Annotated in this window: 39 protein-coding genes and 2 pseudogenes; 22 read left to right on the forward strand and 19 right to left on the reverse strand. The window is 36.1% G+C overall.

Translation table 11 applies throughout. The features are described from left to right. Positions 1-812 precede the first annotated feature (812 nt). From ACFIKR_RS06970 to ACFIKR_RS06990, 5 genes are all read left to right on the forward strand, one after another. The gene (locus ACFIKR_RS06970; RefSeq protein WP_375659350.1) at positions 813-1832 is read left to right on the forward strand and encodes an ATP-binding cassette domain-containing protein; all 1020 of its coding nucleotides are present in this window, start codon (positions 813-815) and stop codon (positions 1830-1832) included. Further along, the gene (locus tag ACFIKR_RS06975) at positions 1807-2631 is read left to right on the forward strand and encodes an ABC-2 family transporter protein (protein WP_375659351.1); all 825 of its coding nucleotides are present in this window, start codon (positions 1807-1809) and stop codon (positions 2629-2631) included. The genes ACFIKR_RS06970 and ACFIKR_RS06975 overlap by 26 nt, the downstream gene beginning before the upstream one ends. Continuing rightward, positions 2615-3403 carry an ABC-2 family transporter protein gene (locus tag ACFIKR_RS06980; RefSeq protein WP_375659352.1) on the forward strand — a complete coding sequence of 263 codons (789 nt, stop codon included), beginning with the start codon at positions 2615-2617 and terminating at the stop codon, positions 3401-3403. The genes ACFIKR_RS06975 and ACFIKR_RS06980 overlap by 17 nt, the downstream gene beginning before the upstream one ends. Before the next feature lie 722 nt (positions 3404-4125). After that, a complete protein-coding gene (locus tag ACFIKR_RS06985; protein ID WP_375635927.1) occupies positions 4126-4485 on the forward strand; it encodes a hypothetical protein in 360 nt (119 codons plus the stop codon). 524 nt (positions 4486-5009) lie between these two features. After that, positions 5010-5375 (forward strand): response regulator, encoded by a 366-nt coding sequence (locus ACFIKR_RS06990; RefSeq protein WP_015856546.1) that lies wholly within the window; start codon positions 5010-5012, stop codon positions 5373-5375. Between the two features lie 303 nt (positions 5376-5678). On the opposite strand, the gene rpsI is transcribed toward ACFIKR_RS06990, so the two are convergent. Together rpsI and rplM are read right to left on the reverse strand one after the other, a co-directional pair. Continuing rightward, positions 5679-6164, reverse strand: coding sequence for a 30S ribosomal protein S9 (gene rpsI, locus ACFIKR_RS06995; protein WP_015856545.1), 486 nt, complete (start codon positions 6162-6164; stop codon positions 5679-5681). Positions 6165-6166: 2 nt separating this feature from the next. Then, positions 6167-6631, reverse strand: coding sequence for a 50S ribosomal protein L13 (rplM, locus tag ACFIKR_RS07000; protein WP_375635857.1), 465 nt, complete (start codon positions 6629-6631; stop codon positions 6167-6169). Between the two features lie 296 nt (positions 6632-6927). Between rplM and recJ the strand changes: the two genes are divergently transcribed. Next, on the forward strand, positions 6928-8712 hold the full coding sequence (gene recJ / locus ACFIKR_RS07005; RefSeq protein ID WP_375659353.1) for a single-stranded-DNA-specific exonuclease RecJ: 1785 nt from the start codon (positions 6928-6930) through the stop codon (positions 8710-8712). Positions 8713-8729: 17 nt separating this feature from the next. On the opposite strand, the gene parE is transcribed toward recJ, so the two are convergent. The 4 genes from parE to ACFIKR_RS07025 form a co-directional block, all read right to left on the reverse strand. Then, positions 8730-10796: a DNA topoisomerase IV subunit B gene (gene parE / locus ACFIKR_RS07010; RefSeq protein ID WP_015856542.1), complete on the reverse strand. Its 2067-nt coding sequence runs from the start codon at positions 10794-10796 to the stop codon at positions 8730-8732. An 81-nt stretch (positions 10797-10877) separates the two neighbouring features. Next, complete coding sequence (gene lipB / locus ACFIKR_RS07015; RefSeq protein ID WP_375635860.1) at positions 10878-11615, reverse strand: lipoyl(octanoyl) transferase LipB; 738 nt, start codon at positions 11613-11615, stop codon at positions 10878-10880. Positions 11616-11737: 122 nt separating this feature from the next. Beyond that, positions 11738-12589: a TPM domain-containing protein gene (locus ACFIKR_RS07020; RefSeq protein ID WP_375659354.1), complete on the reverse strand. Its 852-nt coding sequence runs from the start codon at positions 12587-12589 to the stop codon at positions 11738-11740. Then, entirely contained in the window at positions 12589-13215 is a 627-nt protein-coding gene (locus tag ACFIKR_RS07025) for a LemA family protein (RefSeq protein ID WP_375656134.1), read from the reverse strand. Before ACFIKR_RS07025 ends, ACFIKR_RS07020 begins: the two co-directional genes overlap by 1 nt. A 388-nt stretch (positions 13216-13603) precedes the next feature. On the opposite strand from ACFIKR_RS07025, the gene ACFIKR_RS07030 reads away from it, so the two are divergent. The 8 genes and pseudogenes from ACFIKR_RS07030 (at position 13604) to ACFIKR_RS07065 (ending at position 26479) form a co-directional block, all read left to right on the forward strand. Next, entirely contained in the window at positions 13604-14416 is an 813-nt protein-coding gene (locus ACFIKR_RS07030) for a class I SAM-dependent methyltransferase (protein WP_375659355.1), read from the forward strand. A gap of 905 nt (positions 14417-15321) precedes the next feature. Continuing rightward, positions 15322-16860: a histidine ammonia-lyase gene (gene hutH, locus ACFIKR_RS07035; protein WP_375659356.1), complete on the forward strand. Its 1539-nt coding sequence runs from the start codon at positions 15322-15324 to the stop codon at positions 16858-16860. Between the two features lie 317 nt (positions 16861-17177). Further along, a complete protein-coding gene (locus ACFIKR_RS07040; RefSeq protein WP_375659357.1) occupies positions 17178-17543 on the forward strand; it encodes a hypothetical protein in 366 nt (121 codons plus the stop codon). Between the two features lie 923 nt (positions 17544-18466). After that, a complete protein-coding gene (locus ACFIKR_RS07045) occupies positions 18467-19843 on the forward strand; it encodes an amino acid permease (RefSeq protein WP_375659358.1) in 1377 nt (458 codons plus the stop codon). Positions 19844-21141: 1298 nt separating this feature from the next. Beyond that, positions 21142-21544 (forward strand): annotated as a pseudogene (locus ACFIKR_RS07050) (hypothetical protein). A gap of 366 nt (positions 21545-21910) precedes the next feature. Then, entirely contained in the window at positions 21911-22312 is a 402-nt protein-coding gene (locus tag ACFIKR_RS07055; protein WP_015856534.1) for a hypothetical protein, read from the forward strand. Between the two features lie 366 nt (positions 22313-22678). Further along, positions 22679-22858, forward strand: coding sequence for a hypothetical protein (locus tag ACFIKR_RS07060; protein ID WP_375659359.1), 180 nt, complete (start codon positions 22679-22681; stop codon positions 22856-22858). A gap of 867 nt (positions 22859-23725) precedes the next feature. After that, positions 23726-26479 carry an autotransporter outer membrane beta-barrel domain-containing protein gene (locus tag ACFIKR_RS07065; RefSeq protein WP_375659360.1) on the forward strand — a complete coding sequence of 918 codons (2754 nt, stop codon included), beginning with the start codon at positions 23726-23728 and terminating at the stop codon, positions 26477-26479. Positions 26480-27434: 955 nt separating this feature from the next. Here the strand turns inward: ACFIKR_RS07065 and ACFIKR_RS07070 are convergent. From ACFIKR_RS07070 to ACFIKR_RS07090, 5 genes are all read right to left on the reverse strand, one after another. Next, entirely contained in the window at positions 27435-28700 is a 1266-nt protein-coding gene (locus ACFIKR_RS07070) for an acetyl-CoA carboxylase biotin carboxylase subunit family protein (RefSeq protein ID WP_375659361.1), read from the reverse strand. A gap of 236 nt (positions 28701-28936) precedes the next feature. Then, complete coding sequence (locus ACFIKR_RS07075) at positions 28937-29644, reverse strand: DMT family transporter (protein WP_375659362.1); 708 nt, start codon at positions 29642-29644, stop codon at positions 28937-28939. Continuing rightward, on the reverse strand, positions 29641-30111 hold the full coding sequence (locus tag ACFIKR_RS07080) for a hypothetical protein (RefSeq protein ID WP_375659363.1): 471 nt from the start codon (positions 30109-30111) through the stop codon (positions 29641-29643). Before ACFIKR_RS07080 ends, ACFIKR_RS07075 begins: the two co-directional genes overlap by 4 nt. Further along, positions 30090-30734, reverse strand: coding sequence for a hypothetical protein (locus ACFIKR_RS07085; RefSeq protein ID WP_375659364.1), 645 nt, complete (start codon positions 30732-30734; stop codon positions 30090-30092). Before ACFIKR_RS07085 ends, ACFIKR_RS07080 begins: the two co-directional genes overlap by 22 nt. Positions 30735-30829: 95 nt before the next feature. Further along, positions 30830-31174 (reverse strand): prephenate dehydratase domain-containing protein, encoded by a 345-nt coding sequence (locus ACFIKR_RS07090; protein ID WP_375659365.1) that lies wholly within the window; start codon positions 31172-31174, stop codon positions 30830-30832. An 880-nt stretch (positions 31175-32054) separates the two neighbouring features. Here ACFIKR_RS07090 and ACFIKR_RS07095 point away from each other — a divergent pair. Continuing rightward, positions 32055-32843, forward strand: coding sequence for an ATP12 family chaperone protein (locus tag ACFIKR_RS07095; RefSeq protein ID WP_375659366.1), 789 nt, complete (start codon positions 32055-32057; stop codon positions 32841-32843). A 34-nt stretch (positions 32844-32877) separates the two neighbouring features. Here ACFIKR_RS07095 and ACFIKR_RS07100 read toward each other — a convergent pair whose 3' ends face one another. From ACFIKR_RS07100 to uvrA, 4 genes are all read right to left on the reverse strand, one after another. Continuing rightward, on the reverse strand, positions 32878-33423 hold the full coding sequence (locus tag ACFIKR_RS07100; protein ID WP_375659367.1) for a hypothetical protein: 546 nt from the start codon (positions 33421-33423) through the stop codon (positions 32878-32880). 156 nt (positions 33424-33579) lie between these two features. Further along, positions 33580-34989, reverse strand: coding sequence for a type I glutamate--ammonia ligase (gene glnA / locus ACFIKR_RS07105; protein WP_015856529.1), 1410 nt, complete (start codon positions 34987-34989; stop codon positions 33580-33582). A 59-nt stretch (positions 34990-35048) separates the two neighbouring features. Beyond that, positions 35049-35387, reverse strand: coding sequence for a P-II family nitrogen regulator (locus tag ACFIKR_RS07110; RefSeq protein WP_015856528.1), 339 nt, complete (start codon positions 35385-35387; stop codon positions 35049-35051). 1064 nt (positions 35388-36451) lie between these two features. Then, entirely contained in the window at positions 36452-39367 is a 2916-nt protein-coding gene (uvrA, locus tag ACFIKR_RS07115; protein ID WP_375659368.1) for an excinuclease ABC subunit UvrA, read from the reverse strand. A 333-nt stretch (positions 39368-39700) separates the two neighbouring features. Here uvrA and ssb point away from each other — a divergent pair, with 333 nt between their 5' ends. The 7 genes and pseudogenes from ssb to ACFIKR_RS07150 all read left to right on the forward strand — a co-directional run bounded on the left by ssb (position 39701) and on the right by ACFIKR_RS07150 (position 49934). Then, on the forward strand, positions 39701-40207 hold the full coding sequence (gene ssb / locus ACFIKR_RS07120) for a single-stranded DNA-binding protein (protein ID WP_375659369.1): 507 nt from the start codon (positions 39701-39703) through the stop codon (positions 40205-40207). A gap of 228 nt (positions 40208-40435) precedes the next feature. Further along, complete coding sequence (gyrA, locus tag ACFIKR_RS07125; protein WP_375659370.1) at positions 40436-43219, forward strand: DNA gyrase subunit A; 2784 nt, start codon at positions 40436-40438, stop codon at positions 43217-43219. A gap of 24 nt (positions 43220-43243) precedes the next feature. After that, positions 43244-43763: pseudogene (gene coaD, locus ACFIKR_RS07130) on the forward strand (pantetheine-phosphate adenylyltransferase). Next, entirely contained in the window at positions 43753-44346 is a 594-nt protein-coding gene (locus ACFIKR_RS07135; protein ID WP_375659371.1) for a peptidylprolyl isomerase, read from the forward strand. The pseudogene coaD and the gene ACFIKR_RS07135 overlap by 11 nt, the downstream one beginning before the upstream one ends. An 18-nt stretch (positions 44347-44364) precedes the next feature. Then, positions 44365-44877: a peptidylprolyl isomerase gene (locus ACFIKR_RS07140; RefSeq protein ID WP_015856522.1), complete on the forward strand. Its 513-nt coding sequence runs from the start codon at positions 44365-44367 to the stop codon at positions 44875-44877. Between the two features lie 1446 nt (positions 44878-46323). Next, a complete protein-coding gene (gene tgt, locus ACFIKR_RS07145) occupies positions 46324-47442 on the forward strand; it encodes a tRNA guanosine(34) transglycosylase Tgt (protein ID WP_375635878.1) in 1119 nt (372 codons plus the stop codon). Between the two features lie 1292 nt (positions 47443-48734). Further along, the gene (locus ACFIKR_RS07150; protein WP_375659372.1) at positions 48735-49934 is read left to right on the forward strand and encodes an MFS transporter; all 1200 of its coding nucleotides are present in this window, start codon (positions 48735-48737) and stop codon (positions 49932-49934) included. Positions 49935-49977: 43 nt separating this feature from the next. On the opposite strand, the gene ACFIKR_RS07155 is transcribed toward ACFIKR_RS07150, so the two are convergent. The 4 genes from ACFIKR_RS07155 to ACFIKR_RS07170 all read right to left on the reverse strand — a co-directional run bounded on the left by ACFIKR_RS07155 (position 49978) and on the right by ACFIKR_RS07170 (position 54911). Beyond that, positions 49978-51405: an MFS transporter gene (locus tag ACFIKR_RS07155; RefSeq protein ID WP_375659373.1), complete on the reverse strand. Its 1428-nt coding sequence runs from the start codon at positions 51403-51405 to the stop codon at positions 49978-49980. A 121-nt stretch (positions 51406-51526) separates the two neighbouring features. Further along, the gene (locus tag ACFIKR_RS07160) at positions 51527-52741 is read right to left on the reverse strand and encodes an NADP-dependent isocitrate dehydrogenase (RefSeq protein WP_375659374.1); all 1215 of its coding nucleotides are present in this window, start codon (positions 52739-52741) and stop codon (positions 51527-51529) included. A 907-nt stretch (positions 52742-53648) separates the two neighbouring features. Then, positions 53649-54686: a tyrosine-type recombinase/integrase gene (locus ACFIKR_RS07165; protein ID WP_375659375.1), complete on the reverse strand. Its 1038-nt coding sequence runs from the start codon at positions 54684-54686 to the stop codon at positions 53649-53651. A 6-nt stretch (positions 54687-54692) separates the two neighbouring features. After that, positions 54693-54911 (reverse strand): hypothetical protein, encoded by a 219-nt coding sequence (locus ACFIKR_RS07170; RefSeq protein ID WP_273723922.1) that lies wholly within the window; start codon positions 54909-54911, stop codon positions 54693-54695. Between the last annotated feature and the right edge of the window lie 293 nt (positions 54912-55204).

The following is a 55204-nucleotide window of genomic DNA, read 5'->3' on the forward strand; positions in this document are numbered from 1 at the left end:
TTACATCAAGAAGCGTTAGCAGACTTCAAAGAAACATTAGAAACATTGTGCGAAGCGTGCTTTATAGAGAAATGTTAGAAAATCCTATTCCCTAACTTTTATTTACGCGTCCCTCACTGTAAAAAAGCTGTATAAATACAGTAAGTTATTAGACAAATAAGTAGTGTTGCAATGCTGAAACAGAGTAAAGAAACTTCATTTGTTCTTTTTGGATATGGTGCGTTATTTAATAATCTGAGCTGATGAAGCTGCTCCTTTGAATTACCTATAGAGGTCATATATTGGGGAGGTGTGTCTGTCGAGGGAGATGAGTTAGATAAAATCTGAAGGATATTTACTAAAATAGTGAAGGCAATTTTAATTTTTTCATGGGAGATAATTGAGGCATTTTATAGTAATGCTTAGGAAAAGCATCTTCTCAAAGAATTCCTGTGGTCAAGGAAGTTTGTTTTGTTATCAATGTGGTTTGATATGCTTATAGTATAGATTTATGCTTTGTATCTTTTCTTATACAATGAAGGCTTATTAGCAAAGTTCTCTTTTCAATGAGCAATTATTTTTCTACTTACTTAGTTTATCCAAAAGTTTATCTTTCATAAAAGAAGAAATAAGTTTTTAGTATCTTAATGCTTCATTGAAGTGAACTCATCACATTGAAAAAATATCTAGACAAAAAATTGGAGATAAAACATCAGGTGCATTTTATTGCTCTAAGGAGGGCTTGAACACTTTTGTTTTGTCTAGTGAACAAAAACAAATATTTATTATGGGAACATTCAAAGGGGGGGATAAGTTGAAATTAGGAGTAATGGATGGGATCATTATTGATTGACGTTAATAACGTTTCAAAAATATATCGCAACATTGACAGAGGAATTGGTTTTAAAAACAAGGTGTTTTCTCTCTTCAAGCCGGCTTATACAAATCATCATGTGTTAAAAGATATGAGTTTCACCCTCTTTTCAGGGCAATCGTTAGCAATTCTTGGCCCTAACGGAGCGGGTAAATCGACACTGATTAAAATACTTTCTGGTATACAATATGCTAATGAGGGATGTGTTAAAGTCCTTGGTGTTGATCCTTATAAAGCGAAGAAAGATCTATTCAAGTCTTTGGGTGTGGTCTTTGGTCATAAGAATTGTTTATGGTGGGATTTGTCCTTACGCTACAGTCTGGATATGGTTCAACCATTATATGGTCTTGAACGCGCTTCTTTTACCCGTGATCTTAAAGAGATTACAGAGTTGCTGGGTCTTGAGCATATTATGGATAAGCCAGTGCGGATGCTTAGTCTGGGTGAGAGAGTGAAAAGTGAATTGGCATTTAATCTCTCCTTTAGACCTAAATTACTGTTTCTCGACGAGCCAAGTATTGGTCTTGATATTACATCTAAGCATGAAATCAGGGAGCTTCTTAAAAAACTGAAAAGGGAGCGCGGCACAGGGTATATCATCACAAGTCATGATATGGGAGATATTGATGGATACGTCGATGATATTATTCTCTTGCATAAGGGAAAGAAACAGTTTCATGGCAATCTTCATGCGCTTAAAAATGTCATTCCTTCTTTGGTGAGAATGACACTTTTTTGTGAACACTTGGCCGCACCTTCAACTGTTGTAGAAAAAATTGATGAGATTGCGTTGAAATCATCTACTTCTTTAAAGGATAAGCACTTTAACACTGAAGAATGCTCACTGGAGGTTTCGCTGCCCCGTGAGGATTTTGCACGTTTTGTACGCGAAATTACAACCGAACTGAACTGTACGTTCTCTGTATCCACTCCCTCGCTTGAAGAGATGCTCCGTGTTAAATTTAAAGAATTTATCTAACCACTGCTTTGGCATGTTTCTTTTTGCCAAGAATGGATTACTCACTGTTCTAAGTGATAGAGTAATGTTTTTTACCGACATTATCATTGGAACACTTTCGCCATTTGTTATTCAACTTCTATTATGGAATGCACTTTTCTCTGATATGGGCAACACCATAAATGGCTTTAGCTTTCATGATATGATGTATTATTATGCTTTTGCTTTAGTCCTAGGACGCTTAAATAATGGTTATAATGTGATTAAGTTTTTCTCTCATCATGTTAAAGAAGGTCAATTAGAAGTATATCTTACAAAGCCCTTCAGTTATATGACACAAATGCTTTTTACTTTTTTAGGAGAGAGTGTATTATATAGCATCCCGTTATTGGCTCTTTTTGTTGTTAAGCTTGTTTCATCTTATGAAAATATTCTGGGATTGGTCATCGCTTTTCTATTCTTTTTTCTCATTGTTATTCTATCACAATTGCTTTGTTTTTTACTCTCTTTTGGAATTGCCTTATTAAGCTTTTGGGTGATTGAGTACAATATATTACTCTCTTTCAGTATTCTCAGTTCAGCGCTTCTTGGGGGTGTTCTTTTACCACCATCTTTTTGGCCGGTCTGGCTTATTCCGTTCATGCAATTTAATCCTTATCGTTTCATGATATCAGCTCCTGCCGAGTTTTTCGCGACGCAAAATTTAGCGTTGTTTCAGCAGTTTATTTTCGGAAGTTTTACTTATATTTTGTGTCTTTTATTCTTAATTTATATTGCTTGGAATAAAGGAATGAAAGCATATAATGGAGCGGGTGGTTGAGATGAAAATAATCCTTCATTTTATCAGTCTGAATATCCGCCGACAGATTGTTTATGGTAAGAATTTGGCTGGGGAGTTTATTCTTTCTCTATGCTATTATTTTATTCAATTCATATTTATTGATAGAATATCTTCTTTTTCAGGAAAGATCGGTAACTATAGCACAGATGAAATTCATTTTATCTTTGTTGTCTTTGTTTTACTTGGAATATTTTTGAATATTTTTACTAATTCTATTGAAACATTTTTTGAAAAAGTAGCGGATGGTAAAATCGAGCCATACTTTATAAAGCCTGTTTCAATCTGGTTGTTGATGTTGTTTGGTTGGTGTAAACCACTTAATCTGATCAAGCTCTTTGTTCTTTATGTTAGTGCCTATTTATTTGTATCATTACCGAATATATCCGATCTTAAGCTCAGATGGATCTCTTTTATTGTTGCAATATTTTGTGTTTTTATCGTCAATATTTGTTTTTTCATGATGTTTAATTTTATAACATTTATTATTAGCCGTAAGATGCCTGTCGAATATTTTCATGAAATGATTTACGAGCTGTCATTTGTACTAATAGGCATTTATCCTTTAAGCATCGTAAAATGGTTTTTGTTTATGCTTCCTATGGCTTTTTCTGCTTCTTTGCCCGTTTCACTGTTATTGGGTAAAAATGAATGGAATATTGGATACCTTCTGTTGAGCGCTTTTCTTTTTATTGCCATGACTTTCATAAGTTATAAGAAAACAATTCGTAAATTTAATGGATTAGGGGGATGATATAAAAGTCAGAAAGTTATCATCGTGGAAGACAATGAACTTTATTAAAGAACTTTATTAAAATTATTCCGCGTTCTTGTAGAAACGAGAGGCTGTGAAATCGTCAAAATGTATAATGTCCTTATGGCATTAGATTTGGCGCGTTCACCAAAGTTATCTCTTATTGTATCTGATTTAGCTTTTTCAATCAAAGAGCTAAGCTGGAGTTTACGCTAATTTTTTGCTAGGGCAGCTATTTCTTCTCAATTTATAATAATGCAAATAATTTTATCAGAATCTTTCAATAAAGTATTTTTTGTTTTCTGTAAATTTTAAAAATATTTATCTTACTATATTATATAAAAAACACTACGTGTAACTAAAAAACAACATGTTGGTGTTTTTTAATACTATAACATAATAATATATTATGGTAATAAAGCTAAAATTATAATAAAAACAATAAAATAATTTTAATTTAACACATTTTAACATTAAATTATACAATATAAAAACACGAATAAAATAATTGACAAGCATAAAATAAACATGTAACAGATATATTGTAAATATAATATAATGTAAAATAATAATTAAAATAAAATTATTATTAAAGTTTTGTATTATATTTTTTTATTATAAGAAGATAAATATACCTTATCGATAGACGACGTAATGTTTTCTATTTAGAGGGGGTGATAAAGAAAATTTATTTTATTAAACATTGTCAATAGGTGGTTATGATGAAAATATTTAAGCATTGTATAGTATGTGTGGTTGCAGTCGCTATTTTCTTTTCACAGGTTTTAGGAGCCAATGCCGATTCTTTAAATGGTAGATTTCAAAATGCTGGTTTCATTTCTGTAATGACACAGGAAAATAGAGTTATTAAAGCTGTTGATATGATTATTAGCCAATTTGGAGGACAAGGGGCTGAGAAAAATGTCCAAAAAGTCGCGGGTTTAATGGGGATGGAGGCAGCGATTTTTGGTTTAATCGCATATCTTGTATATTTCTTTACTAGAAAGCCACCGAGTCCCGGAAGAACGACAGGTGGAAGAACATTCGATGCTTTTGCTTATAGTGCATGGGCTTTGAATTAAAAGATATTTTACTTGATGAACTTTGAATTATTCTGTTGTTGAATATTTTATATAAATAAACCGTGATATTTAATCACGGTTTATTTATATTTTACTCTTAATGATATTGATAAGTTTATCCTTAAGATATTGTTTGGGGGATGGCAGTATATGGCACATTAAATTTAACTAATCAGCTATTTTAAAGACTACTTAAATTTTTTCCTCTTTAAAATACGCATTTGAGCTAAGTTTGTGGCTGATATTTTTTTATGATGAAAACGCGAATGCATTAATTGAGATATCCATAAACTTTGCATATTAACTCAAAAAATATACGGTAATACAATCTTACGACTATTTGTGGGCTTCATTTTTATGAAATGAAAAAGCATAGTGATGAGTATTACAAATGTTTGCGTAAAAAGCTTTTATTGGAAGCTTTTAGTCTCTTTGTGGTTTACAATTTTTTTTATCATTTTATCTTAAGCAAAGAGAATGTAGATTCATATCTACTTTGTTTAAGAAGGGTGGAAGTTATACTAATGTCAAAAAAAGTCATGATCGTGGAAGATAATGAGCTTAATATGAAGCTATTCCGTGATCTCGTAGAAGCGAGTGGCTATGAAACCATTGAAACGCGGAATGGTCTTATGGCATTAGATTTGGCGCGTTCATCAATGCCATCTCTTATCCTTGTGGATATCCAGTTGCCAGAGGTCTCTGGAATAGATGTTATTAAACAATTAAAAGAAGATGAAGAACTAAGATCGATTCCCGTTGTTGCTGTAACAGCCTTTGCTATGAAAGGGGATGAAGAACGAATTCGTGCAAGTGGATGTGAAGAATATATGTCAAAACCTATTTCTGTCCCGCATTTTATCACAATGGTAAAGCATTTCTTGGATTGAAGCTTGTTAAGTAATGATAGAAAAAGACATTGGAAAGCTTATGAGATAACTAAAGTTATATTACAGATATTTTGTATTCTAGCACGTGGATATGTCTATTAAAAAAATACAAGTTTTTAAAAATTGAAACTGAGCTTTTGAATTTTTTGATCTATTTTTTAGCTCTTGTCTAAGGAGAATCGGTTGTTTTGCATTCTTGTTTTCTTCTAACCGGTGTAAATTTTTCTCTACTAAAAATCTGTTTTAGCAGTTAAAAAAGCCCCGTTTTTGTCCGAGGCTTTATGCATTGTACAAAAAATGAAATTAACGCTTTGAGAATTGGAAAGAACGACGTGCTTTTGCTTTACCGTATTTTTTACGTTCAACAACACGGCTATCACGGGTGAGAAAACCACCTTTTTTCAAGATTGAGCGAAGTTCTGGTTCGTAATAGGTTAAAGCTTTGGAAATGCCATGGCGCACTGCACCAGCTTGTCCGGAAAGACCACCACCTGCAACGGTTGCAATAATATCAAACTGGGTATCCCTGTTTGTTGCAACAATTGGTTGACGAAGAATCATTCTAAGAACAGGACGAGCAAAATATTTGTCAAATTCCTTATTGTTGATCGTGATTTTTCCAGAACCTGGTTTAATCCATACGCGTGCAACAGCGTCTTTACGCTTTCCTGTTGCATAAGCACGTCCTTGTGAATCAAGCTTTTGCACGTGGACAGGAACAACATTTTCATGTGTTTCTGTAATACTTGTTACTATGCTAAGCTCAGAAAGAGAATTAATTTCAGCCATAATCAAGCAATCCTTTTGTTTTTGCGGTTTAAAGCACCAACGTCAAGAGATTCAGGCTGTTGTGCTTCATGTGGATGTTGGCTTCCAGCGTAAACACGTAGATTCTTCAATTGACGGCGACCAAGAGGACCACGAGGAATCATGCGCTCTACCGCTTTTTCAATAACGCGTTCGGGAAAACGCCCCTCAAGAAGTTGACGTGCTGTACGTTGTTTGATTCCACCAATATAGCCGGTATGCCAATAATATTTTTTATCCGTATATTTTTTGCCAGTGAGAGCTATTTTATTTGCATTAATGACAATAACGTTGTCACCATCATCAACATGTGGAGTAAATGTAGCTTTATGTTTGCCACGTAAGCGGTTAGCAACAAATGTGGCAAGACGACCTAAAACAAGGTTTTCTGCGTCAATAATAACCCATTTTTTCACCACTTCAGTTGGCTTTTGTGAAAAAGTTGCCATAGAAGTATCCTTTATTAGAACCCTTTTAATATAAGGGAATTTTTACTGTTTTGCGTTGAAAATTGTTACCATAGCGAAATATTTAACGCATACACCTTGCTCTGATATAATGTCTTTTGATTGACGTCAAGAGAAAATAAAAACTTTATAAAACAATATGTTATGATAATGGTATTATAATACCTCATTAAAAGAAGTTTGTGTACCATTTAAACTTAAAATGAATGTTGCAAAAGACTATTTTATCTTTACCGCATGATTGTATTTTATCTTTCTTCATTATAGAATGAGCAATAATGCAGTGGTCTCGTTATTTTCTCAATGTTGAATCTTCTGCTTGTGGTCAAGCTTGGTTAGATGCCCTTGATGTTCAAGGGATAAATAATGCGCGCGCTATTTCTCAAAAATTTGGTTTTCCAGATCAGTTAGCTCGAGTACTTTCAGCAAGAGATGTGGATGAAGCTGAGGCTGTTGCTTTTATTAATCCAACATTACGTACGCTTATGCCTGATCCAGAAAGTTTTAGGGATATGCAATGCGCTGCAGAGCGTATTGTTAAGGCTCTTCTCAATCAAGAACAGGTTGCTGTTTTTGGTGATTATGATGTTGATGGTGCTTGTTCTTCAGCACTCATAGCGCGTTTTTTTCGTTATTTTGGTATTGAAGTCAAAATTTATATTCCTGATCGTATTGTTGAAGGCTATGGTCCGAATGAACAAGCAATGAGGATGCTTGTGCAAGAAGGTGCTCGGTTAATTATCACTGTTGATTGTGGCGCAAACAGTCCAGATGCGGTAAAAGCAACGAGGCTTGCTGGTGCTGATGTTGTAATTTTAGATCATCATCAAATGTCAGAGATTCATCAAGAAGCCGTTGCTCTTGTCAATCCTAATCGTCCTGATGATTTTTCTAAACAGGGGCATTTATGTGCAGCGGGCGTTGTTTTTGTTACGTTAGCTTGGGTTCATCATTTGCTGCGGAAAAAACAATTCCAAGGGCAGCTGCCTGATCTTTTAAGTATGCTTGATCTTGTTGCATTGGCAACCATATGTGATGTCGTTCCATTACAGGGGGTTAACCGTGCTTTTGTGATAAAAGGGCTTCAAGTTGCTCGTTCTATGCATAATCCAGGAATAACAGCTTTAACAAAGGTTGCACGAATAGGGGAGCCGCTTAATAGTTTTCATTTAGGTTTTTTGTTAGGTCCTAGAATTAATGCAGGAGGGCGCATTGGTGATCAGGCTTTGGGAGCACGTTTGCTTAGCTGTGAGAATAAAGATGAAGCGGACAGAATAGCAGAACAATTAGATCAGCTTAATCAAGAACGCCAAGAAATGGAGAACATTCAATTAGCACAAGCGGAATCTTACATTGCTTCTCTTTATCAAGATCAAGAAATACCCTTGTCACTTGTAATTTCTCATAAAGAATGGCATCCGGGAATTATTGGTATTCTTGCTTCCCGTCTCAAAGAGCGTTTTTTTTGTCCTGTTTTTGCTATTGCTTTAAAAGAAGATGGAAATGGCGTAGGGTCGGGACGTTCAATTAATGGTATAGATTTAGGAGCACTCGTTCGTGAAGCTGTTACATTAAATTTATTAGAAAAAGGAGGGGGACATAGTATGGCAGCAGGAATTACAATTCAATCGACAAAAATTGAAATCTTTCGAAAATGGCTAGAAGAAAAAGTTTCTTTAAGGGTTTCTGAGTTGCATGCTAAAAAGTCTCTTAGTATAGATGGTTCTCTTTCTGCTTCTGGTGTTAATGAAGCGCTGTTTGAGTTGCTTGAAAAAGCAGGGCCATTTGGGACAGGGAATGCAACACCTGTTTTTGTTCTTCCCTCTCATCGATTGGTGAATCTATCTGAAGTTGGTAAAGGACATCTTCGCCTCATTGTATCTAATGTTGAAGGAAAAAAACTGCAAGGAATAGCTTTTCGTGCTGTAGGGACATCGCTTGGTGATTTTCTTTTTGAAAATATTGGTGAGATGATTCATTTAGCTGGTCATCTTAGTTTGAATTATTGGAATGGAACGACCAATCCGCAACTGCGTGTGATTGACGCAGCCGCAGTGGTTTGAAAGGGATATTTTTTACATTAGATGTCTAGATTAGAAGCAAAAGTAGAATTTTCTTGTATGAAACGAAATCGTGCTTCTGGTTTTGTTCCCATGAGACTTTCTACAGTCTTTTTCGTTTCTTGCATTTCCACGGCATCAATAGAAACACGAAGCAATGTACGTTTTTGAGGATGCATAGTCGTTTCTTTAAGTTGTTCCGCGCGCATCTCACCCAGCCCTTTAAAACGCCCGATTTCGACTTTAGCTTTTCCAGTAAATTCAGTTTTGAGTAATTCATCCTTGTGAATGTCGTCACGAGCATAAGCAACTTTTCCTCCTTGCGATATTCTATAAAGGGGAGGGACGGCGAGATATAAATGTCCCTGATGAATAAGGTCAGGCATTTCTTGAAAGAAGAAGGTAATGAGCAGTGACGCAATATGAGCACCATCAACATCAGCATCTGTCATGATGATAATACGTTCATATCTGAGATCTTTTTCACGATACTTGGAGCGTGTTCCACATCCAAGAGCAAGGATAAGATCGCTAATTGTTTGGCTTGAGTTCATTTTTTCATGTGCAGCACTGGCGACATTTAAGATTTTACCACGAAGAGGTAAAATTGCTTGGTTTGCTCTATTTCTTGCTTGTTTAGCAGATCCTCCTGCAGAATCCCCTTCAACAATGAATAGTTCAGCACCCACAGCATGGTTCTGGCTACAATCTGCAAGTTTACCGGGCAGACGTAATTTACGGACAGCAGTTTTTCGACTTATTTCTCTATCTTGGCGTCGTTTAACACGTTCTTCAGCACGTTCAATAACCCAATCGAGAAGTTTTGTTGCTTCTTGCGGGGAATTTGCTAACCAATGATCAAAAGGATCGCGGATTGCATTCTCAACGATACGCTGTGCTTCAATGGTTGCTAATCGATCTTTTGTTTGTCCAACAAATTCAGGGTTACTGATAAAGACTGAAAGTATTGCGGCTGTTGAAATCATAATATCGTCAGACGTAATAATTGTTGCGCGCTTGTTTCCTATTAACTCAGCGTAGGATTTCAATCCACGCAAAAGAGCTTGACGTAATCCTATTTCGTGTGTTCCGCCTTCTCCTGTAGGAATCGTATTGCAGTAAGATTGCACACAAGAATCACCACCATGCCAAGCAATAGCCCATTCAACGGAGCCATGGCCATTATTTTGTTGTGTTTTGCCAGAAAAAATTTCTGATGTTACTCGATATTCATCTTTTAGTGACGAGAGTAAATAGTCTTTAAGCCCATTAGGGAAATGAAAAACAGCTTTTTCAGGAATATTTTTTGCGCCTTCAAGTATGACGGGATCACAAGTCCAGCGAATTTTTACGCCACCAAAAAGATAAGCTTTGGAGCATGCCATCTTATAGATTTTTTCTGGCTCAAAAGCTGCTTTTTCACCAAAAATTTCACGATCAGGATGAAAACGAACGCGCGTACCACGACGATTATAAACATCTCCTAGATCTTCCAATCCAGATTGAGGAATACCGCGTGAGAAACGTTGGCGGTAAAGTTTTCGTTCTCGTGCAACTTCAACTTCCATATCATCAGAAAGAGCATTGACAACAGAAATTCCTACTCCATGAAGCCCACCCGCAGTTTGATAAGCCTTTCCATCAAATTTTCCCCCTGAGTGGAGTTGTGTCATAATAACTTCAAGAGTAGATTTCTCAGGCATTTGAGGATGATTTTCGACAGGAATACCACGTCCATTATCTGTAACGGTTATATAACCGTTCCTATCTAATGAGACCTCAATAAAATCTGCATAACCCGCAACAGCTTCATCCATCGCGTTATCAATAATTTCGGCAAATAAATGATGAAGCGCTTTACTGTCTGTTCCACCAATATACATTCCAGGGCGTAAACGTACGGGCTCTAAACCCTCAAGCACTCGAATAGAGAGGGCATTATAGTCATCTTCTTGCGTATCTTTTGCACTTTTTTTTGAAATCATCGCTTTTGATTTCATTGGAGACTGCAGAGTGTTTTCTTTTGTATTTACCCGAGATTGGGCTTTATTTAAAACACTAAAAAGATCCTTTTTGTTATCGCTCATAGCGTTTAACTATCTACCTCATAAAATAAAATATTTATTAAAGTAATTTTATGCCTGTTTTTTATTTAAAAATCAATGCACTTAGGAAACATCAATTGTTGGACCGAAAATTTGTTCAAAGGCGTGTTTGAGAGCAATATCAATATCATGCATTGTTACAGGGTAACCTAGATCAAGAAAGCTTGTTACACCGTGGTTTGTAATTCCACAAGGAACAATTCCTGAATAATGGGCTAAATTAGGATTAACATTGATAGAAACTCCATGAAAACTTATCCATTTGCGCACTCGAATGCCAATAGCTGCAATTTTATCTTCGGAAGAAAGATCATTTTGTTTTGATGGGCAATGAGACTGTTTAACCCAGACACCAACGCGATCTTCTCTGCGTTCGCCTTTAATATTAAAGTTTGCAAGCATCTGTATGATCCATTCTTCTAATGCACTAATGAAAGCACGAATGTCTTGTTTTCGGCGTTTAAGATCAAGCATGATATAAGCAATACGCTGTCCTGGACCGTGATATGTAAATTCACCTCCACGTCCTGCTTCATAAACAGGGAATAAATTAGGCGCCAAAAGATCTTTTTTATTTGCACTCGTCCCTGCTGTATAAAGGGAAGGGTGTTCAAGAAGCCAAACTTGTTCATGCGCGGTTTTTGCAAGAATTTTTTCTACACGTTCTTGCATATAACGCAGAGCTTCAGGATACTCAACTAGATGATTACTTATCTTCCATTCAACGGGTGGATTTCCTAGAATTGCATTAAAATGATGTGATAAGTGATTACGATCCGTATGTTTTAATTCAAATGTCATTGGTAATATTTATCTTGATGTTTGAGTTTGTATTATAATCAGAAAAATAAAAAAAGAACAGGATTAAGAGATAGTTTATAAGAAGTGCAATGAATTTTATTAAAAAAATCATTATGCTCGTTTTACCATCTTCCTGTTGCACCGCCACCACCTGATGATCCACCACCACCTCTGAATCCTCCTCCCCCTGAAGGTCCGCCAAAGATTCTACCAGAACCTCTACCGCTCGCATTTAAGTTTAAAAACCAAGGTGTGAAGACAATACCCAGCCAAAGATACTTTCGTGGGCCTATTTTTTTACCAAAAATCATAGCAAGAATGGGCAAACCAACGACTATAAAGAGAATGAGAAACGTGATTGTATTTATAATCATTTCTTCTTTTTCAGCTTGTTTGCGTTGTTCTTCAACAGCTTTAGCTTTTTGATTGATTCGAAAAGAAAAATCAGCATCACTTTGTGTGATCACTTTGATAATTGCGTGAACGGATTCGACAATTCCTTTTTGATAATTTCCTTCACGAAAATTAGGAATCATGAAGCTATTAATAATGACAGAGGAAATGGCATCTGTTAGTTCTCCTTCCAGACCGTAGCCTACCTCAATACGTGCTTTGCGTTCATTTGGTGCAATGACGATTAATATGCCGTTATTGATTTGTTTTTGACCTAATTTCCATGTACGAAAAAGAGAATTGCTGTATGTTTCTATATCATTGCCCGAAAGAGTAGGGAGCGTCACAAGAACGATTTGATCTCCTGTTTTCTCTTCGAGTGTAGCTAGCTTTTCCGTTAAATTTCTTTGTGTTGCATGATCAAGTAAATGAGCCATATCGTTGATATGGCCGGTTAAGGGAGGAAACTTAGTGTGTGCGTAAGTGACATTCCCCAATGCAATGATCAAATATAGAATACTCAAAGGAACCCATAAACGTAGAAAAGTACGACGTTTTATAGAGTGTTGAAATATTTTCATTAATTAAAATTAACCTTTGGTGTTTGTTGGCTATCAGTATCGATGGTAAAAGTAGGCATAGGTTTAGCATCACGAAACCATAGTTTTGCCCAAATCATCGTCGGCATTGTTTTGAGTGCAGTATTGTAGGCACGTACTGTTTCAATATAATCGCGGCGCGCAACGGAAATTCGGTTTTCTGTTCCTTCTAATTGTGATTGAAGTGCAAGAAAGTTCTGGTTTGCTTTAAGATCCGGATAGTTTTCGACAACAGCCATAAGCCGCGAAAGGGCACTTGATAAATTTGCTTGATTTTTGAGATATTGCTGCATAACTTCTGGATTATTCAACATATCTGCATTAATGTTGACTTGCGTTGCTTTTGCACGTGCTTCAATTACATTTGTGAAAACGCTTTGTTCATGAGCTGCGTAAGCTTTAACTGTTTCTACAAGATTGGGGATGAGATCTGTACGACGTTGATATTGATTGAGCACTTCACTCCATGCTGCATGTGCTTTTTCTTCATTTGTTGGTATCGTATTAAATCCGCACCCACTTAAAAATGGCACTAACCATGCCAAAAAAATCACGATTGGAAATTGTTTTAATATTTTAAACATTGAAGAAGTTTGTACGTTTAACATAAAGATGCCTCCACAGATATTTTATGTAATATATAGGGTTTATCTTTTTGGTGGAAAGTATTTTAAATTTTATAAACAGGTATATTTATCAATAAACCAACATCTCTATGCATTTTAGGCACGCTTAAGTGATTTGTTGATATTAAAAAATAATAATGGTGATATAGAGATCATCTTATAAAAGATCAATGATATTCATATCAATTATTATTACAGAAAATTATATATTTTTGTAGTATTTTTTGTGGTTCACAACGTGCAGATAATAATTGGAAACGGGAAAAATTTAAGCATCAATCTTATGGAAAGATAGAAGGTAGGGCAGTTCTTATTTTCCCTCCTTTAGAAGTTATTCTTAGTACATCGGATAAAAAAGGGTTTTTTAATTATGTATGGTAGTAATTGTGAAAGAGGGGAAAATCCTGTGATAGAAAGTGTTCAACGGCAAAGTGAAAAGTTTGATGGATTGGCTAATGATTATGATTGTTATCGTCCTCGCTATCCTCTCACTTTATTTAAAACCATGCTCCATCCTTTTAAGAACAAAAAGCATTTGTCCATTGTGGATGTGGGGGCTGGGACAGGTATCGCATTAGAGGGAATTGTTAAATTTTTAGGAAATGAGCACCAATATCATGCTATCGATGTATCGGCAGATATGATTAAGAAGGGGCGAAGAAAATTTCCTACGGTGCAGTGGTATCAGGGCCGTGCCGAAGATCTATTGCCTCAAATTGGTGAGGTCGATTTTGTCATTGCAGCGCAAGCGTTTCAGTGGATGGATCGTCCTAAGTTGCTTTGTTCTGTTTCAGATCAACTTCGAGTCAATGGTGTCATGGCTGTTATTCAAAATAATTGTGATTTCAAGCATAGTGAATTTCTAGAGGCTTATGAGACATTGTTAGAGAAAATGAGTCCGAACTATTCTCGGTATTATCGTAATTTTGATTTTTTACAGGAAATGAGTGATGGCTTTGGGGTAGATCCAGAAAAGATTTTTTTCCATACGCACAATTGGATGATGATGATCCCATCTGAAGCTTTTATTGGAATGAGCCGCTCTTCAACGCAAGCGCAACGCGCTATTGCTTGCTATGGGGAAGAATATTTGCGGCAATTGGTTGCATTGATAAAGAAATATGAAGTGCAAGGTAATTTGGAGCTTTTGTATCGAAGTGAGCTCTATATGTATGCAGGATAATCTGATATCGATGATTACTTTTGCTCTTTTAGCACATCAGAGTAGGCGGTATTCAGGAGATTAACGCATTATTAAGGCAGATTTTGAGGAGGGAGAGTTTTTTCTTCTTCAGCATTCAAATTGATACCTTATTACATCTTATTTTTATTTTAAATAACGGGTTAGCTCGAGCCTTGTGTGGTTTTATTGAAGATGTGCTTTTCAGGTTTCAATATGGCGCTTTAAATACAATTTTAGAAGTGGCAAAGAAGTGGTAAATAAGCTTAATTTCTTCTATGTTGTGATGTGTAAATAAGTTTTTTAATTTTCTATAGAGTTTAATTTTTGCAATCATGATAGATTGTGGCAGCTATCTATCTAAGATTTTTATAAGTTTAGTAGGAATAGCTTAATGATATATCCATATGATAAATTCATTGAGTCCTCCCTTTACGCTTCATACACAAGAATTAAGCCTGCACCATCACACACTTTTTATCATCTCCCAATGTTGCGACAGCCTTTGAGACGGTTCATAAGAGGAGTTTTTAGTTCTTTTTTGTACAGTCTTATCCATACGCCAATCTCGCTTATGACGTGCAAGCGAATGGTTTTGACTGATTCAACGTACACGGATTTAGAATGGGAGAATCTTAAGATGTTCGGCTTTCTCATTCAATATGAATAATGCTAGATTATGATTATAAATTAATGCGTTATCTATTTTTGAAATCCATGACCTTGGTTGTGCTTGTCAATATTTCATTTTCATTTATCGTCAACTATTCTACTTTTGGATAATGGCTCCATTGTAAGGAATGCCTTTAAGAAAGCATTCTTGTTTTAAAGAGTCGTTATAGTTTTTTGTTTTATAGGAGGATCAATAATGCTAAACATTATACTTTGATTAAAAAAGAAAGTAAATTATGACTATTATACTAAAACCGAGCGAGGTGACGCTTAGTGAACTTGAAGCTATTTATTTTAATGGTGAAGTGAGTAAACTTCATAATGACACGCATTTAGCTATCGAGAAAGGGGCTCAGCGCATTGCTGAAATTGCTGCTGGAAGTGAGCCTGTGTACGGTATTAATACTGGTTTTGGGAAGTTGGCTTCTATTAAAATTGATGCGGACGATGTCGCTGTTTTACAGAGAAATCTTATTTTGTCCCATTGTTGTGGGGTAGGAGAGCCTTTAGCTGAAAATATTGTGCGTTTGATAATGAGCTTAAAGCTTATCTCTTTAGGAAGAGGGGCTTCAGGAGTTCGTCTAGAATTGGTAAATTTGCTGGAAAATATGCTTGCAAAGGGCGTCATTCCTGTCATTCCTGAAAAAGGGTCTGTTGGTGCTTCAGGTGATCTAGCTCCACTTGCTCACATGGCGGCTGTTATGATGGGAGAAGGAGAAGCATTTTTTCAAAATATTCGTATGAGTGGAGCGGTTGCATTAGAGAAAGCGGGATTGTCTCCTATTATTTTAGAGGCAAAGGAAGGTCTAGCTCTTATTAATGGGACGCAAACATCAACAGCTCTTGCACTTGCCGGTCTTTTTCGAGCTTATCGGGCATTGTGTGGTGGATTGCTGGCAGGAGCTTTGACGACAGATGCCATTATGGGATCAACGGCGCCATTTCATCCTGATATCCATATTTTACGAGGACATTATGGGCAGATTGCTGTATCGAAAACATTAGAAAAGCTTGTAGAGGATTCAGAAATTCGTGCAGCACATTTACGTGGTGATGAGCGTGTACAAGATCCTTATTGTATACGTTGCCAGCCACAGGTCATGGGGGCATGTTTTGATATTTTGCTAGCAGCAGCAAAAACACTGATTATTGAAGCAAATGCTGTTACAGATAATCCATTGATTTTAAGGAATGGTGAAGTTGTATCAGGTGGGAATTTTCATGCTGAGCCTGTAGCGTTTGCTGCTGATCAGATTGCTCTTGCTTTATGTGAAATAGGATCTATTTCTCAACGGCGTATTGCTTTGATGGTTGATCCAGCAGTTTCTTATGGACTTCCAGCTTTTTTAGCGTATAATGCAGGTCTTAATTCAGGTTTTATGATTGCTGAAGTAACAGCAGCAGCTTTAATGTCTGAAAATAAGCAAATGGCCCATCCTGCTTCCGTTGATTCAACACCAACTTCAGCTAATCAAGAAGATCATGTTTCAATGGCTTGCCATGGAGCTCGTCGGTTATTGGTAATGAGCGAAAATCTTTTTACACTTATTGGCATTGAAACGCTTGTTGCAGCACAGGGAATTGAATATCGTGCACCTTTAAAAACAAGTGCTTTTTTGCAATCTGTTATGGAATGTTTACGCAGAAATGTTGCTTCTCTTAAGGAAGATCGCTATCTGGCTCCAGATCTTCATCAAGCACATATACTTGTGCGTGAAGGGCACTTATTATCTATTTTACCAGAAACAATTTTTCCTTCACTAGAACCCAAATAATATTTATTTTTGAGTTCAAAAGAGAAGGAGAGACCTAATTATGAGATTTCTTTATACAAAAATTGGAGAGATGATGAATATATCTTTATAATAATTAATAAATATTTTTCCATTTATTGGCTGTTATGTATTGTGTTTATTCACAATTATCTCTTTAATACGCTTATCTTTTGATATAAACTAGTTTAGATAAGTTTATGAATGAGTGTATTGTATTTATTATTACTCACTAAAATTAATATTTCTATTGAGTATTTCTCTTTTTAAAAGATAGTTTATAATTTTTGTACTTTTAAATCACGAGAAAGGGAAAATAAATGTCTAAAAATCGTCTATTATGTATTTTAATGGCAATCATTGTTTGTTTTTCGCAAATTGTGGAGGCTCACGCGAATTTTTGGAGAGGAAGATCTCAACAGGGTGGTTTTATTGCTATATGGGTACCGGAGAAAGATATTTTTGTTCAGGTAACAAGAGGAGCTATCATGAATGTTTCAGATCAAAGAAGTGGAAATAATAGTCGCTCTCTTGTTGGACCAAAGGTTGAAAAGATGATATTTGCCGCAGTTGCTCTTTTGCTTGGAAAGCTTGTATTTAAAGCGGCTGGAGTTTTTAAAAGATGGGCTGGGGCTAAAATTTCTCACACCTTTGAGGAATGGCGAGATTCCTTTATCATTGATTAAGCTATATCAATTGGTTTTAAAAATGAGTGCACGTGGTGTTGAATGCAATTTATGATGATGTGACAAACTAAAAAGTATAGAAGGTTTATACGGTACTAATAGAAAGTTTAACGCATGTTTCTCTTGAATATGATGATATCAATTTAAGGTTTTTATTTATAGCCTTGAAAAACACATATGATGAATGGAAGCTTATGCCTCTCATGTAAAACAGTGTTGTTTTTTGCGTGCACGGGTTTGTTTCAAGAAATTCCTCAATACTTAAACTTACATTTCAGGGTTGATCCGTGAATGGTATAACCTAAAAACTCTCGTGAAAAGTATAAGATGAATAGTGCATCATTATTTTTTATGTTACGAGGATACGATTTGATACTATAAGATAATCCATTTTCTGAGTTGTAACAGCTTTTTACACTTGAGACAGTTTATTAAAAGGCATTTTTATTCCTTTCTTTACGTATTTTTATTCACACGTCAATCTCGCTTATAATATGTAAATGAAAAGTTTTGATTGCTTCAATATGAACAGGTTTGGAAAAGAGAGAATCTTATGATATTGAGGAGCCAATTCAATATGTAAAACAATAAATTATCTTTATGAATAAAAATGTTTATATTATCTTGCATTCAACCCCACATATTCTGCAGAAAAATAGAAAATATATAAATGAGTTAAATGACAATTATAAAAAATTTTATTATCACGTAATTTCAATAAAACGATACAAAACTTAGGCTATAAAAAGCTGAATCATTCGCAATAAAAGTATTTTTTTCATTGCCTAGGATAGAACATCTGGAAGGCTATTGTTTAATGCTTTTAAAGTATATCTTCGAAAGAGAAACATGAGGCTTTATTTATCATAAAGCTGTTATTGTGGTGTGGATTTTCGTCAACATTTCAATAAAGAAGGAAAGTAATGGCACGAAATGAACTGAAACGAGGTATGAGTAAGCGCCAAGTTATTTTTTTAGCTCTTGGCTCTGCTATTGGAACAGGTCTTTTTTATGGGTCTGCACAGGCAATTAAGCTTGCGGGTCCAAGTGTTTTGATTGCCTATTGTATTGCTGGTTTAGCTATTTTTATGGTTATGCGGGCTTTAGGAGAGATGATTATTCATAATCCATTGCCTGGTTCTTTTGCACGTTATGCAGCAAATTACATATCGCCATTAGCAGGTTTTTTAACGGGATGGACATATGTATTTGAAATGATTCTTGTTGGTTTGGCTGATATTACAGCTTTTGCGACTTATATGGGTTTTTGGTATCCTGATGTTGCTCCTTGGGTATGGGCATTTAGTATTACGTTAATTATCACGGGTATTAATTTAGCTGCCGTAGAAGTATACGGTGAACTAGAGTTTTGGCTGTCTTCTATTAAAGTTATTGCTATCATTGCAATGATTATTTTAGGAATAGTAATTATTTTTTGTGGTTGGGGTGAAAGTGCAGTTTTTTCTACGGTTACTGTTCATAATTTATGGAAGAATGGTGGTATTTTTCCTAATGGTTGGTTTGGTTTTTTAGCTTGCTTTAGTGTTGTTGTCTTTGCTTTTGGTGGTATAGAAATCATTGGGATGGCAGTCATGGAAGTTCAAAACCCTCATCAAACAATTTCAAAGGCAATTAATTCTACTCCAGTTCGTATTTTGCTTTTTTATATCATGACGTTAGCTATTTTAATGTCACTTTATCCTTGGAATGAGATTGGTCTTATGGACAGCCCTTTTGTATCCATTTTTGAAAATCTTGGAATTTCATATGCGGCAAATATCTTAAATATTGTTGTTGTTACAGCGGCTATTTCTGCAATGAATAGTGGAATGTATGGTGCTTGTCGCATGATACATGGTTTATCGCAGGAAGGTTATGCTTTAAAAAAGTTTCAATATTTATCAAAAAATGGTATACCAATCTTTGTTATTTTGATGATCTTCGGTATTTTTCTTCTTGGTGCTGTCCTTAATTATTTTTACCATGAAAAGCTTTTTTTTCTTATTGCTGCAATGGCAACATTCGCGACAGTTTTTGTGTGGATGATGATTCTACTTTCACAAATTTTTATGCGAATTAAGATGCCTAAAGAAGCACAGAATGGTTTAAATTTTCCAATTCCATTTTGGCCAATAGGGTCGATTTTTTCTATTTTATTTATGGTTTTTATTTTTATTCTCTTATGGTATTTTGATGAGACACGACCAGTTTTAATTATAGGTTTTAGTTGGATCGCTTGGCTTGTTATTTGTTTTTATGCACTTAAACTTTATAATTTTAAGCAAAAGAAACTGCAATAAAATGTGAATAGAGATTAAACTCAAAACAAATAGCTGATGTTATCAGGAGAAGAGTTGTTTGATTGTTATTCTCTAAAGATTAGTATAATCTAGATTGAAGAAAATCTGCTCGTTATTATTTTACTTTGGGAGTTTTTGTGAGCCATTGCTTATGGTAATGACCAAATCATATAAATATTAGGCGTTTTTTGATGGTGAGCTCTGCAATCAATATAAGTCTTTCATGTTAAAATGCCTAACAGTGCAAATAGATTTTACTAGAGACAAGATTATAGGCAGATATCTTTTTCTAAACGCATTAATGGAGTTCTGTTTTACAAGATAAGTTATTGTAAGAATTGTTTTTATTGTTTTATAAGCTCTTTAAAAAATTGGTTGTTTAAATTTTGTTGTTTAAGAAACTACTGTTGCTTTTAGAAGCGAAGATAAAGTTCTTGATGTATTCTCTTGAAAAGAATGGTTGGAGTCTTCTGTGTCCTTTAAAAGGGTATTTTGGTTGCTATGGGGTAAAGGGGAGAAGTTTTTTATTTCTATTATTTTTTCTCAAAGAGGATTGGCGTTGGTAGAAAATAGTGGATAATAAAGTCATTGGAGGCATTGTATCATTGTGTTTGCAAAAACTTCTAATAAAGAGCAGCAAGGTATCACAATAAAATTTCATAGAAGAGTAAATTAAAGAGAACAATGAACGTGTGACGGTTTTACGATTCTTATTGTTATTGCGAGCAAAAGAGCAAGGATCAAACTTATTTTTTATAATATTGATACGGGAGTAATTTTTATCACAAGTGGAGAAGGACAAAATGCACTCCGCAACTGTATTGTGGTGCAAAATTATTCAATATTATTATAAAAGGCGCTCAAGAACACTACGACCAGCAAAAAATCATCGGAAAGTGGCTTTTTACACGAGAAATCTTCCAATAGCTCTGAAACGCATACCACAACGATTTCCTTTATCCTTGAGGCAATGGGCAAAATTGATACGGATGTACACGGAGATGCTATGATTATTGTTTCTCATCTGATCTACCTACAAAATCATTTACTTAACCCCATTGGTATAGGATTTGGTCACAATCCACCTACTTTTTATAAGGTACCATCGGAGTTCCCTTATGTATTATTTCCACCAGCAATTCTCATGCGAAAGGAGGGGAGAGCGCTAGGCGGGCTATGATCCTAGAATTGTTATAGTCATGCGCCTTATACGTGTGCAAGGTACTATGGAACGCCTCATATTATGCCAATTTATTCGATTTTAGATAATTTAGGTTTAGGTTATTTATGGAAAAAAAATGAAACAAATCTTAAAATTATTAAGTGGTTTCATTCTGTTAAATGTCGCTGGATATAACATCGACAAGCTCCACTAGGAGTTTTGAGTGCTTGGGAGAAGCTTGGAGCAGACTTTACTGAGGTAGGGAAAAGCACTGTTAGAATGTGGCATGCCAACCTCGTATGATGTCTTTCCAGAAAATAAAAAGTTAAGCCTCAATGCAGAGGCTTCCATTGATTCTTGCATGATCCAAGCAAAATTCCACTACAAATGGGGAGGACTATATTGGTGTTATACTTAATAAAGATGAAAACCTCGCTATTTGTCGTCCTAGTGCTGTTATCCTGCAACGAAGTGTCAAGAAGCGTTTGAACAGCTCGTTTTGTAAAAAATATAAAACCGCACCTGAATGCCAGCCTTAATTTTTGCTGGTGATGATCAACAATCACTACCTTCATGTTTCTCATGCCTGTGCGCGGGGGGGGGACTTAATTCACCATTTCAATGCTATTTATTTATGGGTACTACAACTGTAGGCGCAATAATATAAAAATATCTATTTTTGTTGTAATCAAAATATTGATAATAATTATAGGTATGCCGTTGATAGAATATGATTTTAGTAATAATTTTACCGTATTTTTGATATAACAATAATGGTATAATCTTCGGAAAGGTAAAAATAATAAAGGTTGATAATATTCATCATTGTTTTGGAAATAAAAAAATAGCATGTAAAATAATTTATAGATTGTTTCGTAATATCAAAATTACTCAAGGATAGGAAAATGAAGCATATTTTAAAATTATTAAGCGGGATAACTTTATTTGTTATGGCTGGATGTTACGAAGAGCAGCCTTCTCGAACAGCCGTAGATGCATGGGAAAAGCCCGGCGCAGATCAGCTTGAGATCAAAAAAGCTCTGTTGGAATGCGGAGTGCAGCATTTTGATGGTCGTCTTGATACAGAAACAAGTATGGATGAGAAATTCAATGCTGAGGAGGCAGAGAATGCATGTATGATCCAAGCAGGTTTTCGAGATAAATTGGGAAGGGTGAAGTGGTGTGAGAAATATGAACATCTTCCAATTTGTCAGCCTGATGCAGTTATTCCTCAGCGAAGTGTAGAGAGGCGTTTGAATAGTCCTCATTGTAAAGAGCATAAAGAACAACCTGAATGTCAACCTTAGGTGTTGATGTTTCTGTAATCAATAATTCTCGTGTTCTTTTTCTCGCATGGGGGGGCGAGGTTGCTTTTTTAATGTACTAGCCATCTTGCATGCGAAAAAATACTAGCAAGCTTTTCAGCCTTTCTATCGTAAATATTGAAGGAGGGAAATGAAAAATATTGAAATTATTGAGTGTTATAATTTTATTAAGCGCTGCTGGATGTGTTAGCAAATCTCCCCCAATCGATCTTGGCATTATGAGAAAAGTCCAATGTCAATAAATCTACGATCTCACAAGTACTGTTCAAATGTGGCAGGCAGCCGATCTACGCTTTTCCTGAAAATATGGATTCGTGTGCAAGTCAGTTTGTAGCAATTTATGAATGCATGACTAAAGCAGGTTATCGGTACAAATTACAAGATTCAAAGGGAATCTATTTTTCATCAACGCCGCGAAGCGATTCATTTTTAGCAAATTTATTGGTAGTAAGGTATCAGCAGGTTATAGATAATGATATTTTTGGTGTAACCAATTCGACGAAAAAGATGTTACGTCTTGATGAATGATAAAAAACGCTAGTAAATAAAAAAAGCTTTGCACAAGTGATCACCAACAGTAGAATGCTCATTTTAAAAGCAATAATTGAATGAAAATATTAAACGGGAGAAGAGAGAAATACGGCTCTTTTTTCTCCAATATAGTTATATTCATCGTTGTCAGATGATGATAGCGGAGGATAGTGAGTTGTTGTTTAGAGAAATTTATTCAATATAAAGAATGGTAAATAATAGCTTTGCTAAAATATCTGCTTTAACGATAATAAGCAGATAGCTTTCATAAAACTGATTTTGATGAAATTTTATTTTGGTGTTTTTTAATTTTAAGATGGTGAGTGTTTTTCTGTATTTTAGATTTTATCAAAAGATCTAAAGTATTATGCAAGTAATTTTGATATAAAGATCTTTTCATTTTATGATAATTTTTTTGTTGTAGTTAAAGAAATGATGCTGTTATAGCTTTCATATATTATATCTCATTATATCGTATTTTTATTAAAACGTTTTGATCTTTTAAATCTTGAAATCGTTCTTATTTTGTTGCATTTTATTTTTCGGTGGTGAGATAAATTGAAAATTATATCTCTTCAAAATTCGCATTTTTCGCGTTTTTTGAGATTAGTTTTTTGGCATTTTGTATTGCAGTTCTCAGCGGTTTTTAGGATGCACTCTTTAAAAAGATTGTTATCCTAAATGGTATTTTTAAACTTTTTGTTCTTCTTTACATAAAATACAAAACATATTATGAAACGCTATAATTTATCAGAAAAAAATAAAATAATTTTGTTTGTTTTATTCTTATTGTGTTTAATTCGTGGTTTTATTTTTTTGCCAGCATTTTTTGTTTTGTTGAAAAAAAGAAAGTTTTGAAAAACAATGATCACCAAGGTATCTAACAATCACTTGTATTTGTATGTTTTTACAGCAGCTATTTTTTCTTTTTTGTTAAATATAAATATTGAGGCGCATTCTCATTCATCTGTATCACTGTTATGTGACGAAAATAAATTGCCTTATAAATGCAGTGATGGTGTAAAGCATACAATTAGTGATAAAGTATATAAGTTCACGGTACCTGTTAAAGAAAAGAATGGGGAGGGGAGTTCTCTCATATTGCCTGCTGCTATAGTAGTTCAGGAGCCAAATACAGTTATTCAGGCAATGCGTGTAGAAGTTGAAGCTACTGCGGGTATAGAAGATATTTATGGTGTTTCTGTATCACGAGGGGGAAGAATTGTTTTGAGTGATTCAGCTTTTAAAAATGTGTCAATAGGTCTTAAAGCTGATAGTGGAATGATTGAGGTTAATCGTGGAACAATTGAGGCTTCTCAGATTGCAGCTTATGCAGAGAAGCGAGGAGCATCTGTTACGTTAACGAATACAAAAATTAAAGTGGAAGGTTTGGGTATCGGTCAAGAGAGTGCTCTTTTCGTTAGGGCTGATGCGGGTATTCAGATGAAAAGTGGATTTATTGATGTGAATGATGCTGCTGCGCTTTATGTGGGGAGAGGGGGGAGTGCGACTTTAGATGGTGTTACCATTACTTCAAAATATCAAAAAACAGAAGACAATGAAAATACAAATAAAAAGATTGCACATACAGTTTTCAATGTAAAACATCAGGGCTCTGTTTATTTAAAAAATACTAATATTATTTCTACGGATGTTCATGTTTTAACAGTTGGACAAGATTCTAATACACTGTCCAATAATGGCAGGGAAGGAAATATTTTAATTTCGTGGGTTAATATTGAAGATTCAACAATTAAAGCAATAGGTAACAAACATGGTATGTATTTTAAGAGGGATGGGGGGAATGATGCGTATGAACAGGGGTTTGTCTTTTTGAAAAGGACGATTTTTGAGGTTCCAGATGGGACAGCTGTTCATAATAATAACAGTCGTAGTTATATTGGAATAACAGAAGGTACAAAAATTTTTGGTGACTTATTATTAACAGCTGAAAAGGGGGGGGCTGTAGCGATTTTGGCTGATTCTTCTTCATTGATAGGAGGGACTCGTGTTGCCGATGATTCTATTGCTGAGCTTTATTTGACAGGGGGATCAAAATGGTTTTTGACAAAAAGAAGAGAGATAGATTCGCAAGTTGCAAACCGTACAAGTTCGTTTATTTCATTTGTGAAAGTTTCTGATAGTTTTATTGCTTTTGAAACTCCAATGTTTCAGGAGTATCAGACACTTCATATTGGGAAGGGAGAAAAAGAAGTTTATAGTGCGCAAGATAGGGCAGATATTTATCTCAATACACATTTCAGTAGTGAGGGTTTGCTCGATAATAAAAAGACTGATCGGCTTTTGATACATGGCGATGTTTCTGGAAAAACGACAGTTTATGTGCAATTTGTTGCAGGAAATCAGGGGGAGATAGCAACCGGTGAAAATGCTCATAGTATTTCACTTATTCAGGTTTCTGGAAAAGCGGCAGAAGATTCTTTTCAGTTAAATCGTGCTTATATTGCATTAGAGGGGGTGCCTTATCAATATTATCTTCATGCTTATGGTCCAAATTCTACGCTTGGAAATGCACAAATTTCTCAAAGATTGGTTGAAGGAAATGGAGATTTTTGGGATTTTCGCCTTGAAAGTAAGTATATTCAGCCTTCTTTGGGAGTGTCTGTTATCCCTCATTCTGAGTTAAAGGTCAGAGAAGTTGTTCCACAAGTTCCAACCTATCTTTTGTTACCAAATGCTTTGTTTCATATTGGAATCATGGATATCAGTAATCAACAAAAGGAATTGCAAGTTACGCAGTCTATTCCTCGCAAATTATTAAAAGGTGAAGGGAATTTTGCTTTATCTGTCCACGGTTATGGTGGGAGTTATCGTTATGTCTCAGATCTTTCTACACTTAAATATGGGTACGATGGTAATGTTGATTATAACGCTATAAAAACAGACATTTTGCTCAAAACAATAGAGAGCGCATATAGTACGACATCTTTTGGAATTATGGGAACCTATGGAAAGCTTTCCTTACAACCTCGTAACGTGGAACAAAGCCAAAAGAGTACGTTTAATAAATGGTCATTTACGACATACGGTAGTGTGAAACACAACACTGGTTTTTATGTAGATGGTCTTTTATCTTATGGTTTGTTTAAAGGGGATGTACTTACCCATGCTTGGGGTAAAACGGCTACATTAAAAGCAAATCCTTTGAACGTTTCGTTTTCTGCTGGTAAAGTGTTTATGACAGGATATGAAGATCTTATTTTTGATCCGCAACTCCAGCTTATTTATCAACATCTTCAATTTGATAAGTTTCGTGATATTGATGGATTTGATGTTGAGATGAAAAAAATAGGTCAATGGTTGGTGCGTATTGGGGGGCGTTTAAATAAAACATTTTCAGCATCTGAAAAGGATCGTATCATTTGTTTTTATGGTAATATTCATCTTTCTAATCGTTTTGGTAAAAAACAATTTGTTCATTTTAAAGATGTTTTCCAGTTGGGGTCTTTTGGTTCTTCTTTAGAAACAGGTCTGGGTATTAATGCGCAGTTTTCTTCTAAAGTTACACTTCACAGTGATCTTAGCTATCAGCATAGGTTAACCAAGGCTGGTTTTTCTGGAATTCATTTTTCTGGTGGTTTGCGCTATCATTTTTAATAAATCGTTTTAAAAATAATAAATATGATTTTTAAAGTTTTGTTTTATTGTCGGGATTAAAACCATTGATGGTGCAGAATTTTAGTCACTTCTTTTAATAATGGCATCATGTGTTTTAATAAGTATAAAAGGATCACGTTGATTTGTTTTTTATCTGGTTGATAGGGGTGCTTAAATGCTTCAAAAAAATTTACAATGAGACTGTAAATCTATTTGTGTTATTTGGGCTATAAATATTGGAGATATATTCGTCATCAGCTTCTTAAAATATTATTATTATTATCCTATCATGCTGTAAAGTACTGTTATTTGAGGTAGCTGATATCAATCATGAAAGGCAGGGAGATATTGGTTGCTGATTAAGAGCTTTTGCTGTTAAGCAGAGGAGGGGATATGTAAAATATAGAACTCTATCGTTTCGTGGATGATGCACATTTTTCTGCTTTAAAATTTTGTAAAAAGCGTTTTTGAAGCTGTTCGTATCAATCGCATTATTGTAGGTGGATAATGAGAAAAGTAGTAAAACGTGAACACTTTTACAATCAAATTCAACATCTTCCGTTCTTCTAAGGACAAATCCTTTAAAAAAATTGCTCTAATAGCTGTATTGAATATATGAACAAGATCATGTCTTATTTGTGAAATAGATATGAAATATAACTTTTAAATTAGAGTGGGGGCGGTAAGATCTTTCTTTTCTTCTTTGAGATATGGTGAGAAGAGATTGATCGTATCAAAAAAGTCGTTTATAAGTTTTCATGATTGTTTCAAATATAGAAATATTGAAGAGCTTTTATTAAAATGGGGTGTAAAAGTAGAACATATCTTCCTCAATTCTTGGTTTTTGAAATATGAAAAAAGCGTTTGCGAAATTTTAGGAAAGCGCATTGTAATTTCGTTTGTATCGATAAGATTTATATCAAAGTTCAGGGTCAGTAAAAATATCTTTATCGGACTATTGATAAACATGGTGTTTCAATATGATGCTTAAGGTGTCATCGAGCCATTTATGGTAATTGCGTGCTTCTTCGTTTGAGTTATGAACAGAGAAAATAAAACCAGGATATCCACCAAATTCTGGTGGAGGTGGTGAAATGTGATTGGTTTCAAAGAAAATGATAGTTCTGGCGGTTTGAGGATGCTGTGCAACCTTATCTAGACCTAAAAATCCAGAAAACCGTCCATGACCACGAAGAGGAATAATGTAATTTGCAGCCACTTTTTCAGCTGGGAGTATATCGGGAAGGTCTAAGTTTTGTTCAGCTAAAGCGGCATTCATACATAGTTTTGCAAATGAAATCCCTGTACCTTTCTCAACAATAAAATGGGAGACACCCGATCCACCTATACGAGCGCCTATCTCAATGATATAAGGTAAATTATTCGCATCTAAGCGTAGCTCTACATAGGCAGCACCCATATTTATACCAAGAGCTTTAACTCCAGAGCATGCAGTCTCACATAAAGCAATAATTAAAGGATCATCTATATCACAGCGTTGACGATAAATTATTTCTTCAAACCATGATCCCTCAGGCTGTCCCTTGTCTCCAACGGCCAGAACATGTACACCTGCTGTATCAACAAAGCATTCTACGACAAACTCTTTTCCTGGAAAATACTGTTCTACGACTAAACCTACAGGTTTATTTTTATCATTAAAACGTGCCATGTCTTTATGCTGAACATTCCATACGGCTTTAATGAGATCAGGAAGTTCGGCGGAATTTTTAGCTAACATTACGCCTGTACTTGCCCATCCAGAGACAGGTTTAATAACGAGTGGATAATCCAAGGCTTGTGTTTGTGATAGGTCTTCTGGATTATCTATATAAAAGAATCCTGGTGTTCTTAAGCCTGCTTTAGCAAAAGCTTGACGCATGAGATATTTATTTCTGGTTAATGCTGCTACTTCTGGTTCAATACTTGGAGTATTGATTTTTTTTGCAGCCAAAGCTGTCCATAGGATGGCTTCTTCGCGAAGGGTCATAATTCCAGAAATATTGCGTTCTTTTGCTCCCGTTGCAAAAGTGTCTAGAGCTGCCTCTGGGTTATCAAAAACAGGAAGTTGCCAAGTTGAAGTGACTGCTGCGGGGTGTTGAGTGGGAGCGCTTTCAGCGGTATCATAAATCATTACTAATTCGATATTAGCTGCTTGTGCTGCTTCAAATATAAATGGTAATTTTGCATTGCGCTGGCAAACTAACGCGAGTTTTTTCATTTTGTTTCCTCATTAAATTTGGAGTTTTGAGAATGGCGTTTATGTTGCCATGTAGATACCTTTGATGCATCTATAAATAAGAGTGTCATCCCTATAAAAACTACAATCATAGCAATTATTTTGATAATATTGAGAGAAGTGCTAGAGCCGATTATCCATTCACATGCAACCACTGCAAAAGGAGATAATACGCCGATAGTATTGACGTATAATACGCCTCCTTCGGCTAAAACTTTTTAGTGTAATACGTAAACTGGTGCCGAGCAAACAGTTCCTAAAATCAATATTTTAAATATATCTTCTAACTTAAGATATAAGAGTGGGGCAGGATCAAAAATAAATAATGGCATAAATGATGCTGCAGAAATTGTCGTGATCCAAGCCAGTGAGGTGAGCAAAGGTAGATTTTCAAGATAACGTTTAGACAATAAGCCATAAGCAGAGTAAGAAAGTGCTGTTGTTAAGGCAAGAGCTATTCCTATTAGGCTGTAATATCCACCCTCTGCACTGTTTATATTAAATGCTATAGCTGCTACACTGACAATTATCATACCGATAAGTTTTAACCATGAGAACGTAAGGCTATTCGTCAGTGCACCCAATATGTAGGTAATACCTGGAATAGTAGCGAGAGCCATAGTTAAATCACTGGCTTTGAGCGATTTTAATGCACCAAAGCTGCATACAAAATATAACGAGAATCCTAACACTGATAGAATTAAAAAAGAAGGTATCATGGAAAGCAATGGTAGAGATCTGAAAACAGATTTCTCACGAAATACTGCAATCAGCCATAAGGTGGCAGCGGTGGCAAACAACCTAAGTCCAACTGCATGCATGACGGGTATATTGCTAACCAAATTCTTAGATAATAACCAACTTATGGAAAACAATGCTAGAATGGCAAAAGTAAATAATAGTAACCGTCCTTTTATAAAACTCAATGATTTAATCCTCTAATCACTCGCTGTGCATAATATGATGTTGAAAAATTAAATCGTGACTGTGAAGTTTGCGGCTTACCAAGATTATTTTGGATATAATCCTTAGCTCCTGCCAAATAAGCGTCATCATCTAATGTTTCAAGTGCTTCTATATCTGCTATCATCAATATTATTACTTTTTCAAGACGCTCCAAATCAAATTGAAGATAACCTTGATTTGTTTCAATCAATGCTTTGTTCCGCGTCAACATTTCAAAAAGCAAGATCCCTGTACCAGCATCGAATGTCATATGCTGATCAGAATCTTTTGGATAACGGAATATGCGTTCTAATAGGATAAACTCAGTTATTTCTTTCCAAAATTTTGGATGATTTTGTAGCATAATACGCACTGTAATTAAATCAACTTTAGTTTCTTCTAGAAGACCTGTGAACCAATTTAATTTTATATACAGATTTTTATCCAATGGCCGCGGTCCAGTATGATGTGCATAGTCATGATAATAGCCTCATAAACAGCGAACATCATAAATATCCTCTTTAGATAAGTTACAACTATGCAATTGATAGAACGAGAATTTACTATCTCTATCAAGCAAACATTCAGCTTCCACAATTGTTTGCTCATTGTAAATATCGAAGAATTTACTGAAAAAAACAAAGCAAATGCCTGCTTATCAATTTTCTTAGCAGTCACCCCAGATTCTGGGAATAGAACAATGCAATTGCCTTCTAAACAACCCTTTGATGCTATTCGCGTTTTTATACATTGAAAATGTAATACATAATTCTTTGTATATTTTACGTTGGCAAGATAGTCCGTTTCATGACGATATCCTGTAACTAATTCCAGCCGGAATCCTTCTGGATCAGGTCCATTTGTTGCACGCATTGGAGCCAAGAAAAACAAGGGAGCATCTGGTAATGGGGCTTTGAAAGCAGCCAAAGTGTTATCAAATTTAGGAGGGGTCGTTAAACCGCTGATCATCCACTGATGAAGATCATCAGAAATGGTCGCTAAAAGTTTTGGAGATAATCCGTCAAGAATATTGGCATGGTGGTTCAGCAGAGTAATCAATTCATTGATCATATTACTATCTACCGAAGGTTGGTTCCTTAATGCTCCCATCTCGTTCTTGGCGCATACGGAATTTGTCAACCAAGTTAACAATGGAAAGAAGCGCTTCAGATTTTTTCATGATTAGTTGACTTTAGTGAGTGGAGCAAAAAGGCCATTGGCACTTGTCCAAAGTTTTCGACAATACTCAGCCTATAGCGATTTGCCGCAACCGATGTTGTGATACAAGCATCGGCTTTTTCAGCCTTACAAAGAACGGCTGCATCAGCATTGCTGTTGGCAAATACTTTGTCATATTGATGAGCTACCAGAGATTGCGGGGCAGGATGAGTCGCTACGGTTTTAATTTCATCAATGTTATTGCGTTTAGCTAAAACCATAGAGTGAGTAGGCATGATAAAGCTGTCAAATAATTGCATATCACTTAAACGGGTAAATATGAGTGTATGCAAATCAGGGTAAGCAGCACAGCTTAAGAGATATCTATCCTTTTTCTGAGCGAGTTCCTCAAAGGCTCTTTCAAGAGTTGCGTATAAGATAATACGTGATTCTAAATCAGCGGAAGAAATATTTTTATTGTGATTGTCAAGCCACTATTGTGCTGCAGCTGTGCAGTTAGTATCTGCAGGGATAAGTGTATAGATAAAAGTATTATTTTCAGATTGTATGACTTCTATACTTTTTAAGTATAAGAATAGATTTAAAATAGTGCAATATGTGAAGTATATTAAGCAAAATAAGTTAAATAATTTAGTGTTTTACAAAATATATGTATATGTGAAAGAAAATTGTGATATAATTGGGTCTTATCATTATCCTATTATGCCATAAAACATCGTCGTTTAGGAGAGTAATTGAGCAGGAAAAATTCTACGCAGGGGATATTTATTGGATATGTTAGACGAATGATTAGAATGGTTAAGCGAAGGTGAATGATACATAAAGCACACCGCTCTATCATTTTTTGATGATGAGCTTTTTTGTTTTAATCTTTTGTAAAAATTGTTTTTGAAGCTGTCCGTATCGATAACATTATTGTAGGTGGATAATAAGCAAAATGGTAAAGCATGATTACCTTTACTATCAAATTCAATATACTTAGCTTTTTAATTAAGATAATATTTTAAAAATTATTCTATAGCCATGATTGTATTGAATATATGAAAGATATTACCATTGTCTTGTTTGTAAAAGAAACATGAAATATAACTCTTAAATCAGATTGGGATTGGCAAGATCTTTTTCCTTCTTTGAGGCATGGGAAGGTCGGATTAAATTTTATTAAGGTACATAAAACATTCGCTTTCTTGAAAAGATCAGAGGTAAACAAAGATGCGTGAGATTTTGGATCATTTTGATATGCCATTGAATAAAAATAAAAAGAGTTCTGTTCAAAAGATTCAAAATCTTTCATGTCAGCCGCTAGCAAAACGATTTTATAAACAAGTGAAGATTGCTTGTGAGGAAGGGCGTTTTACTATCTTATTAGATGAACGTCCCGTTAAAACGCCCGCAAGGCGTCATTTTCATGTGCCAACAGAAGTGTTTGCTGAATACGTTGCTCAGGAATTTGAGAGCCAAAAGCACGTTGTTGATCCTGCAAAAATGCCGATGACGCGTTTGGTTAATACTGTTATTGATGGTATTGCTGATGATATGCAGGTTGTTTTTGAAGATTTATTGCGTTTCGTTGCGTGTGATATGATCTTTTATCGTGCACAGACACCTAAAGAGCTGGTGCAAAAACAATCTGAACAATGGGATCCTTTATTAGATTGGGCAGAAAAAAAACTGGGTTCAAGGTTTTATTTGACAGAAGGACTGATGCATGTGGAGCAATCACCAGAAGCACTTCAAGCTGTGAGTCATTATTTACGTAGCGTTGAGTCTCCTTATATGCTTGCTGCTCTTCATATGATGACAACCTTAACGGGATCTGCTCTTATTGCTTTTGCTGTTGCTGGGGGAAACATTGATGCTGACCATGCTTGGTCTGTTGCCCATTTAGATGAAGATTGGATGATGGAACAATGGGGAATAGATAAAGAAACAATGGTGCGTCGTGCTCATAAAAAAGTTGAATTTAAGGCTGCGGCCACAATTGTTACAACTTGCTTATAGGGGTAAATCTTTTATTTACGTGCATTCTTTTCGCTCAGAGTATTTTTGTGACTTTTGGGGGATTGATTTTTGCTTTTTCAAGTCCAGGAAATAGTTCATTGGTTATGTTTAAGAGCGTTTCGTCATTACCGCGGATAAAATACCATTGGTTATCATGAAGTAGGGCAATAACTTCAGTTTGAATAGAGCATTTTTTTCCAGCATTTGTTGTGGTTACAAGTTCCACGGGTATAACAAAATAAGGGGTGCCATTATCAAGTATACCTTCACGTTTTTGTTTTTGGTCAATGTTGATCGTTTCAATCTTGTAACTTTCTGCCAACCGTTCTATTTGGCTTTTCATGATTTGTCGAAATTGTGATTGACTAAGATTTTTTTTGGCGGTTAAGCGGTTGATGATTTGGGGAGGAATAGCATTTAAGATGGCATTTGCATCGGTATTTTTAAGTGCTTTACTATAAGCGGATGTTGCTTTTTCAAGGGCTGTGAGTTTTTGATTGGTTATTGTATGTGCTTGAGTTGTTGATGTGATAAAGACAATGCATAAAAGAGCGGGAACGAGAAAACAAATTCGCGGCATTAGAAACCTTGTTAATTCATTTGAAGAGATTCCAATACATTATAAAGGAAAAGCAGATGAGCAAAAAGCCTCTTGCGCTTTTGCATGAGAAGAATATCCACAAAAATGGAGGCTTTTGCCTCCATTTTCAAAATCAAAAGAATGCGTATTGATTGTTTAAACAGAATAGTACATATCAAATTCAACAGGATGGGGTGTTGTTTCGTAGCGCAAGACTTCTTGCATCTTTACTTGAATGAAGGAATTAATTTGATCATCATCAAAAACGTCGCCAGCTTTAAGAAAGCCACGATCTTTGTCAAGTGCTTCAAGCGCTTCACGCAGACTTCCTGAAACAGTAGGGATTTCTTTGAGTTCTTTTAAGGGAAGATCATAAAGATCTTTATCCATAGCATGTCCGGGATGAATTTTGTTTTTGATGCCATCAAGGCCAGCCATTAAAAGGGCTGCAAATGCCAAATAGGGATTTGCTGTTGGGTCTGGAAAACGAACTTCTACGCGTTTTGAATTTGGTGAGGAGCTCATTGGGATACGGCAAGATGCAGAACGATTACGTGCTGAATAGGCAAGAAGAACAGGGGCTTCATAACCAGGAACCAAACGTTTATAGGAGTTTGTGGATGGGTTGGTAAAAGCATTGATTGCTTTTGCGTGCTTAATAACACCACCGATAAAAAATAAACAGGTTTCTGATAGTCCGGCATATTCATTTCCTGCAAAAATGGGTTTGCCATCTTTCCAAATGGAGATGTGGACATGCATTCCAGAGCCGTTATCACCAAAAACTGGTTTTGGCATGAAGGTTGCTGTTTTCCCATAACTGTTTGCTATTTGATGTACAACATATTTAAAAATTTGCATCTTGTCAGCCTCGCGAACGAGTGTATCAAAACGAATACCCAACTCATGTTGGCCTGCTGCTACTTCGTGATGGTGTTTTTCGACCTGTACGCCCATATCTTTGAGTGCTGTGAGCATTTCAGAACGCATATCTTGGCAGGAATCAATCGGTGGAACAGGAAGGTAGCCCCCCTTTATTCGTGGGCGATGTCCTAGATTGCCTGTTTCATATTCCGTATCATCATTGGAGGGAAGTTCACTTGAATCGAGTTTAAATCCTGTATTGTAAGGATCCGTTTTATAGCGCACATCATCAAAGATAAAAAACTCTGCTTCTGGACCTACATTGATTGTATCTCCAATGCCTAAAGATTTCATATAAACCTCAGCCCTTTTGGCAATAGAACGAGGATCTCTACGATAAAATTCACCAGAGACAGGATCAAGTACATTACAAAATATGACCAAAGTAGATTGAGCAAAAAAAGGATCAATATGTGCTGTTTCTGGATCTGGCATTAAAACCATGTCAGATTCATTAATTGTTTTCCAACCAGCAATTGAAGAACCATCAAACATGACACCATCACTAAAAGTATCCTCGCTGATCTCTGCGATATCCATTGTAATGTGATGCAATTTTCCTCGTGGATCAGTAAAACGTAAATCAACAAAACGGATTTCGTTGTCTGTAATCTGTTTGATAATATCTGATGCGGTTGTCATATTCAATTTCCTTAATATGGCGTTGAGGTGGATAAAAAAGTGAATTTTCTCGTTATTTATTAAAGGGCATCGATACCGGTTTCGTCCGTTCCTATACGAATGGCATCATCAATGGAAAAGACAAATATCTTTCCATCTCCGATATGTTTGGTTTGAGCTGCTTTACGTATTGCATCAACAGTTTGTTCCAGTTTTTCATCGGACACAACAATTTCAATCTTTACTTTAGGTAGAAAGTCAACAACATATTTCGTGCCACGATAAAGTTCTGTATGTTCCCTTTGACGACCAAAACCTTTCGCTTCTGTTACTGTAATACCATGTAACCCAATTTTTTGAAGCGCTTCTTTCACTTCATCAAGTTTGAAAGGTTTTATAATGGCTTCAATTTTTTTCATGCTGAAATTATCTCCAACGTTATTTTGTCTTTTTAGACTGCATCACATTATATTGACAACTGTAAGATGTCCAACAGATACTTTGTGCACAAAAAGTCGAAAATAATGACACTCTATGCTCTTTTAGGAGAGTTTCTTTTGTAGAATAAAGTCAAATACTGTTTTTGGGAAAAAATCTTACAATTCTTGTACAAGAATTAAAATAATATAATAAAAGAGCTTTGTTTCTTTTTTGTTAGATAATACGTTGACTTATAATGATAATTAGACGTTTTCTATATTGAATGAGAAACTCTAATAGCGTAAGATTCTCTCATTTTAGATCTTTTTATCGTCAATCAATCAAAACGATATCCTCGTATATCATGAATAGTACGAGTGTGTGGATAAAAACATTTGAAAAAAATAAAATGCTTTTATGAAAGCTTTCGATAACTAAAGGTTTTACAATATTAGGGGGTAGGGAGATAAATATTGGAAAAGAGTGTGATGATGCCGATAATGCTCCTTCATAAACGTAAAGATGGTGGTGTACAATAATGGATTTACCATTATAGCATTAGGTGCCGTCGTGAAATGGGCTTGAGAGCGTTGAGAAATATTTCTTTAAAACAGATGTGTGAATTGGCAACGCAAATATATTTCGTTTGGGGCGTGTTGTCTCTTCGTGAGGAATGGGATTCCATTAAGGAACGCGATAAACAAAAGCGTGAAGCAATGGGCACTCTTTATTATAAGATACTGCTGCGGATGCCTTTGAAAATCGTAAAGATAAATTAAAAGGAGATGTAAAGATAGGAACTTAATTTATACCCTTAAAACTTCGTATTCTTTCCAAATTGGGCTGTCTGGTCGTTTCAGATATAAACAAAACAGAGAATAAATACGCAATTATGCGCGCGTTCCTATGGGCAATACGAAAATTGAAACAGCTTATAAAGCGCTAAATTGTTTCATCCTTTGCTTTAAACATGTTGCACCACTGGAATTAGGTGTTGGTGTTTACAGGTAACAATAAAAGTACAGGCTTTGTTCGTATGCTGTATTTACAATGGAAAGCGTTTTTAAGAATTGGAATTACAGAGAGAGGGGCGCAGTAAAACATCTTTTAGAAATTTCCCCGTGTAGGAAGTGGAAGCCTTAATGATGTCCTCAGGGCGTCCAATTGCAACAATTTCGCCACCACGATCTCCACCTTCTGGTCCTAAATCAATAATCCAGTCGGCTGTCTTTATAACATCAAGGTTATGTTCAATGACTATAACTGTGTTGCCTTGCTCGACTAGTTCATGCAGCACTTCAAGAAGTTTGGAAATATCGTGAAAATGTAAACCTGTTGTCGGTTCATCCAAAATATAGAGTGTACGTCCTGTTGTTTTACGTGAAAGTTCTTTCGCAAGTTTCACACGTTGTGCTTCCCCACCAGAAAGTGTGGTTGCTTGCTGTCCTACTTTTATGTAACCTAATCCTACTTTAATGAGAGTTTCCATTTTATTATGAATAGCGGGAATAGCTTGGAAAAATTCCTCTGCCTTTTCAATTGTCATATCCAAAATATCGGCTATAGACTGTCCTTTGAATTTTATTTCTAGTGTTTCTCGGTTATAGCGTTTTCCTTTACAGACATCGCAAGTAACATAGACATCGGGTAAAAAGTGCATTTCAATTTTTATGACTCCATCACCTTGACATGCTTCGCAACGTCCTCCTTTAACATTAAATGAAAAACGCCCAGCTTTATAACCACGGGCTTTTGATTCTGGAAGATCGGCAAACCACTCACGAATCGGTGTAAAAGCGCCTGTATAGGTTGCGGGATTAGAGCGTGGGGTGCGTCCAATGGGGGACTGGTTGATATCAATGACTTTATCAAGAAATTCTAATCCTTCAATTTTGTCATAGCTGGCAGGGCTGTGATGAGAGCCCATGATATGATGTGAAGCTGCTTTGAAAAGCGTTTCAATAAGAAATGTTGATTTTCCTCCTCCAGAAACACCGGTTACGCATGTGAAGGTTCCAAGAGGGATGTTAGCATTGATATTTTTGAGGTTATTTCCCTTGGCGCCGATGATTTTAAGTGTTTTCATTTTTGATATTTTGCGTCGCTCGGCGGGTATTTTAACAGCCATTTTTCCTGAAAGGTATTGTCCTGTGAGAGAGGCTGAATTTTCTATAATTTCCTGTGGTGTCCCTTGCGCTATGATTTCTCCACCATGAACGCCCGCGGCAGGGCCCATATCGACAACATAATCTGCTGTGAGAATAGCATCTTCATCATGTTCAACAACAATAACTGTATTGCCAAGATTGCGTAAATGACGCAGCATTTCCAAAAGGCGTTCATTATCGCGTTGGTGTAACCCGATAGATGGTTCATCTAAAATATAAAGAACGCCTGTAAGACCAGAACCAATTTGGGATGCTAACCGAATGCGTTGGCTTTCTCCACCTGAAAGCGTTCCTGAATTTCGAGACAAGGTAAGATATTCCAATCCTACATGATTTAAAAAAGCTAAGCGTTCGCGAATTTCTTTTAAAATACGTATGGCGATATTACGTTGTTTTTCTGTGAGATATTGATGAATATTGGCAAACCAATCATCTGCCTTTAGAATAGAAAGATCTGATATTTGCCCAATGTGCATTCCGTGGATTTTTACAGCAAGTGCCTCTGGTTTTAAACGATAACCATGACAAGCTGGGCAAGGCGAAGAAGACATATAACGTTCGATTTCTTCTCGAGACCAAGCAGAATCGGTTGCTTTCCAGCGTCTCTCCATATTGGGGATGATTCCTTCAAAAGGTTGGGTCGTTTTATGCGAACCAGAATTATTTTTATAGATAAAAGAAATTTCATCTTTTTTTGTACCGTAGAGAATAGCCTGTTGTGCTTCATTAGAGAGTTCACACCATTGATCTGTGAGTTTGAAACCGTAAGCTTTTCCTAATGCTTCTAAGGTTTGTCTATAATAAAGTGAATCTGATTTAGCCCAAGGAGCAATGGCTCCATTCTTTAGGGTAAGATTTTTATTTGGCACAATTTTTAGTGGATCCACTGCCCTTTTGATACCCAATCCATCGCAGAGAGGACAGGCCCCAAAAGGATTGTTGAACGAAAAAAGGCGAGGTTCAATTTCAGGAATAGAAAAACCAGATATAGGGCAGGAAAACTTTTCTGAGAAAATGAGCCGTTTGTGTGTATCATTTTTTGATTTATGAGCAGATTCTTTTGTCGTCTCTTTTTGTGTCAAAGGTTGGTCTGCCATTTCAGCTATAGCAAGTCCATTTGCTAGTTGTAAACAGGTTTCTATACTATCAGCCAAGCGAGAGGTGATATCCTTTTGTACAACAATGCGGTCTACCACGACATCTATGTCATGTTTATACTTTTTATCAAGAGGTGGAATGTCAGGGATTTCATAAAATTCGCCATCAACTTTAGCACGTTGAAATCCTCTTTTTAAAAGTTCTATTAGCTCTTTTTTATATTCTCCCTTTCGTCCTCGCACCAAGGGTGCCATAATAAAAATTCGTGTTCCTTCTGGTAAGGACATAATTTGATCCACCATTTGGCTTACTGTCTGGCTTTCAATAGGAAGTCCTGTCGCGGGAGAATGAGGAATACCAATACGTGCAAAGAGAAGACGCATGTAGTCGTGGATTTCAGTAACGGTACCTACCGTTGAACGAGGATTGCGACTGGTTGTTTTTTGTTCAATGGAGATAGCTGGAGAGAGACCGTCTATACGGTCGACATCGGGTTTTTGCATGACTTCCAAAAATTGGCGGGCATAGGCTGAAAGGCTTTCGACATAGCGGCGTTGTCCTTCAGCGTAAATTGTATCAAAAGCTAAGGATGATTTCCCTGATCCAGAAAGTCCTGTTATAACAATAAGTTTGTCACGAGGCAGATCGAGATCAATATTTTTAAGGTTATGCTCACGTGCACCACGAATGGAGATATATTTTTGATAAGTCATATTTTATCCTTGGCATATGTGACAAAAACCGAGCACCTAAAATGGAATAAAACTGTTTTTTTAGAATTACAATGTGTTTAACTGCTTTAATGCCAAAAGAAGGTATAAGTTTTGTGAAAAGAAAAATACAAATGAGTAGCTTTTTATTCTCTCGTGGTGGAATAAACTATGTGTTTTTATCATCTTTTGTTATAATTACACGGATACAATATTGGGAAAGGATAGCAATATCCATATTGAAGGTCAATTGCAGACATGTAAATTGAAGGTTAAGATGGTTATAACTGTTATAAAACAGAGTATTTTATGAATTAAAATTTTGGAGTTTAAGCGATGGCTGGTAGCCTTAATAAAGTTATTTTGATTGGTAATCTTGGTGCGGATCCTGAAATCCGCCGTTTGAATTCTGGTGATCAAGTGGCAAATTTGCGTATTGCTACTTCAGAAAGTTGGCGTGATCGGAATACAAATGAGCGAAAAGAACGCACTGAGTGGCATAATATTGTTATTTTTAATGAAAACCTTGTCAAAGTTGCAGAGCAATATTTAAAAAAAGGCAGCAAAATTTATATTGAGGGGCAGTTACAGACACGAAAATGGCAAGATCAAAATGGAAATGACCGTTATACAACAGAGATTGTTTTGCAAAAGTACCGTGGTGAATTACAAATGCTTGATGGGCGGGGAGCAGCGGGCGGGGAGCAAGGTGCAAGTCAAGGGGGGAATTATAGTGGGGGCTTTGCCGATAGTAACTCAAATCAAAGAAATACTTTTGGTCAAAATAATAATCAATTAGGAGAAAGTTTTTCACACAAATTAGATGATGACGTACCTTTTTAAGAGTCTTTAATTGCAGTATTATGATTACTTTATGATTTGTTTGTTTCAGATTTTTGAAATTTAGCGAAGTGGAAATTGTTGATTATTATTGGTAATTTTAACATAAATTAATAACATATTGAAAAATTTTGTTAAATTTCTTTTTTGTCATGGGGGAGAAAATGGCATTTTGGTGTATTTTTCGATATAAATAAAGTGAAATGATTCTTTTTTGAAAGTTTTGAAATTGTGACCGATCTTACTCCACACCCAGAACGTGATGTGTTAACCGGTATTGAACCAATCAGTATTATTGATGAAATGCAACGCTCCTATCTCGATTATGCGATGAGCGTGATAGTTTCGCGTGCACTCCCTGATGTTCGTGATGGTCTTAAGCCTGTTCATCGACGTATCCTTCATGCTATGAATGAGATGGGGCTTTCTTTCAATAAGTCGTATCGTAAGTCTGCTGGTGTTGTTGGTGAGGTTATGGGGAAATTCCATCCCCATGGTGATGCTTCAATTTATGATGCTTTAGTGCGTATGGCGCAGGACTTTTCTTTAAGAAATCCATTGATTGATGGTCAGGGAAATTTTGGTTCCGTTGATGGTGATCCACCCGCGGCCATGCGCTATACTGAGTGTCGTTTAGAAAAAGTTTCAGAAGAACTTTTAGCTGATATAGATAAAGATACTGTTGATTTTCAGGATAATTACGATGGGCGTGAGCGTGAACCGGTTGTCTTACCAGCGCGTTTTCCCAATCTTTTGGTTAATGGGTCAGGGGGGATTGCTGTGGGAATGGCAACCAATATTCCTCCCCATAATCTTGGTGAAGTCGTTGATGGTTGTATCGCTTTGATTGATAATCCCGATATCACACTCGATAAAATAATTGAAATTATTCCTGGTCCAGATTTTCCTACAGGGGGCATTATCCTCGGCCATTCTGGTGTCCGTGCAGCTTATGAAACAGGGCGCGGCTCAATCATTATGCGTGCTAAAGTTGAGATCGAAGAAATTCGCAGTGGTCGACAAGCAATTATTGTGAGTGAGATCCCTTATCAAGTTAATAAGGCAACGATGATTGAGAAAATGGCCGAATTGGTGCGCGATAAACGCATTGAGGGAATCTCTGATTTGCGTGACGAATCTGATCGTGATGGATATCGGGTTGTTATTGAGCTAAAGAAAGATGTCGTTGCGGAAGTTGTTTTAAACCAATTATATCGGTATACGCCGCTACAAACTTCCTTTGGTTGTAATATGGTTGCTTTGAATGGGGGAAAACCCGAACAGATGACGTTGCTTGATATGCTTCGTGCGTTTGTTTCTTTTCGGGAAGAAGTTGTCAGTCGGCGAACAAAATATCTTTTGCGTAAAGCGCGTGAGCGAGCACATGTTTTGGTTGGTCTTGCCCTTGCTGTTGCCAATATTGATGAAATTATAGCACTTATTCGCAAAGCTCCTGATCCGCAGACAGCACGTGCACAGTTAATGGAGCGACGCTGGCCAGCGATGGATGTCGCGCCTTTGATTAAACTTATTGATGATCCTCGTCATATTATTCATGAGGATGGTACTTATAATCTCTCTGAAGAACAGGCGCGTGCTATTTTAGAATTGCGTTTGCAACGATTGACAGCTCTTGGGCGTGATGAAATCGCTGATGAATTGAATAAAATTGGCGTAGATATCGCTGACTATCTTGATATCTTGGCATCACGCGTACGCATTATGTGTATTGTTAAGGATGAATTGAGTGCTCTTCGTGAGGAATTTGCAACGCCGCGACGTACCGTATTTGGTTTTGGTAGCGCTGAGATGGAGAGTGAAGATCTGATCGCACCAGAGGATATGGTGGTAACGGTGAGCCATAGTGGCTATATTAAACGTGTACCTCTTAATACCTATCGAGCACAGCGACGTGGTGGTAAGGGGCGTTCTGGTATGTCCACGAAAGATGAGGATTTTGTAACGCGATTGTTTGTTGCCAATACGCATACTCCGGTTCTTTTCTTTTCATCACGTGGGATTGTTTATAAGGAAAAAGTTTGGCGACTGCCGTTGGGAACACCCCAATCGCGTGGGCGGGCTTTGATCAATATGCTTCCCTTACAACTAGGTGAGCGTATTACAACGATTATGCCTTTGCCTGAAGATGAAGCGAGCTGGAGTGCATTGGATGTTATGTTTGCGACAACACGTGGAACTGTGCGTCGTAATAAATTATCAGATTTCGTTCAAGTTAATCGTAATGGTAAAATTGCAATGAAACTTGATGAAGAAGATGAAATTCTTTCTGTTGAAACCTGTACGGAACATGATGATGTTGTTCTAACAACAGCCAATGGACAATGTATCCGTTTTCCAGTTGTTGATGTTCGTGTCTTTGCTGGGCGTAATTCTGTGGGAGTTCGTGGTATCAATTTAGCTAAAGGCGATAAAGTTATTTCGATGACAATTTTAGAGCATGTCGAGGCGACGTCCATTGAGCGTTCTGCTTATATTAAACGTGTAATGAATGAACGGCGTGCTTCTGGTGCAGATGCTGATGTTGAAGATATTGTAACTCTTGATGAGGAAGATGGGGGTGCTGAAACAGAGTTAACAGATGAACGTTATGCAGAACTTCATGCACGTGAACAAATGCTTTTGACGGTGAGTGAGTTTGGTTATGGTAAACGCTCTTCGTCTTATGAGTTTCGGATTTCCGGACGTGGCGGAAAAGGGATTCGTGCAACAGATCCATCTAAAACAGCTGAAATTGGTAAATTAGTAGCGGCTTTTCCGGTGAAGGCGCAAGATCAAATTATGTTGGTATCAGATGGAGGACAGCTTATTCGTGTTCCTGTTGAGGGAATTCGTACTGCTGGGCGCTCAACTAAGGGAGTCACAATTTTTAATACAGCCAAAGGTGAAAAAGTCGTATCGGTTGAACGTATTTCTGAACCTGAAGATGATACGAGTTCATTAGATGATGAAGGTGAGAAGCATTCTGATACAGTTGATATGAGCGAAGAAAAATAATTTTGAAGAGGATGGAGTAAAATCATGAAAATTGCTCTTTATGCAGGTTCTTTTGATCCTCTTACAAATGGTCATCTTGATGTTTTGAAAGGGTGTTTTGTGTTAGCCGATAAGGTGGTCGTCGCTATAGGGATACAGGCTGACAAAAAAACACTCTTTAGTTTTGAAGAGCGTGTTGATTTCATTATGCAGGTAGGGAAAGACTTGTTTGGTGCAGATTCTGATCGATTGCAGGTTCTTTCATTTAGCAACCTTCTAATTGAGAAGGCGCGTGAAGTTGGTGCTTCATTTCTCATTCGTGGATTGCGTGATGGTACTGATCTTGATTATGAAATGCAAATGGCAGGGATGAATGGCGTTATGGCTCCTGAATTGCAAACTGTTTTTTTGCCGGCAAGCGTTTCTGGGCGTGCAATAACTTCTACATTGGTACGCCAAATTGCCTCTATGGGAGGTGATGTAACACCATTTGTACCGCCCAATATTGCACAAGCTTTGAGCTCGAAATTCCAATCTTTTAGGGGAGAATAATTGTGTCTCGTAGAATTTTTTCTGTTTTGTTATGTGTATTTTGTTTTTTTTCATTGTCCGCTGTTGCCGGTAATTCTAGTCCAGCGAGTGATGCAAGCCTTCTTGTTTTATCTCTCAAAGATGGTGATGTCATTATTCGTCTGCGTCCTGATTTGGCGCCAAAACATGTTGCGCAAATTAAAAGATTAACAGAAGAGGGGGCCTATAATAATGTTGTGTTTCATCGCGTTATTCCTAATTTCATGGCACAAACTGGTGATGTAAAGTTTGGAAAAAAAGGCAGTAGAGATTTTGATCTGAAACGCGTTGGTATGGGTGGTTCAAATTATCCCAATATACCGGCAGAGTTTTCAAAGCAGCCGTTTAAGCGTGGTACTGTTGGGATGGCACGGTCACAAGATCCGGATTCCGCGAATTCTCAATTCTTCATTTGTTTTGATGATGCTACTTTTTTAAATGGTCAGTATACGGTTGTTGGAGAGGTTATAAAGGGGATGGCTGTTGTCGATAAAATAAAAAAAGGTACGACAAGCAATAATGGATCTGTAAAAAATCCTGATGTTATTAATGCGGCTACTTTACAAGTTGAGAAATGAATCAAAGGAGCTTTCCATATGGCTGAGAATAAAAATCCAGAGAATACTTTAATTCTTGAAACAACAAAGGGCAGAGTTGTTATTGAGCTTTTGGCTGATTTAGCGCCTTGTCATGTTGCACGTATTAAAGAACTGGTACGTGAAGGTGCTTATGATAATGTTATTTTCCATCGCGTTATTGATGGTTTTATGGCGCAAACTGGGGATGTGCAATTTGGAAAGAAGGATAGTGAAAAATTCAATTTATCCCGTGCGGGTATGGGGGGGGCAGAAAAACCAAATTTAACAGCAGAGTTTTCAAATCTTTCTCATAAGCGTGGTACAGTTTCTATGGCACGTAGTCAGAATCCAAATTCTGCTAATTCTCAGTTTTTTATTTGTTTTGCAGATGCTCCGTGGCTTGATCGTCAATATTCCATATGGGGACAGGTTGTTGAAGGTATGGAAAATGTTGATAAAATTAAACGTGGTGAACCTGTTGCAGATCCAGATTCAATTACCAAAGCCGTTATTGCTGCGGATGCAAAATAGTGTAAATTATACTGATTTCAATTGTAAGTTTCTAAGAAAAAAACACTCTTTTCTGATCAATAAAGGCACACGAAACTCTTTTGTAGTATCACGCTTACCTTTTATAATTTCGAGCTAAGAATTGTCCATATATTTCCTTCAATCGGATCTTCCTGAAGAAGATAACGCAAAGGATTTGTACAAACTATCTGTCAGAATAAGAAAAAGCAAAGTCTGTTGTGTTATGGTTGTTGTTTGGAAAAGTGTTTTATAAAAATTCGGCATTTCTCTTCAATTCATTGTCGGTCTATTAATGGTTTTATGATGTTACTTTCTTGAGAGAGCGTGTGCTTTTGTTGCTGCTTGTAAATCAACATCCAATCCTAATGTAGCAGCATGTTTGAAACACATATTAATACGGATAAGAGCCTTATGAGCTTCTCCAGTTTTCCTAGCAAGGTGGAAAACCAGCATTTATGTATATATCATTGGTGTAATCTTTAAAACAAGAAGACAGTTTAATCTTAGAAAAATGTAAAGGTGCGGAGGTAAAACAAATGGCTAATCTTGCCATCTTCTTTTTAATTCAGCTTTACTTTTTTAAAAAGTATCTAAAGCAATATCATTAAAATAATGAAGGTTATGCATAGCCTTACGCTTTTATTTTTCTCGTTTTTTAATAGAGGAACGTTCCAAACGGAATATACTTATGTTGCATATTTACGTGTTTTTTAAGAAGCATTTCTCAGTGCATATCAATATTCACTTCCACAATGACGTTTATGGCGTTTATAGTTTTAAAGCTATAATAGTATAAATCTATTATGCACTACCATCTTTAAAGCTTGTGAAGGAGCAAGAGCGGGTACCATCATACGCTTTTTCAGCCTCTAATGTTACGATAGAGTTTTTGGTATTTGAGAATCTTTACAAAAAGCATTTTTAGTTTTTTTAAGTGTTTTTATTACACGTTAATTTTTTTTGTGAATTATCTCAATATTGTGAGGGGATAAATGATTATGCTCATTTGCGTTTTTATTAAGCGTGAGGATCGCCGTGCCCAGTAGATGAAAAATTTTTATCTGTAAAAGTAAAGAATATTGTAAGCTGTACAATGCGTTCAGAATTTTCTTCTATGCGTACAAAGTTACTGCTTATGGAAGTATGTGAAGATGAGATTATTGTGATAATAATTTTGCAGTTCTATTAAGGATTTAGTGCGTTAAGCGTAGGTATTTTGAGGTATGATATTATAAAGATTTTACTATTTTTCTGGAGCTAGATTATCACTTTATTATGGTGATTTCTTAACAAGAAATGTTCTTTTATCTCGTTTAATTTTTTATGCTGGTTACAATATTGAGCGAATCAAAAATTAATTCATAAAGCTTATGACAATGCTCGTAAGGGGATATTTTTTTTCTTTCTATAGAGATATGCATTGATGGAATCAAAAAGACGAGAGTTATGATAAAGACATTTCATTATAGAAAAATTGCTCAAGATGGGTATGCACGTCGAGGCGAAATTATAACGGGGCGAGGATGTGTTCGTACACCCGCATTTATGCCTGTTGGAACGGCAGGAACCGTTAAGGCTATGTATATGGATCAGATACGTGATCTTGGTGCAGATATCATTTTAGGGAATACTTATCATTTAATGTTACGTCCAGGAGCTGAACGTGTTGCGCGTTTGGGAGGATTACATGAATTTTCACGCTGGAGCGGACCTATTTTAACCGATTCTGGTGGCTTTCAGGTTATGTCATTGGCGGGAATCCGTAAAATTACTGAACAAGGTGTGATTTTTCGTTCTTACATTAATGGAGCTTACTATGAAATGAGTCCAGAGCGTTCTATCGAAATTCAAGAACTTCTTGGTGCGGATATTCAGATGCAGTTAGATCAATGTATTGCATTACCTGCAACTGAAAAAGAAATGGAAGAAGCTATGGAACTTTCATTGCGGTGGGCGCAGCGTTGTAAAACAGCTTTTGGAGATCAGCCAGATAAAGCATTGTTTGGGATTGTTCAAGGTGGTGATAATATGAAACTGCGTGAACGTTCTGCTCAAGCATTAAAAGAAATGGATTTAAAAGGTTACGCTATTGGAGGGCTTGCTGTTGGTGAGCCGCAGAGTGTTATGACAGCAGTATTGGATACTACTTGTCCGATTTTACCAGAGGATAAACCACGCTATCTTATGGGAGTAGGAACACCTGATGATATTTTACAAAGTGTTGCTCGTGGTGTTGATATGTTTGATTGTGTTATGCCGACGCGTGCAGGACGTCATGGTTTAGCTTTTACCCGCTTTGGTAGAATTAATTTGCGTAATGCGCGTTATGCAGAAGATCCACATCCTCTTGATTCGCAGTCACTTTGTCCAGCAGCACATGATTATAGTTGTGCTTATTTGCATCATTTGATCAAATCTGGTGAATCTCTTGGGGGTATGTTGTTGACTTGGAATAATCTTTTTTATTATCAACAACTGATGCAGGGAATTCGTGATGCCATTGAAGAAGGCTGTTATGCTGATTTTTGCGCTGAAACTCGTGCCCTATGGGCACAAGGACGCTAAAACATTAATCGTAATATAACGCTTCATTTTTTTATTGAATTTATTCTTGTACTTACAAATTTAGCTAAAAATATGAAATTAGAAACACCTTCCAAAATTATAAATTCCACTATCCTAAGATATAGCAGTGCGGTTTTATAGGGCATATATTCTTTTTCTAATTACTATATAAAACAGAAACTGTTACTCCGGTACGCGCTACCTGATCCGGAGAAAAACAGTTTATTTCTGTTTCTGATGACTGTTTAAAGCAACAATGTTAATGAGGCGTTAGCGAACTCTTAAAGAAGTATGAAAATTGTATTTTTATGAGCTAATTTGTGTTTTTTATTACTAAAGGTAAAGAATGGGTTATATACAACCGTATAGATAAATTTTAGAAAATTAAAAGAAAACTAAGCTAAGATTATGACATTTTAAATATTACAATTGTATATTTTAAGTCTTAAATATTTTAATATAAGTATTACTTACAATAGATTTATATAATATTATTAATATATAAAATAAAAAATATATATTATGTCATAAAAATTTAAACATTAATCACGATAATTACCATATTTATAAAATATTGATAAATATATTAAAATAAAACTTATTATATTTGTTTTCTGCTCTGTTTATAGAATTTATCTGAAAATAAGCATATATATTTACGTGAATATTTTAATTTAAAGATAATGAGTTAGATATCTGATGCGATTCCTCTGTTAGAGGAGGGAGGGGTAAAGCTGCCTAAAAGAGGATATTTAATAAATCTAGAAACCAAGCACTATTATCATGAGAGTTTTTAAAGGATTCTATAATAATTTATAAGAATGGCGTAAAGTTGAAATTATAGCTTATCAATTTGGATGATCTGCATTTAGATAACAAAAATAATGCAACAATAATTTTGGGAGAAGTTTTATCTTTGTATCAAGATAATGATGAGATGTGGTTCACTTGTTTGAAGTGCATTATTCGACAAATTTTAGAATTATTTATAGGGTATAGGATATCGTTGCAAAATAAAGGTTTTACTGTAAAATTGGAACTGCTGAAAAGAGGAGACAAATTTTATTATCTGGCAGATTTGATAAAAATAGGTGAATACATCTATAATTTTGAGGTTCTCAAAGATTTTCCGTTAAAGAATCTTACTTAAAACTCCATAAAATGCTTTATATATCAAAATATTTCTAAAACTTTATTGGGGACTATTGGGCATGCGTATAACAATGTTTTGAATTTTTGTTTGTGTATATTACAGATATCTACAGTTAAAACTCTTATCCAGAAGTGATGATATGAGGGATTCTTATAAACAAAAGGTTCTTGCATTGGGAATTGATTCGAGAATACGGCGTTTAATAATTTTAGCTCTTGCCGTGGGAAGTTTTGCTATTGGTACTGCAGAGTTTGTTGCAATGGGGCTACTGCCAGAGATGGCACGAAGTTCATATGTTGATATTCCTACCGCTGGTCAATATATTTCTGCTTATGCATTAGGAGTTGTGATTGGAGCACCTCTTTTAGCTGTGGCAACAGCTCAGGTATCACGCAAAACTGTTTTGATAGGATTGATGCTTTTTTATGCTTTAGCAAATATTGCTAGTGCCTTTGTTTCTGATTTTAGCATATTAGTAGTATTACGCTTTCTCAGCGGACTTCCCCATGGAATCTATTTTGGGCTTGCGGCTATGGTTGCCTCTTCAATGGTAGAAATGAAAGAACGTTCTAAAGCTGTTGGATATGTTATGCTTGGCTTAACAATTGCAACCGTTTTGGGAGCACCCAGTGCTACTTGGATTGGTCAACTTATTGGTTGGCAGATTGCTTTTGTCCTTGTTGGTATGATTGCTTTATCATGTTGTTTGCTTATTTGGAATTTTTTGCCTTGTGATTTAAGTTTTCCAAAAACGAATCCTTTGCACGAAATGGGTGCATTAAAGCAAAAGCAGGTATGGCTTCTTTTGTTTATGGTTTCGGTGGGAGCGTCAGGATTATTTTCTGTTTTCACTTATATCAAGTCAACATTAATGCATATTTCTGGTGTTTCACTTGAGTGGGTACCATTTATCATGCCGCTAGTTGGATTGGGAATGGTGGTAGGAAATCTCTTGGGGCCTAAATTAGCTGTTAAAATTGGTATTTCGCCGATGATATTTTTTTCTATGCTTTGGAGCGTATTTGTTTTTTTTCTTTTTTTCTTTTTATCCTATGCTCCGTTAACAGCGGCAATAGGATGCTTTTTTGTTGGGACTTCTTTTGCTGCTATGCCTTCTATACAAACAAAAATTATGGATGTTGCACTACAGGGACAGATTTTGGCAGGAGCATTAATGCAGTCTGCTTTTAATATTGCCAACGCTCTTGGTGCAGAATCTGGAGCATTAGTTTTAAAATTGGGCTATAGTTATGAATATACAGCTATTTTAGGAAGTGTTCTGACTTTGTGTGGATTAATGATTTTTTGCGTCTCATGGTATATGGAGAAGCATACTTAACATTTCTTTTAACTATTAAGAGAAAAAATATTTTTTTATTTATTTAGTTATTTGATTGTCCTGTTGGGTTTTTTAATATGCGATAGGAAACGCGTAGAGCAAATGGAATACCAAGACAAAATAAAAGACCGATGAGTACGACAAGAAGAGTCTTGGCGGCTGAAATCATTCCTACTATTCCTCCAGGATTAAAGAGGCCAGCAAAATTGGTGATTGCTCCTGCAAGTGTTGCACTTAATGCGGCTGAAAATAGTTGTACAGAAGTAAGGGATTCGCTAGCACGTAGAGTATCTTCATTGTTTGCACATTGTAAGATCCGTGTTAACAAATGCGGCCACGCTATGCCTGCACTAATCCCGATAGAAAACAATGCTAAGCAAATGATAAAAATATGTTCAGATGTAGAATCTTTTATTGGAATGAGCCATAAAAGACTGCTTATACCAAAAAGGCTTAATATGGGGGAATATACAATGATGCTGCGAACTTTTTTTGCGGATATACCAGCACTTAATAGAGAACCGCATGTCCACCCCAAGCTCATGAGTGATGCTATATAACCAGCAATAAGTGGAGCTTGTCCATGAAGCTCTTGAAGAAAAAGTGGAAAATAAAGTTCTACGCTATACACTACTGTCGTCATAACGAGTATCAATGCATAAATAGAAAAAAACTCAGAAGAGAAGGAAAAGGATTTATGCGGTAACATGGGATGAAGTGTGGATGATTCGATCTTTGCTAGAACAAAGAAAAGGGTTAATCCAATAACTAATCCGAAAATTTGCGCAATTGTGGTATTTATAGCACCACCAGCAGAAATAATAAAAATTAATAAGATGAGTATGGAGAGTTGTAGGAGAGGAAAGGGAGATGTTGGAATCTCTCTTTCATTTTCGTTTGGTAAAACTTTAAGAGCTATGAGCAAGAAGATTATCGCTAATATGCCGATAACCCAAAAGGATGCTCTCCATACGCCATAATGTACAGAAATTCCACCGATAGCTGGTCCTAACAAGGTTGATATTCCCCACATTCCAGAGATGATACTCAATGCATGTGACCATACAGATGGACTAAAAACAAGACGCACCATAGAATAGGATAAGGATAGTAAAGAGCCGCTTCCAAATCCTTGAATAAAGCGTCCTATTAGAAATAATGGCATAGTCGAAGCTGTAGCACATATGAAGGTACCAAAAGTAAAAATGAAACCAGAGATCACATAAGCTTTGCGAGGACCTGTTTTCTCTAATATTTTTGTTGCAAGCGAAGTCCCAAGGAGCGACGCTGTAATAAAAACAGTTGCCACCCAAGAATAATATAGTCCATCGCCAATATCACTCATAAGAGAGGGTAAAATAGTAATAATTACATAAACGTTAGTAGCGTGCAATATAACACCGCCTATAAACGTTAAAAAGCGAATACCATTTTTACCTAATAAAAGTGCAGACCAGCTTTTTTTTTCCACTGTTTTTACTATTCAGTAAAGAGTTGACCTTTTTTATTTATAAGGCAGTTATCTGAATTTGCCAAGAAAAGATTCAAAGCCCTCCTTTCGCAGAGCTTTGGAATTTAAATGAAGTGATAACTTAATTGTTCACAGCTTTTTTAAGATTTTCATCAATTTTATCAAGAAAACCTGTTGTAGAAAGCCATTTTTGTTTAGGTCCAATCAAAAGCGCGAGATCTTTGGTCATAAAACCTTCTTCAACGGTCTTAATACAAACTTCTTCTAATGTTTTGGTGAAGTTTTTTAATTTTTCGTTGTTATCTAGTTTAGCACGGTGCGCCAGTCCACGTGTCCATGCGAAAATAGATGCAATAGAATTTGTTGATGTTTCTTCGCCTCTTTGATGCTGACGGTAATGGCGTGTTACTGTGCCGTGTGCTGCTTCTGCTTCAACAATTTTACCATCTGGTGTCATAAGAACAGAAGTCATGAGACCAAGAGAACCAAAGCCTTGAGCAACAATATCAGATTGAACATCACCATCATAGTTTTTACATGCCCATACATAGCCCCCTGACCATTTAAGTGCAGAAGCAACCATATCATCAATGAGGCGGTGTTCGTAATATAATTTACGGTTTTCAAATTCAGTTTTAAATTCCGTATTAAATATTTCTTGAAAGATATCTTTAAAACGACCATCGTAAGTTTTTAGAATGGTATTTTTTGTTGAAAGATAAACTGGAACATTCCGTTGTAGTCCATAATTAAAGGATGCGCGGGCAAAATCACGAATTGACTCGTCAAGGTTATACATAGCCATAGCAACCCCTGCGCTTGGGGCATCAAAAACATCATGTTCAATAACTTGATTGTCATCACCTACAAATTTAATACTTAATTTCCCTTTTCCTGGAAATTTAAAATCTGTTGCCTTATACTGATCACCAAAAGCGTGACGTCCGATAATAATTGGCTTTGTCCAGTTAGGAACAAGGCGAGGGACGTTTTTACAGATAATGGGTTCGCGAAAAATGACTCCTCCTAAAATATTGCGGATTGTGCCATTAGGTGATTTCCACATTTTTTTTAGGTTAAATTCTTTAACGCGTGCCTCATCAGGTGTGATGGTTGCACATTTTATACCAACCCCATATTTTTTGATAGCATTGGCAGAATCGATTGATACCTGATCATTGGTTGCATCACGACTTTCGACGGAAAGATCATAATATTTGAGATCAATGTCGAGATAGGGATGGATTAATTTATCTTTGATATATTTCCAGATGATACGGGTCATCTCATCCCCATCAAGTTCAACAACGGGGTTTTCTACTTTGATCTTTGCCATTAGAAGTCCTTTTTTTTAAGCGATACCACTTTATAGCACTTTCAAGTTTATAATGAAAAGTAAAAACAAGGGAAAAAAGCATTCAAATATGAGCTTTTAGAATATATTATCAATAGAGTGTAAATTTTGTTGGAGGGTTTAATTTTTGAATAGAAGTTTTTTGAAAAGAAGTGATGTGTTTGCAAATCTATAATTATTCTATGATTGATGAAGAATCTGTTTAATAGATAAGGTAGTTAGATCACTGGGTGCAGGGATTATGCATTTTTATTATCAGAGTTTCCATTTAATAAGTTGATCGTATTCTAAATTATAGTTTCTTGATTTGTTGTGTTAGGTGAATAAGAATCTATTTTTATATCGCATTTCAATTCTAAGATTACGGTCTGCTTGTTTATAGAAAAGTTTAATGTGATGCACAGGCACTGTAATTAGAAATGCTTCGTATAAAATGCGTTTTGGGGTAAATTTCAGTTTTGAAGGTTGGAAGAAACGTATAAATGATGTGGCTGGTTTTAATTTAAAAATTAACGGTATACGCAAGAATACGGCTTATAAACTTACCGTATCGTGAGCTAGAACCCTCTAATTTTTATATTTTATCGATTTTTATTGTTATTAACTGTGCGCAGTAAAACACTATCCTCGAAATGCAACAAAGAAATCAATTATCTAATGATTCTTGTATCTTTTTTACGAAGAGATCCCTTTAAAAATCTTATTCCCTCGTTTTTATTTATGCATTCCTCATTTTTAAAAATACGAATAAAATGAATGTATTACACATAGAAAAAAGGATTATGGTACGCCCAAGGGGCGGGTATAGAGTAAATAAAATCAAAAAATTATATAGAATATAAGGGAATTAATGAATTTTGATTCTATTACGTTTTTTTTGTCTCTATCCCTAACTTTTTTGGAGCTTTTTTATAGCTTCAAGAGCTAGTCTTTTACGATCTGCGCTCTTTGTATAAAGAGATGCCATTTGATCTTCTGTCCAGCCAAAAATTGCTTTGAGTTGTGATACTGTTGCACCAGAGTTAGCTGCGCGTGTTGCTGCTAATTTTCTTAATCCATGGGCTGATTTTTTAATTCCAGCCGCATTACAAGCGTCTCTAAATGCATTCCCAAAGCCTTCTTTGGTGAATTTTTGATTCATTTTACTACAGATGAATGTTTTTTCTCCAATAGGACCAATTTCAAGTGTTTTTGCTAGTTCCGGTAAAATAGGAAGAAAAACATCTGTTTGGAATTTACTTTTTTCTGTTTTGAGGTGAATGATATTATCTTTGACATCTTTCCAACCAATTCGTACTGCATCACCACGACGCAAGCCCGTATATAAAAGAACATCAATCCAGACACGTTCATGGGTACCATGATGCCATCTTTGATAATATTTTTCGACATCTTCTTCTGTCCAAACAGGAAATCCCTCTTTGTTTTTGAGGGGTGGTCTTTTTATTCCTAAAGCTGGATTATTTTCCAAAAGACCTTGATCAATTGCCCAATTAAAAAGTCCATTAAGGGCTTTCAGGAAGTTTCTAGCCATTGCTGGTGTTTCTTTACGCCGTTCAACACCGGCTATGATATGTTTCTTTTCAATTGCTTGGTATGGAATATTTCCTATGGTATCACATACCTTCATAAGGATGAGTTCTTTTTGTTTTTGGGTGACTTTAGAAAGGCTATGCCAATTGGAGCTGTTAAAGTATTGTTTAAGCAGCCATGCAAATGACCCTTCAACAAGTTTACCGGTTTTGGATTTAGGAAGTATAAGCCCTTGTAACTCGGCAAGTGCGCTTTTGTAGTTGTCAACAAACTCTTGCGTTCCATAGGTACCGCGTATTCTAATACGTGGTCCATGACCAATACGTACATACCATATAATTTTACCATGGCGTGTGACTTCTTTGACAAGATGAGGGGGGCGTGGTTTTGACATGGTATTTTACATCTTAGAGAGCGCTGTTTCGTAATATTCATTCTTTGACAAATCTAAAAGTTTGTCTGGATGCGCTGCTGAATTTGGTAGTGGAATATCGGATTTGAGATAGATAAGCAGTTCACCGGTAGGTTTGATTTCTACGAGTTCACAACCTTGTTTTTTAGCTTCTCTTAAAGCGCGTGCAATGGCTGGTTGCGTTATAGCAGCTGGACGAGGCGCCATATCTTTTCTCCTTACATTGAGATGCAATTCACGTGTGGCGTGAATCACGCTTGTGTTGAAAGTTGTTAGGAAAGGGTGGGGGTGCTAGGAGGTATTTGTGAAGAGAAGCACCCCCATATGTAAAAAATCTGTAAGTTTATTTTTTAGATGTGCTTAATTTCATATTTCCAATCAGGCAATTGAGTGAGAGCTAATGCGAGTTGTCCTCTGTGACATATGCATACATTGGCTTCAAAACAGGTGATTGCAACGCGCTTTTTGTTTAAAAAAATTTGATATAATTTGTTTATTGC

The organism is Bartonella sp. MR30HLJHH, assembly GCF_042194195.1.
Taxonomy (GTDB): domain Bacteria; phylum Pseudomonadota; class Alphaproteobacteria; order Rhizobiales; family Rhizobiaceae; genus Bartonella; species Bartonella grahamii.

Coding starts and splice junctions, on each gene's coding strand:
- ACFIKR_RS07160 (WP_375659374.1), bottom strand. CDS start 52,741: ATGGCAAAGATCAAAGTAGAAAACCCCGTTGTTGAACTTGATGGGGAT.
- ACFIKR_RS07165 (WP_375659375.1), bottom strand. CDS start 54,686: ATGTCAAAACCACGCCCCCCTCATCTTGTCAAAGAAGTCACACGCCAT.
- glnA (WP_015856529.1), bottom strand. CDS start 34,989: ATGACAACCGCATCAGATATTATCAAACAGATTACAGACAACGAAATC.
- ACFIKR_RS06980 (WP_375659352.1), top strand. CDS start 2,615: ATGGAGCGGGTGGTTGAGATGAAAATAATCCTTCATTTTATCAGTCTG.
- ACFIKR_RS07055 (WP_015856534.1), top strand. CDS start 21,911: ATGAAGCATATTTTAAAATTATTAAGCGGGATAACTTTATTTGTTATG.
- ACFIKR_RS07140 (WP_015856522.1), top strand. CDS start 44,365: ATGGCTGAGAATAAAAATCCAGAGAATACTTTAATTCTTGAAACAACA.
- ACFIKR_RS07150 (WP_375659372.1), top strand. CDS start 48,735: ATGAGGGATTCTTATAAACAAAAGGTTCTTGCATTGGGAATTGATTCG.
- ACFIKR_RS07095 (WP_375659366.1), top strand. CDS start 32,055: ATGCGTGAGATTTTGGATCATTTTGATATGCCATTGAATAAAAATAAA.
- rpsI (WP_015856545.1), bottom strand. CDS start 6,164: ATGGCTGAAATTAATTCTCTTTCTGAGCTTAGCATAGTAACAAGTATT.
- ACFIKR_RS07045 (WP_375659358.1), top strand. CDS start 18,467: ATGGCACGAAATGAACTGAAACGAGGTATGAGTAAGCGCCAAGTTATT.
- lipB (WP_375635860.1), bottom strand. CDS start 11,615: ATGACATTTGAATTAAAACATACGGATCGTAATCACTTATCACATCAT.
- ACFIKR_RS07030 (WP_375659355.1), top strand. CDS start 13,604: ATGTATGGTAGTAATTGTGAAAGAGGGGAAAATCCTGTGATAGAAAGT.
- ACFIKR_RS07025 (WP_375656134.1), bottom strand. CDS start 13,215: ATGTTAAACGTACAAACTTCTTCAATGTTTAAAATATTAAAACAATTT.
- ACFIKR_RS06970 (WP_375659350.1), top strand. CDS start 813: ATGGGATCATTATTGATTGACGTTAATAACGTTTCAAAAATATATCGC.
- ACFIKR_RS07085 (WP_375659364.1), bottom strand. CDS start 30,734: ATGATCAATGAATTGATTACTCTGCTGAACCACCATGCCAATATTCTT.
- ACFIKR_RS07065 (WP_375659360.1), top strand. CDS start 23,726: ATGATCACCAAGGTATCTAACAATCACTTGTATTTGTATGTTTTTACA.
- tgt (WP_375635878.1), top strand. CDS start 46,324: ATGATAAAGACATTTCATTATAGAAAAATTGCTCAAGATGGGTATGCA.
- ACFIKR_RS07070 (WP_375659361.1), bottom strand. CDS start 28,700: ATGAAAAAACTCGCGTTAGTTTGCCAGCGCAATGCAAAATTACCATTT.
- ACFIKR_RS07100 (WP_375659367.1), bottom strand. CDS start 33,423: ATGCCGCGAATTTGTTTTCTCGTTCCCGCTCTTTTATGCATTGTCTTT.
- ACFIKR_RS07020 (WP_375659354.1), bottom strand. CDS start 12,589: ATGAAAATATTTCAACACTCTATAAAACGTCGTACTTTTCTACGTTTA.
- hutH (WP_375659356.1), top strand. CDS start 15,322: ATGACTATTATACTAAAACCGAGCGAGGTGACGCTTAGTGAACTTGAA.
- parE (WP_015856542.1), bottom strand. CDS start 10,796: ATGAGCGATAACAAAAAGGATCTTTTTAGTGTTTTAAATAAAGCCCAA.
- rplM (WP_375635857.1), bottom strand. CDS start 6,631: ATGGCAACTTTTTCACAAAAGCCAACTGAAGTGGTGAAAAAATGGGTT.
- ACFIKR_RS06990 (WP_015856546.1), top strand. CDS start 5,010: ATGTCAAAAAAAGTCATGATCGTGGAAGATAATGAGCTTAATATGAAG.
- ssb (WP_375659369.1), top strand. CDS start 39,701: ATGGCTGGTAGCCTTAATAAAGTTATTTTGATTGGTAATCTTGGTGCG.
- ACFIKR_RS07110 (WP_015856528.1), bottom strand. CDS start 35,387: ATGAAAAAAATTGAAGCCATTATAAAACCTTTCAAACTTGATGAAGTG.
- ACFIKR_RS07060 (WP_375659359.1), top strand. CDS start 22,679: ATGACTAAAGCAGGTTATCGGTACAAATTACAAGATTCAAAGGGAATC.
- recJ (WP_375659353.1), top strand. CDS start 6,928: ATGCAGTGGTCTCGTTATTTTCTCAATGTTGAATCTTCTGCTTGTGGT.
- ACFIKR_RS07040 (WP_375659357.1), top strand. CDS start 17,178: ATGTCTAAAAATCGTCTATTATGTATTTTAATGGCAATCATTGTTTGT.
- ACFIKR_RS07170 (WP_273723922.1), bottom strand. CDS start 54,911: ATGGCGCCTCGTCCAGCTGCTATAACGCAACCAGCCATTGCACGCGCT.
- ACFIKR_RS06985 (WP_375635927.1), top strand. CDS start 4,126: ATGAAAATATTTAAGCATTGTATAGTATGTGTGGTTGCAGTCGCTATT.
- uvrA (WP_375659368.1), bottom strand. CDS start 39,367: ATGACTTATCAAAAATATATCTCCATTCGTGGTGCACGTGAGCATAAC.